The sequence below is a fragment of the Luteimonas colneyensis genome, assembly GCF_014836665.1.
Taxonomy (GTDB): domain Bacteria; phylum Pseudomonadota; class Gammaproteobacteria; order Xanthomonadales; family Xanthomonadaceae; genus Luteimonas; species Luteimonas colneyensis.
This window is the reverse complement of record NZ_JACSQJ010000001.1, coordinates 227,047-283,796: the sequence shown is the minus strand read 5'-3', so window position 1 is coordinate 283,796 and position 56,750 is coordinate 227,047. Positions and strand designations below refer to the sequence as shown.

The window sequence follows — 56,750 nt, the reverse complement described above, 5'->3', positions numbered from 1 at the left end:
AGCTGCGGGCTGCCGCCCGGCGGATGCACCATGCGCCCGCGCATCATCACCGCCTGGGCGAGCACGTCGCGATCGGCGTCGGCCGCGCGCAGCGCGTGCAGGCCGCGTTCGGCCAGCGCGAGGTTGATCGACCGCCCGCCGGCGAAGCCGTGGATGCGCGGGTCGCCCCGGCTTTCGTAGACCTCGACGGCCCAGCCGCGCTGGGCGAGGAGGGTGGCCATCAGTGCGCCCGCCAGGCCCGCGCCGACGATGGTGGCCTCGCGCTGCGTCGCGTCCACGCCGCCACCGGGTGCCCGCGCCGGGGGTGCCGCGCCGCTCACGCCCGGCCCTCGCGCCAGGCTTCGGCGGCGCGCACGAAGCGCAGCACGTCGGCGTGGCTGTTGTACATCGGTGCCGGCGAGATCCGGATCACGTCGGGTTCGCGCCAGTCGCCGAGCACGCCCTGCGCCGACAGCGCGTCGAACAGCGAACGCCCGGCGTCGCGTCCGCGCAGGCCGCGGCCTTCCAGCACGCGCAGCGAGAGCTGGGCGCCGCGCTGCCCCGGATCGCCCGGCGTGACGATGGCCAGCGTGCCGGACAGGCGCTGCGCGATCAGTGTTTCCAGGTAGCCGGTCAGCGACAGCGACTTCGCGCGCAGCGCCTGCATGCCGACGCGGTCAAAAAGTTCCAGCGACGCGCGCAGCGGCGCCAGCCCAAGGATCGGTGGATTGCTGAGCTGCCAGCCGTCGGCGCCGGGCGTGGGTTGGAACGTCGGCTCCATGCGGAAGCGCGTGGCCTCCTCGTGCCCCCACCAGCCGGCGAAGCGCGGACGGTCGGTGCGCGCATGGCGCGCGTGCACGAAGCAGCCCGCCACCGCCCCCGGGCCGGCGTTCATGTACTTGTAGTGGCACCACACCGCGAAGTCCGGGCCGTCGTCATGCAGGCGCAGCGCCAGGTTGCCGGCGGCATGCGCGTGGTCGAAGCCCACGATTGCTCCGGCGGCGTGCCCCAGCCGCGTGATCTCCGCGACGTCGAAGGCCTGGCCGGTGCGGTACTGCACGCCCGGCCACAGCACCAGCGCCAGCCGCGGCCCGTGCAGCTCGATCGCGCGCGCGATCGCCTCCATCGAGAACCGTCCCCCGGGCTGGTCAGGCTCGAGTTCGATCAGGTCGGTGGCCGGGTCGAAGCCGTGGAAGCGCAGCTGTGACTCCAGCGCATAGCGGTCGGACGGAAACGCACCGGCCTCCATCAGGATCGCCGGCCGCTCGCGCGTCGGCCGGTAGAAGCTGACCAGCATGAAGTGCAGGTTGGCGGTCAGCGAATTCATCGCCACCACCTCCTCGGGTTCCGCGCCGACCACCCGCGCCAGCGGCTCGCGCAGCAGGGCGTGGTAGGGCATCCACTGCGTGGTGCCGGTGAAGTGCGCCTCGACGGCTTCCGCGGCCCACTTGTCGAGCACGTCCTCCACGTGCGCCCGCGCCGCCTTCGGCTGCAGGCCCAGCGAATTGCCCACGAAATAGGCCTGCTCGCCGTCGCCGTGCCGCGGCACGTGGAACTCCGCGCGCAGCCCGCGCAGCGGGTCGGCATCGTCGAGGGCTGTGGCGTACTGGTCGGTGTACGGGTTGGTCATTGAAAAGCCCTTTTGCCACGGATGACACGGATGAACGCGGATTTACACGGATAGAACAAAAGCGATCAATTGAACGCGGGCCATTCAAGGCCTTCGCTCTATCCGTGTAAATCCGCGTTCATCCGTGTCATCCGTGGCCAAAAACAAGTGTCACGCAAAGCGCGAGCGCGGCAGGCCCAGCCATTCCAGGGCGGTGCCGTGGTACAGGCGGGCCTGGGCGGTGGGGTCGAGGGCGAGGGCGTCGATGCCGGCGCCGGGGTGCTGTTCGCCGAGCGGGAATGGATAGTCGGTGCCCAGCATCACGCGGTCGACGCCGCAGGTGTCGAGCAGGTACTGCAGCGCGCGGTCGTCGGCGACCCAGGAGTCGAAGTAGAGCCGCGACAGGTATTCGCGCGGGTTGCGCGGGTTGTCGGTGGCCACCAGGTCGGGGCGCATGTTGAAGCCGTGCTCGATGCGGCCGATGGTGTAGGGGAAGCTGCCGCCGCCGTGCGCCATGCAGATCTTCAGCTTCGGCAGCCGCTCGAGCACGCCGCCGAACACCAGCGAGCAGGCTGCGCGCGACTGCTCGGCCGGCATGCCGACCAGCCAGGGCAGCCAGTACTTGGGCATGGTCGGCGTGCCCATCATGTCCCAGGGATGCACCAGGACCGCCGCGCCCAGGTCGGCAGCGGCTTCGAAGAACGGGAACAGCTCCGGTGCGTCCAGGTTCCAGTGCACGTCCGGCGACACCTGCACGTGCGAGCCGATCTGCACGCCCTGCAGGCCGAGCTGGTCCATGCAGCGTTCGAGCTCCTGTACCGCCAGCCGCGGCGACTGCAGCGGCACGGTGCCGATGCCGGCGTAGTGGCGCGGGTGCGCGCGGCAGGTCTCGGCCATGTGGTCGTTGAGCGCCTGGTGCAGCTCCAGCGCCTGGTTGGGCTTCGCCCAGTAGCTGAACATCACTGGCACGGTGCTGATCACCTGCACCTGCACGCCGAACTTCGCGTAGTCGTCGATGCGCTCCTGTGGATCCCAGGTCTTGGACCAGATCTCGCGGAAGAAGCGCCCGTCCTTGTAGATGCGGTGGCGGCCGTCCTCGGTGTGGTGGATCACCGGGAAGCGCTCGTCGCCGTACTTGCGGGCGAGGTCCGGCCAGTCGCGTGGCAGGTAGTGCGCATGGATGTCGATCTTCAGCATGTCAGGTGATGTCCGCCTGCGAATCCGCCTGCATCTCGTAGCGCGTCGGCCTGGGATTGAGGTGCCCGCAGGCCTTGCAGGTGCGCAGGTCCTCGCTGCGGTAGAAGGTCTCGAAGACGCGGAAGAAGTCCTGCTCGATGTCCTCGAGATGGAAGAATTCCTCGTACACCTTCGCGTTGCAGGCCTCGCAGAACCACATCAGGCCGTCGTCCTCGTGCGGCAGCCGCCTGCGCTCGATGACCAGGCCGATCGAGCCCTCGGCGCGCTGCGGCGAATGCGGCACGCGCGGCGGCAGCAGGAAGGTCTCGCCGGCGCGGATCGGCACGTCGCGCACCTTCCCGTCCTCCTGGATGCGCAGCACCATCTCGCCTTCGAGCTGGTAGAACCACTCGGGTCCCTCCTCGAAGTGGTAGTCCGTGCGCGCGTTCGGGCCACCCACCACCATGACGATGAAGTCGCCGTCGTAGATGCACTTGTTGCCCACCGGCGGCTTGAGCAGGTGGCGGTTGTCTTCGATCCACTTCCGGAAATTCAGCGGTGCGGGGATCATGGCCGGTCTCCCTGGATGGCGGCGACGCACTTGAGCTCGATCGCGATCGGCGTCGGCAGCGCGGTGATGCCCAGCGTGGTGCGGCAGGGCGCGGTGGCGGGGTCCGGGAAATGCTCGGCCCAGACCGCGTTGTAGGTCTTGAAGTCGCGCGCCATGTCGGTGAGGTACACGGTCACGTCGACCAGGTCCTCCCAGCGGGCGTCGCTGGCCTCGAGCACGGCGCGGACGTTGGCGAACACGGCGCGGGCCTGGGCGCCGATGTCGTAGCCGCGCAGGCGGCCGTCGGCGAAGTAGTCGTTGCCGGGAATGGCGTCGCTGGCCGGGTCGCGCGGCCCGATGCCGGACAGGAACAGCAGGCCGCCGACGCGCCGCGCGTGCGGGTAGGCGCCCACCGGCTTCGGCGCGGCGGATGCGTGGACGACGTCGCCGGCCACCTCAGCGGTCCTCGCGGTCGTCGCTGATGCGCTGCAGCGCCGGCTCGTACTGCTCGGGCAGCGCGGCCGGGGAGTCGATCGACAGCCCGAGGTCGTGCACCCGGCCGTCGCGCAGCGAGTACACCCAGGCGTGCACCGCGAGCTGCTGCCCGCGCGCCCAGGCTTCGCGCACCACCGTGGTCTCGCAGACGTTGATCATCTGCTCCAGGGCGTTGAGCTCGCACAGGCGGTCATGGCGGATCTCGTCGCTGTCGATGGCCTCGATGATGGCGCGGTGCTTGTGCTTGACGTCCTTGACGTGGCGGATCCAGTTGTCGGCCAGGCCCACGCGCTGGCCGTCGAGCGCCGCGCCCACGCCGCCGCAGCCGTAGTGGCCGACCACCAGGATGTGCTCGACCTTCAGCACGTCGATCGCGTACTGGATCACCGACAGGCAGTTGAGGTCCGTATGCACCACCACGTTGGCGATGTTGCGGTGGACGAAGACCTCGCCGGGGTTCATGTCGATGATCTGGTTGGCCGGCACGCGCGAGTCCGAGCAGCCGATCCAGAGGTACTTCGGGTGCTGCAGCCCGGACAGGCGGCTGAAGAAGCCCGGGTCCTCGGCGCGGGCGCGCTCGGCCCAGATGCGGTTGCGTTCGAGGAGGTCGTGCATTCGGTACATGGGGGTTCCGTGCCTTGCGAAAGGGGTGCGTGATCAGGTGGCGATGCAGACGTTGCGCGGTTCGGTGAAGAAGCGCATCGCCTCCAGCCCGCCTTCGCGGCCGAGGCCGGACTGGCCCATGCCGCCGAAGGGCGTGCGCAGGTCGCGCACCAGCCAGGCGTTGATCCAGACGATGCCGCAGCGCAGCTGCGCGCCGAAGCGGTGCGCGCGGGCGAGGTCGCGGGTCCATACCGAGGCCGCCAGGCCATAGTCTCCGGCGTTGGCCAGGGCCAGGGCGTGATCGTCGTCGTCGAAGGCCTGCAGGGTCGCGACCGGCCCGAAGATCTCCTCGCGGTTGCTCGCGCAGTCGGGGCCCAGGCCCTCGATCACCGTGGGCGCGACGAACCAGCCCGGGCGCTCCAGCGCGCCACCGCCGCACAGCACCCGGCCACCCTCGTCGCGCGCGCGGGCGATCGCGGCCACGACCTTGTCGAAGTGCGCCTGCGAGACCAGCGGGCCGAGGTTGGCGTCGCGGTCCATGGGGTCGCCGGGGCGCAGCGCGAGCGCGGCCTGGACGAAGGCGTCGCGGAACTCGGCAAGCACGCGGCGTTCGACCAGGATGCGCGAGCCGCAGAGGCAGATCTGGCCGCTGTTCTGGAAGGCCGAACGGACGATGGTGTCGAGATGTCCGCGCCAGTCGCTGTCGGCGAAGACGAGCGTCGGGTTCTTGCCGCCCAGCTCCAGCGAGACCTTCTTCAGCGCCGGCCCCGCGATGCCGGCAATGCGTCGACCGACGGCCGTGCTGCCCGTGAACGACACCGCCCTGATCGCGTCGTGGCGCACGATGGCCTCGCCGACCTCGGGCCCGCCGCCGTGCACCACGTTGAACACGCCCGCCGGCAGCCCGGCGTCCAGCGCCAGTTCGCCGAGCATCGTCGCGGTCGCCGGAGTCACTTCGGAGGGCTTGGCCACCACGGTGTTGCCGGCCGCCAGCGCCGGCGCGATCTTCCAGGTGAACAGGTAGAGCGGCAGGTTCCAGGGCGAGATCGTGCCGACCACGCCCAGCGGCTGGCGCAGGGTGTAGTTCAGCCCGGCCTCGCCGTGGTGCGATTCGCTGCTGAACTGGGTGGCGGCATGGGCGAAGAAGCGCAGATTGGACACCGCGCGCGGGATCTCCGCGTCGCGTGCCAGCGCATAGGGCTTGCCGCCGTCGCGGGCCTCGGCGTGGGCGAACTCGTCCAGCCGCGCCTCCAGCGCATCGGCCAGGCGCTCGAGGTGGCGCGAGCGCTCGCTGTTGCGCAGGCCCGACCAGGCCGGGAACGCCGCGCTGGCCGCGGCGGCCGCGGCATCGACGTCGGAGGCATCGCCATCCGCCACTTCGGCATACGCCTTGCCCGAGGCCGGCTCGAACACCTCGCGCCAGCGTGCGCTGGCGGCCTCGCGCGTGCCGCTGCCGATGACGTGTGCGTAGCGTCGCATCCCGCAAGCTTACCCGCGCCGGCCCGGGTCGTCAGGACTGGCAGGCGGGGCAGAGGTAGAGCCGTCGCGATCCCGAGCGGATGCGCTCGATGCGCGTGCCGCAGGCCGGGCAGGGCTGGCCGTCGCGGCCGAACACCTGGAAGCGGAAGGCGTCGGACGTGTCGGTGAGGTAGTCCTCGCGCATGCGCTCGGCCGGCGCGATGCCGCGGGTGGCGTAGCTGTGCCGCGGGATGTCGAGCAGGGCCTGCGCCAGTCGCGCGGTGGCGGCCGCGTCGAGCGTCTTCGGCCGACGCTCCGGTCGCAGTCCCGCGGCGAACAGCACTTCGGCGCGCAGGTAGTTGCCCATGCCGGCGAGGAAGCCCTGGTCGAGCAGCAGGCTTGCCAGCGCACGGCCGCGGAAGGCCGGCGACTGCAGGCGCGCGGCCACGCCGGCGACATCGAGCGCGGGATCGAGCACGTCCGGCCCCAGGCCCTGCAGGAAGGGATGCGACTCGACCTCGTCGCTGCGCCACATCGAGACGTCGGACGCCGAGTACAGCCGGATAGCACCGCGGGCGGTCTCGAAGGCCACGCGCAGCGAGCGCTTCGTCGCCCTTGGCTGCTCGCCGGTGGCGAGGACGCGCCAGACGCCGTAGAGCTGGTTGTGGCTGTACATGGTCCAGCCGTGGTCGAAGCGGGTGAGCAGCGCCTTGCCACGGGGGACGATCGACTCGATGCGCCGTCCGACGAGGTCGGCCTCGAAGCGCTTCAGCTCCGGGAAGGCGAACATCGCCCGCGTGATCGGCTCGCCCGCCACCGCCTCGGCCAGGCGATCGGCGGCGCGGCGGATTTCCGGGCCTTCGGGCACGGCCTCAGATCGAGGCCATGCGCCCGCCGTCGACCGCGAGGCTGACGCCGTTGACGTAGGCCGCGGCCGGCGAGCACAGGAAGGCGATCACGCCGCCGGTCTCGTCGGGGGTGGCGAAGCGTCGTGCGGGGATCATGGCTTCCATGTCGCGGCGCACGTCGGCTTCGCTGCGGCCTTCCTTCGCCGAGCGGTCGGCGATGATCGCGTGGATGCGGCCGGTTTCGGTGAAGCCGGGCAGCACGTTGTTGACCGTGATGCCCTCGGGCGCCAGTTCGCGCGACAGGGTCTTGGCCCAGGAGGCGACCGCGCCGCGGATGGTGTTGGACACGCCCAGGCCGGCGATCGGCTCGCGCACCGAGGTCGAGACCACGTTGACGATGCGGCCCCAGCGCGCGCCACGCATGCCCGGCAGCACCGCCTGCACCAGGGTCTGGTTGGCGAGCAGGTGGCGGCGGAAGGCGGTTTCGAATTCCTCCAGCGCGGCCGCGTGCGCCGGCCCTCCCGGGGGTCCGCCGGTGTTGTTGACCAGGATGTGCACCGGCGCCCGTGCGACCACGGCCTGCACCGCGGTGCCCAGGGCGGCGGTGTCATCGCTGTCGGCCACCGCGAGCGCATGCCCGCGATCGGCGCCGCCGGCCAGGCTGGCGACGACCTCGCGCAGGGCGTCTTCGCGGCGCGACAGCACCGTGACCGTGGCGCCCAGCGCGGCCAGCTCCCCGGCAGCGGCGCGACCGATGCCTTCCGACGCGCCACAGACCAGGGCGTGCCGTCCTTCCAGGTTCAGGTCCATGCGGATGTGCTCCTCGGGTTCGCCGGGGCCGGCTCAGCTGACGCGGCCACCCAGCTTCTGCACCATGCCCGCCTGCAGCGCGGCGTCGTCGTCGCCCTGCGGCGGCACCAGTTCCGCCAGCAGGAAGCCACGCTCGGCGGCGTCGCCGTCGTCGAGGCCGCCCAAGGCGACGAACTCGGCGTCGAGCAGCATCGATCGCGCCGTGTCCTCGCTGTCGTAGACCAGGGTGTTGCCGTCGCTGTCGAGCACCTCGGCGGTGCCGGCCTCGCGCACGCGCAGCCGTGCCCAGACCACGGTGCGGCCGAGCGTGGCCAGCCACCACTCGTCGCGCAGGCGTCCGTCGTCGAAGTCGCTCATGACAGCGCCGCCGACCACAGCGCCAGGATGCCGGCGCCCAGCAGTCCCACGATCACCGTCGCCAGGGCCACGCGCGCGGGCGTGGCCAGCCCGGTGAACCCGGGGTCATGCGTCTGGCGATATTCGCCGCCGAGCAGCCACAGCATCGCCGCGGGCTTCAGGAAGGCGCCTTCGCCCAGGCGCTCGCGCACCTCCGGATGGCGGTCGCGCAGGTGCACCAGCGACAGCGGCCAGAAGATGACGTAGGCGGAGGCGCCGGCGATGGCGACGCCGACGAAGCACAGGGCGAAGAACAGCAGCACGGCCTCAGTACTCCGCCGTGCCCGGCGCGCGCGGGTAGGGGATGGCGTCGCGGATGTTGGACAGGCCGCAGACGTAGACCACCAGGCGCTCGAAGCCGAGGCCGAAGCCCGCGTGCGGCACGGTGCCGTAGCGGCGGAAGTCGCGGTACCAGGCGTAGTGCTCGCGATCGAGGCCGAACTGGTCCATGCGCGCGTCGAGCACGTCCAGGCGCTCCTCGCGCTGCGAGCCGCCGATGATCTCGCCGATGCCCGGCGCCAGCACGTCCATCGCCGCGACCGTGCGACCGTCGTCGTTGAGGCGCATGTAGAAGGCCTTGATGTGCTCGGGGTAGTTGGTCACCACCACCGGGCGGCCGACGTGCTGCTCGGTCAGCCAGCGCTCGTGTTCGGTCTGCAGGTCGAGGCCCCATTCGACGGGGAAATCGAATTTGTGGCCGGACTTCTGCAGCAGCGCGACCGCATCGGTGTACTCGATGCGCTCGAAGGGGGCGTTGATGAAGGTCTCGAGGCGCGTGACCGCGTCCTTCTGCACGCGTTCGGCGATGAAAGCCATGTCGTCGGCGCGCTCGTCGAGCACCGCCTTGAACAGGTACTTGAGGAACTCTTCCGAAACGCGCGCGTCCTCGGCCAGGTCGGCGAAGGCGATTTCCGGCTCGATCATCCAGAACTCGGCCAGGTGGCGCGTGGTGTGGCTGTTCTCGGCGCGGAACGTGGGGCCGAAGGTGTAGACCCTGCTCATCGCCAGCGCGAAGGCCTCGACGTTGAGCTGGCCCGACACCGTGAGGAAGGTCTCCTTGCCGAAGAAGTCGCGGTCGAAGTCGACCGCGCCATCCTTGCCGCGCGGCAGGTTGGCCATGTCCAGCGTCGAGACCCGGAACATCTGCCCGGCGCCTTCGGCGTCCGAGGTGGTGATGATCGGGGTGTTGATCCAGAAGTAGCCGTTCTCGTGGAAATAGCGGTGCGCCGCCTGCGCCAGGCAGTGGCGGATGCGGGTCACGGCGCCGAACAGGTTGGTGCGCGGGCGCAGGTGCGCGACCTCGCGCAGGAACTCCAGCGAGTGCGCCTTGGGCTGGATCGGATAGGTTTCCGGGTCCTCCACCCAGCCCACGACCTCGATCGACTCCGCCTGGATCTCGAAGCTCTGGCCCTGGCCCTGCGAGGCCACCAGGGTGCCGGTGGCGACCACCGAGCAGCCAGCGGTCAGGCGCTTCACCTCGTCCTCGTAATTGGACAGGGTGCTGGGCGCCACCACCTGGATCGGCGTGAAGCAGGAGCCGTCGCTGACGTTGACGAAGCTCAGCCCGGCCTTGGAGTCGCGCCGGGTGCGCACCCAGCCGCGGACCGTGACTTCGCCGCCGGCGGGGATCCTGCCCGCGAGCGCATGTTCGACGCTGACCACCGTCATGCCCTGGATCCTTGGAGAAAGTAGGGGAAAGCGGAAAGTCTACCGGACGCACCGTCCCGCGGTTCAGGGGCAGGCGCGGTTCCGGGCGGGTAGAATGGCGCCATGGCCATCACCCTTGCTCCCGCCGCCCTCGAACGCGTGAAGGGCTATCTCGCCTCCGATCCCTCGGCCGTCGGCCTGCGCTTCGGCGTGCGCCGCACCGGTTGCTCGGGCTGGGGCTATTCGGTCGACCTCGCCCACGGCGAGCAGCCCGGCGACACCGTCTTCGAACAGGACGGCGTGCGCATCTTCATCGATGCCGACAGCCTGCCCCTGGTCGACGGCACCGAGATGGACTTCCTGAAGCAGGGCCTGAACGAACAGTTCACCTTCCGCAACCCGAAGGCGGCCGCCGAGTGCGGCTGCGGCGAAAGCTTCACCACCGACGCCGACAAGGTCGCCTGAGCCCATTGCTCCTGTGGGAGCCGCTACAGCGGCGAACGCGCTTGTCCGTGGTTTTGTCCGGCCGCCTCTTCGTGAAGGTCCGCGCCGCGGGAGGCGGCTGGCGGGGGGAGTGCTCCGCCCCGCCGCCAGCCATCCATGGCTGGAAGCGGGGGCGTGGACCATCCATGGTCCACTCTCCGCACTCCCCCCACCATCCACCTCCCGCACCACCTTCCACGGTGCCGTGGACGAAGGCAGTCCGTGGCCTGCGCGTCGGGGGCTGTGGTTGGCACGGCGTCCAGCTGGCATTGAGGGGTATCCATGTTGTCGGCCAGTCGGGGGGCAGGTTTGCTGCAGCTGCGCGCGGCCTGATGGACCGCTGGACCCTCGAGCCGGGAGAGGCGGAACGCCAAGGCCGTCATTCCCGAAGCCGGTTGCCTCCACGCCCGCGCGAGCGGGACGCTGCAGGGTGGGTATGGACAGCGCACATGGACGTGCGCGGTAGGCGATTCAGCCATGGATGGCTGCATCGCCGGTCCATACCCACCCTGCAGCGGCACGCGTCCCCCACGAGGCCGTGATCCGACGGACCAGCCCGCCCGCCAGCCAGCCCTCCGGCCCTCCGGCCCTCCGGCCCTCCGGCCCTCCGGCACAGTCGAAACAACAACTTGCGCGAGGTCCAGCGCAACTGCCATAATGCGCGGCTCCCGTTTTTCCGGGAGACCCTTGCCCCACGGCGTCCGCCAGGACCGACCGGGGGCTGTCCCGGCCCGCGGCACCGCGTCGCGGCCGATATCCACAAGGAAACAACATGCGTCACTACGAGATCGTGTTCCTGGTCCACCCGGACCAGAGCGAACAGGTGCCGGCCATGGTCGAGCGCTACAAGACCCTGATCGAAGGCGGCGAAGGCAAGATCCACCGCCTGGAAGACTGGGGCCGCCGCCAGCTGGCCTACCCCATCGACAACCTGGTCAAGGCCCACTACGTCCTTCTCAACATCGAAGCCGGCCAGTCCGTCCTCGACGAGCTGGTCGAAGGCTTCCGCTTCAACGACGCCATCCTGCGCCACCTCGTGATCCGTCGCGACGAGGCCGACACCGAGCAGTCGCTGATCATGAAGAACAAGGACGAGAAGCCGGAGAAGTCCGACCGTCCGGAGCGCGGCGAGCGCCGCCGCCGTGACGACGAGGAAGGCGAGGGCGAGAAGCCCGCCGCCGATGCCGACGACAACTCCGAAGCCGCCTGAGGATCGCCCACATGTCCAAGTTTTTCCGCCGCCGCAAGTTCTGCAAGTTCACCGCCGAGGGCGTCAAGGAGATCGATTACAAGGATCTCAACACCCTGCGCCAGAACCTGACCGAGAACGGCAAGATCGTCCCCAGCCGCATCACCGGCACCAAGTCGAAGTACCAGCGCCAGCTCGCCACCGCCGTCAAGCGCGCGCGTTTCCTGGCCCTGATCCCGTACACCGACAACCACAACGTCTGATCCCGCGCCGCCCGCCACGGGCGGCCCGGCCACCGTCCATTCGGACAGCAACGGTTGCGGCGCGCGTGGGCGCGCCGCTAACGAATACGGAGTACATCCCATGGATCTGATCCTTCTCGAGAAGGTCGTCAACCTCGGCAACCTCGGCGACAAGGTCACCGTGAAGCCCGGCTACGGCCGCAACTTCCTGGTGCCGCAGGGCAAGGCCGTCCCGGCCACCGCCGCCAACCTGGCCAGCTTCGAGGCGCGTCGCGCCGAGTACGAGGCCAAGGCGCAGTCGAGCCTGGACGAGGCCAACAAGCGCGTCGCCGCGCTCGAAGGCGCCAGCGTCACCGTCTACGCCAACGCGTCGACCGAAGGCAAGCTGTACGGCTCGGTCGGCCCGCGCGACATCGCCGACGCCCTGACGAAGGCCGGTACCCCGGTCGAGAAGTCCGAGGTGGTGATGGGCGAGGGCGCCTTCCGCACCGTCGGCGAGTTCGAGGTCGTCGTGCACCTGCACGCCGACGTCGAGACCACCGTCAAGGTCGTGGTCGAACCCGAAGCCGCCTGAGCCTTCGGGCCCGGGACCAGGAACGGGCGCCGCAGGGCGCCCGTTTCCGTTTTCGGACCTGTCTGCCTCGGACAGGTCCGTCGCGGGCAGGCGCGTCCGGCGTGAGCCGGTCGCGGCTCCTGCGATACCCACCGGTTATCCACAGGGTTGTCTGCAACGCATCCCGGCCGGGGGCCAGTACGATGTCAGTCCGACACAGCACCAGGGGCCGCGGCGACGGTCCTGCCAGGGGAGTCCCGATACCGATGAGCGCAAGACCCGGCTTCAAGCGTGATCGCCGCGACCTGCACGGCCGCGGAGATGCCCGGGTCGAGCAGCTGCGCCTGCCGCCGCAGTCGGTCGAGGCCGAGCAGGCGGTGCTGGGCGGCCTGATGCTGTCGCCCGAGTCCTACGACCGGGTCGGCGACCAGCTCGACGAGGTGGACTTCTACCGTCGCGACCACCAGCTGATCTTCCGCGCCATCAAGGAGCTGGCCGAGCGCAACCGGCCCTTCGACGCGGTGACGCTGGGCGAGTGGTTCGAATCCCAGGGTGAGTCCGAGCTGGTCGCCGGCGGCGCCTACCTGGTCGAGCTCGCCACCACCACGCCTTCGGCCGCCAACATCGTCGCCTACGCCGAGATCGTGCGCGACAAGGCGGTGCTGCGCCAGCTGATCGAGGTCGGCACGGAGATCGTCAACGACGGCTTCCAGCCCGAGGGCCGCGACAGCGCCGAGATCCTGGCCAAGGCCGAGCAGGAGGTGTTCGCGATCGCGGAGGCCGGCAGCCGCGGCCGCCAGGATTTCACCGCGGTCAACCAGGCCATGGCCGAGGCCTTCGACGTGCTGCAGACCCGCTACAACAGCGGCGGCGGCATCACCGGCCTGCCCACCGGCTACGTCGAGTTCGACGAGATGACCGCGGGCCTGCAGCCGACCGACCTGATCATCCTGGCCGCGCGCCCGGCCATGGGCAAGACCACGCTGGCGCTCAACATCGCCGAGTACGCGGCGATGAAGACGAAGAAGCCGGTGGCGGTGTTCTCGATGGAAATGTCGGCCAGCCAGCTGGCGCTGCGCCTGATCTCGTCGGTGGGCCGCGTCAACGCGGCGCGCCTGCGCACCGGCCAGCTCGAGGACGAGGACTGGAGCCGCATCTCCAGCGCCATCCGCCTGCTGAAGGAAACCAAGATCTTCATCGACGACACGCCCGCGCTCTCGCCCGACGCCCTGCGCGCCAAGGCGCGCCGGCTCAAGCGCGAGCATGGCCTCGGCATGATCATGATCGACTACCTGCAGCTGATGGCGGTGCCGGGCAACAGCGAGAACCGCGCGACCGAGATCTCCGAGATCAGCCGCTCGCTGAAGGCGCTGGCGAAGGAGCTCAACGTGCCGGTGATCGCGCTCTCGCAGCTCAACCGTTCGCTCGAGCAGCGCGCCGACAAGCGCCCGGTGATGGCCGACCTGCGCGAGTCCGGCGCCATCGAGCAGGACGCCGACGTGATCGTCTTCATCTACCGCGACGACTACTACAACAAGGAAAACTCGCCGGACAAGGGCCTGGCCGAGGTGATCATCGGCAAGCAGCGTAACGGCCCCACCGGCTCGGTGAAGCTGAAGTTCTTCGGCGAGTACACGCGCTTCGACAACCTGGCCCACGACTCCGTCGGCAGCTTCGAGTAGGGACGCCATGGCCCTGCCTGTTTCCGAACGCCCGACCCGCGCACTGGTCGACCTCGACCGCATCGCGGGCAACCTGCGCGCGATCCGCGAGCACGTGAAGGTGCCGGTGATGGCCATCGTCAAGGCCAATGCCTACGGCCATGGCCTGGTGCCGGTGGCGCGGCACCTGCAGTCGGTGGGCGTGGAGCACCTGGGCGTGGCCTTCCCTGAGGAGGGCATCGCGCTGCGCCGGGCCGGCATCACCGTGCCGATCCTGGTGCTGGGCGGCGTGTTCGCGCCGCAGGTCGCGCAGTACATCGCCCACGACCTGCAGATCACGGTGTCGTCGCTGGAGAAGCTGCACCAGGTCGAGGCCACCGCCGAGGCCATGGGCCGCCGCGCCACCGTGCACCTGAAGATCGATACCGGAATGCAGCGCATCGGCGTGCACGCCTGGAGCGCAGGTCCCTTCATCGAGGCCGCGGTGGCGTCGCGCTGGATCGACCTGGCCGGGATCTTCTCCCACCTGGCGTGTGCCGACGAGCCCGACTCGCCGATGACCGCGCTGCAGCTCGAGCGCTTCGACGAGGCCTGTGCGCACTTCACCCGCATCGGCGCGCCGATGCCGCCGCGGCACATCGCCAACTCCGGCGGCGTGCTGCATTTCCCCGAGGCGCGGCTGGACATGGTGCGGCCCGGGATCATGCTCTATGGCGTGCTGCCCGGCGCGGCCTGCCGCCCGACGGTGGCGCTGGAGCCGGCCATGAGCCTCGTGTCCAGGGTGGTCTACTTCAAGGTGGTGGAGGCCGGATACCCGGTCAGCTACGGTGCGACCTGGGCGCCGCCGCGCGACACGCGGGTGGTGACCGTTCCGATCGGCTACGGCGACGGCTACCCGCGCGCGCTGTCCTCGCGCGGCTCGGTGCTGATCCACGGGCGCCGCTTCCCGATCGTCGGCCGCGTGTGCATGGACCAGTTCATGGTCGACATCGGCGACCACAGCGCGTGGAACGAGGACGAGGTGGTGCTGATCGGGCACCAGGACGGGGCCGAACTGCGCGCCGAGCAGGTCGCCGAGGCCGCGGGCATGATCCCGTACGAGGTACTCGTCGGGCTCAACGACCGGATCCCGCGGGTGTATCGCGGCGCTGGCTTTCCGCTGGCTGAATAGGGTTTCCGCCCGTCACTTCACGCGGACGCATCCGCGGGTAGCTTGGCCCTGTTCATCCAACAGGGCGCCCGCCGCCCGCCACAGGAGCCTCCACGATGCGCACCTCTCCCAGAATCCTGCTTGCTTCCCTGGCCGCCGGCGCGGTCATGCTGACCAGCTGTGCCAGCTACACCGGCCAGACCAGCGATCCCAACGACCCCAACCGCACCCGCACGGGCGCCCTGGTGGGCGCCGGCATCGGCGCGGTGGCGGGCCTGCTCAGCGGCTCCGACGCGACCGAGCGCCGCCAGCGCGCCCTGGTCGGCGCCGGCGTGGGCGGCCTGGCCGGTGGCGCGGTGGGTGCCTACCAGGACCGTCAGGAAGCCGAGCTGCGCCGCCAGACCGCCGGCACCGGCATCGTCGTCGACCGCGAGGGCGACGTCATCAAGCTCAACCTGCCCGACGGCGTGACCTTCGACTTCAACAAGACCGAGCTGAAGCCGCAGTTCTACCCGGCGCTCAACAATGTCGCGCGCACGCTGGCCGACTACAACCAGACGATCGTCGAAGTCGCCGGCCACACCGACAATGTCGGTGGCGACGCGGTCAACCAGCGCATTTCCGAGCAGCGCGCGTCCTCGGTGGCCAACTACCTGATCGGGCAGGGCCTGATGCGCGAGCGCTTCGAGATCGTGGGCTTCGGCAAGTCGATGCCGATCGCCGACAACGCGACCGAGCAGGGTCGCGCCCTGAACCGCCGCGTCGAGATCCGCGTGGTGCCGCTGCAGGGCTGATTGCGGCACTGCTTCGCGAAATGAAGGGCCGCAGCGATGCGGCCCTTTTTCTTGCCACGGATGAACGCGGATCTGCCCAGATGGAACAACCGCTTTTTCATCCGTGGCAAGAAGCCCTTCGCTTTTCTGCTCTTCAGCCCTGCGCGTCGTGGCGCGTGCGTACGGCTTCGATGCGGCGTGCGGCGCGTTCCAGCCACCACAGTGCGCCGGCCGCCAGCAGCCAGGCCAGGAACCAGGGCCAGCGCGGGCCGGTGCCGGGGAGTGTGCCGTCGAATCCCCGGCCGCTGCCGGACCGGGCGTTGCCGGTGGCGCGCTGCGACGCCATCGAAGCGTCGGCAGTGCCTGGCGCGCCGTGGCGGTCGATCGCGGCCAGGCGCAGCGTGGCGTCCCGTCGCTCCCGTGCGGCGAGGCCGGGGAGCGCATCGGCGGGGTGTACGTAGAGCATCGGTGCGGTCTCGCCTTCGCCCGCGCGATGCCATCCGCTGCGCTCGGGCCACAGGGCGCTGCACTCCGCGGAGCGAGGGTCGTGCAGCGGGTGCAGGCGCGTTCCGTCTGCCGCGACGACGGCCGTGCCGGGTTCGAAGCCGCACAGCAGCGTGCGTTGGCCCGCGCGTGCGATGCCTTCGAAGCGCGGCCGTGGCCGGGCGCGGGGACGTGCCAGCACACTGGTCGCTTCGCTCCACAGCCGCGCATGACGCGCACCGTGGCCGGCAAGCACCAGGCGGAAGCTGTGGTCGAGATTCCAGGCCGCGATGCGGCCGCGCCCGGCCTGGCGCCAGCGCGCCAGCGAGGTGCCCGAGGCATCGTCCAGCAGCGACACCGAGCCGGCGGCGTGCAGCGGATAGGGCTGGCGCGCGAGTGCAGGCATGGCCTCGTTGCCGGTGCCGGCGGCATCGGGTGCGGATCCCGGACGCGCATCGGCGTCTTCGGCTTCCGGGCGCCGGGGTCCGTCCAGCACGACCATCGCGTCTCCCGCGGGCCCGGCTTCGCCGAGTGCGAAGCCAAGTTGCCGCAGTGCCTCGCGCGTGGCGGCGTCGGGCCGGGCGGTGATGCGCAGCATCAGGCCTAGCCCCTCGTCCACAGCGGCAAGCAGCGCGCTCCGCGCATCCGCACCGAGGCCGGTCCATGCGCGTTCGTCGACGATGGCCAGGTCGAACTCCGCCAGCGTTTCCGCATCGAAGGCGAGCGGCCCGTCGCCCAGGGCAATGCCGCCGCCGAGGGCCATGCGGCTGTGCAGCCGGAGGCCGGCGTCGGTGGCCCACCGACGCAGGTACTTCAGCTCGGGGTTGGGTGCGCCGGCGAACAGCAGCAGGCGTGCGCCGTCGCCGGGCCGGGCATCGACCGGGACCACCGCTTCGGGCCCGTCCTGAAGCCGCAGCCGGAACAGCGCGGGCCCCGACGCGCGTACCGGTGCCTGCAGCTGGAAGCGGCCCTCGGCGTCCGGAATGGCGCGATCCTGCACCGTGCCTGCGGGATCAAGCAGTTCCACCGGCGTGTCCCCGGCGTCCTCCATGCGACCGGACACGCGGAGCAGGCCGCCGGTGGCGACGCGCGCCGGGGCCTGCAGTTCGACCAGGCCATGCGGCGGCGCCGGGGGATCGAAGCCGAGCGGCAGGCCGCGCGCCGCGTCGAGATCGCGTGCTTCCAGTCCCGCACCGAGTACCTGGAGGCGAGTGCTCCGTGGATGCATGCGCCGTGCCGTTGCGAGGTCGGGCATCGCCTGCGCGCCCGCGGCGGTGGCCGCGTCGGCGCCGGCCTCGGGCAGGGCGACGAGGATGCCGCCGTCCCGCGCGGCATCGCGGGCCGCCTCGATGTCCGTGTCCGAGGTCATCACCACGAGGCGGGCGCCGTCGAGCGGACGGCCGGGCGGGAACAGCACTGCGTGCAGGGCCGCGACGCAGGCGAACTGCAGGAGGAGGATCGCCGCCATGCGGGAGGCGGCGGGTCGCGCCAGCGCCGGCAGGCGCCGCCAGCGCAGGGCGTGGCGCAGGGAAGCGACCACCGCCGCCAGCCCGAGCAGCCCCGCGACCATCGTCTCCACGCTCATTCGCCGACCTCCTCGCCCAGGGCGTCGAGGTAGGCCCTGCCGGTGGCATCGGCTTGCGTGCGCAGGCGCGGTGCGGCGGGCGGCGGCGTGGCCAGTGGCCAGAGCAGCGCGCGCAGCCGGTCGAGGCAGGCAATGCAAGCGGGTTCGCGCTGGACGGCGTCGACCGCGGCCATCAGTGCGAGCGGGTCACCGCTGCGGCCCTCGTTCGCGGCCAGCCATGCCTGCAGCGCGCCGAGGTCGATGGCGGCGGCTTCATCGGAGGCATTGCCCAGCGCGTGCCAGAGCAGGGCCGGCACGTCCTCTTCGAGGTCCGCGGGTGGCAGCGGAGCGCGGCGGCTGGCAACGCCCTCGCGCTCGCCCGAAAGCCTGCGGCTGAAATCCACCGGCGGCAGGCCGCTGCCTGTGCGTGCGAGATGGATCCGGTCGGACTGCTGGATCTCCTTGACCAGGGCCAGGGCGCGGTTGGCCGGTGGCAGCGCGTCGCGTGGACGCGCCTGGCGCAGCGCGAGCTCGGACTGCCACATCTCGCCCAGGGCGCGGCGCAGCAGGGCGCGGGTCTTCGGGGCGAGCAGGGTGGCGGCCTCCGGAATGTCGTGGACGTGGCCGAATTCCTCGAGCACGTTGTCGGCCTCGCCGAAGCCGGTGCGGCCGGGCTCGCCAGGCGCGGCATCGCCTGCGGACGCGTGGTCGTGGCCGTGTCCGTCGGCCTGCGGGGTGTCGGGTCGCCCGTCGTCGCGGTCGCGGCGATGGCCATCACCGTCGCCGTCGCCGTCGCGGCCATCCTGACGCTGCGCGGACACCATTTCGCGCCAGGCCTCGGCCTCGTCCTCGGCGTCGTTGGTCGGCAGCAGGATGGGCGGTGGCGGCAGGTCTTCCGCATTGACGTGGTCCGTCGACGCCAGGGTGGGCGCGCCCTCGCTTTCCTCGCCCAGGAACTGGCCATAGCGCAGGCGCAGCAGGCGCTGGTCGACGGCGATCGTGTCCGAACGTGCGGCGAAGGCCTCCTCCTGCAGCCGCGGCCGCTCGGCGATCAGGGCCTCGGCGTCGATGATGATCTGGCGCTGGCTGGCGAAGTAGGCCGGCAGCACCTTCTGCAGCACGCCGTCCATGCCGCTGTCCGCGCGCGCTTCGGGAGGCGGCCAGCGCAGGATGTGGCTGGCGCTGCGCATGGACTGCGCGCGACCGGGGCGGTTGTCGCGGACTACGAAGTGCACGATCAGGTCGTCACCCTCGGAAAGGCCGAGCGCGTCGAGGTCGAGCTGCTGGGAGAATCGCTTGTGGCGGCGGTCGCCGCGGCCGGTGATGCGCCGGACCTCGTCGCGGAAGCCGATGTTCTCGCCGCTGCCTTCGGTCATGGTCAGGTGCATTTCGGCGGCTGCGGCGAGACCGTGGTCGTCCTCGGCCTCGAAGGCCAGGGTCCAGCGTGGCTGGCCCTTCGTGCGCAGGTTGAGGGTCTGTGCCGGAGCGCTCACGCGGATCGAGGGCGGGCGGTCCTGGATGACGTCGATGCGATGCAGGGTGTCGTCTTCCCGGGGCACGTCGGCACTGGCGGCGATGCGATAGAGGCCGGGCTGCTCCGCGGTGGTCTCGGCGCGCCAGAGATCGCCGGCGCGCTCGAGCGGGATGCGCCGGCCGTCGACGAACTCCAGCGCCACCGCGTCCGGGACCGGCGCGAAGCGCAGCGTCCAGGCCAGCGTCGCGCCTTCCGGAACCCTGGCGTCGAGGTCGTCGCTTTGACGCCCGGGCAGTCCGGTGTAGGTGGGTGGGGAGATGGCAAGGCTGCGCTCGACCAGCTGCAGGGTGCCCGGTGAAGCCGGGCCGGGCGCGCGGGATGTGCTGTCGCCTGTCGCGGAAGCCGCCGGCGGGACTGCGGCCCACGGCATCGCGATCGCGATGACCACGGCAGCGGCAGCCGTGCTGGCGGCGATGCCGGCAAGCGGCCAGGGTGTGCGGATACCGGCGGTCTCCGGCGAAGGCAGCCGCTGCTCGATGCGCTCGCGCTGCAGGCGCGCCAGCGGCGGCAGGCCTGCGGGATCCGCGGCGAGCAGGGCGCTGCTGTCTTCAAGCCGCGGGTGGCCGGCGTCGAGGCGGCGCTGCAGCCAGGCCCGGTCGAGCCGCCGTGGAAGCCGCCAGGCGATTGCGATCGCCACCAGCAGCGCTGCCAGGGCTACGCCTGCGGTCGGCGCGGGATGTTCTCCGCCGAGGCGCCATGCGAGTACGCTCGCCGCAGCGGCCCAGGGCAGCGCATAGGCCAGGGTGATCCCCGACAGGCGATGCCGCGCGGCAGTCAGCAGGCGATCGAAGGCGTTCGTGCTCATGGCTGCCGCTCCCTGCGCGTGCCCGAGGCGAGCCAGCGCTCCAGCAGGCACAGCAGCGCGATGGCCAGCGCCAGCCAGGGCGACAGCTCGCGCAGGCCCTGCGGCCAGGGGCCAACGTTGCCGGTCAGCGGAGCGTGTTCCGCCGCCAGGACCCGCGCAGGCGGGGGAGGAGGCTGCAGCGCGGCGCGCAGGCGATGCGGGAAGTCGGCTTCCAGCAGGACGGGCATGGCCTCGGGCTCGAGGGCGCGCGTCCACTGCAGGACGTGGCCGCTGCCGAGCGCGGTGCCGCGCAGCAGTGGGCGGCCCTGGTCGTCGTGCCACAGGGTTGGTGCGCCGTCGAGCGCGGCCAGGCGGACGTCGTGGGCGAGCAGGGCGGTGCCGCCGGCTTCGATCCAGGCCATCGCTTCGGCCGGCAGTTCGCCGGCTGCGAGCCAGGCGTGGACTTCGAGGCCCGTGGAGGCCCTGGCTGCCCGCACTTCGCCAGGCTCGCCGACCATCGCGTCACCGGTATCGCGGGCGTGGTCGCTGCTGCCGTGGCCGCTGTGGTCGCCGGCATCATCATGGCGTGCTCCATCGCGAGGCTCCTGCCAGGCGGCGGAAACGGCTCGAAGGTAGCGTGCGCCGGTGCCGTTTCCGGCATCGCGAATGATGATCGTCGGTGTCGGTGTCGGTGTCGGTGTCGGTGTCCGAGCGCTGCTGTTGCTGTCCGCGTCGTCTGCAGTGCCGCCCACGATGTCGCCCGCGGCCCGGTCATCACCCGCGGGTACCACCCGCCACTGCACCGGACGCGACAGCCGCGGGCGTTCGGCATCGACGCCGTCCAGCACGGGCGGAACCAGCACCACCAGCGGCGTGACCGTCGGCATGCGCATGTCGAGTTCGCGCAGGAGACTGATGGTTGCGGGGCCATGGGCAGGCGCAGGTGCATCGCCAAGAGCGGGAAAGCCCGGAGCGAGCCAGCGTCGCTGGACAGTCGTGCCGTCGTTCCTGCCATCTGTATCGCCATCGCCATCGCCATCGCCATCGACATCGATGTCGCGGCCGGCCTCCGCTGTGGCGGCGGCGCCATCGCCGACGTGGCGGGCATCGCGAAGCGCCTCGGCAGCCACGCCCGGCGCGGCCACGATCCACGCCGCGTCGCGGCCCTCGAGCGGCAGCACCGGCCGCGCCAGCAGCAGCGCCAGCAGTGCGACCAACAGCAGCCGCAGGGCAAGCAGCAGCCGCTCCTCGAAGCGCAGCCTGCGTCGCGGCCGGACCCTCGCCGAGAGCCAGCGCAGGGCGGCGAAGTCCACCGGCCGCTGGTCCTCCCGTCGCGCCAGGTGCAGCAGCAGCGGCAGTGCGAGCGCGGCCAGGGCGAGCAGGCCCGCGGGCAGCAGCAGGCCGGGCATCACGGCGCCCCGGTCCGCGCGCCGCCAGGGGCGGAGAAAAGTCGCCGCAGCGGCAGGTCCAGTGGCTCGTCGAGTACGTACTCCACCTGGCGGATGCCGGCCGCCGCCAGGCGCGCCGTCTGTTCGCGCCGCGCGGCGCCGAAGCGTTCGAGGAAGTCCGCGCGCATGGCGGCGCCGTCGCCGCCGAGTTCGCCGCCGCCTTCGACGTCGCGGAACAGATGCCCGCCTTCGAAGGGGAAGTCGCGCTCCTCGGCCGTCAGCACGCGGATCACCAGCACCTCGCGCCGGGCGGCGGCCAGGCGTTGGGCCAGCTCCAGCGCGGCGCTGTCGAAGCCGTCGGTGAGCAGCAGCACCAGGTCGTGCGGCGCGATGCGTCCGTGCAGCGGCGCGAGCGTCTCCGGAGATGGCCAGCCGCCATCGGCGCGCAGCGCCCGGAGCGCGAGCAGGCAGCGGTCGCGGTGCCGCGGTCCGGTAGCGGCGGCCTGCATGGCAAGCCCCTCGCCGTTCACGCCCGCCAGCCCGAAGCGGTCACCCTGGCGCAGCGCGATCTCCATGCTCGCCGCCGCCAGCCCGCGCGCCGCATCCAGCCGCGACCAGTCCGGCCGCGCGCCGTCGGCCTGGGCCATCGAGGCGCTGGCGTCGATCAGGATCCAGAGCGTCAGCGGGCTGTCGCGCTCGGCCTCGCGCACGAACCAGCGGTCCGAGCGTGCGTAGAGCTTCCAGTCGACCTGGCGCGGCTCGTCGCCGGGTTCGTAGGGGCGGTACTGCGCGAACTCGATGCCGGCGCCGCGGCTGCGGCTGGCATGCAGGCCGAAGCCGCGGTCGCCGCGGGCCAGGCGCGGCGCGATCGTGAGCTGCCGCAGCCTTGCGCGGACCTCGGGCGCCAGGATCCCGGGCGTGGACATCGCCCCGCGTCGCTCAGGCTGCGGGCGCGGGCACGGCCCGGAGCAAGGCCGCGACCACGTCGTCGGCGTCCTTCTGCTCGGCCTCGGCGGCGAAGGACAGCAGCAGGCGATGGCGCATCACCGGCGCGGCCAGCGCCTGCACGTCCTCGCGCGTGGCGGCGTAGCGGCCGTGCAGCAGCGCGCGCGCCTTCGCCGCCAGCACCAGCGACTGCCCGGCGCGCGGGCCGGCCCCCCAGCGCACCCAGTCGCGCACCGCCTGCGGTGCGTCGGGGCCGGGCCGGCTGGCGCGCACCAGGCGCGTGATCCAGCCCAGCAGGTCATCGCCCAGGTGCACCTCGCGCACCAGCGCCTGCAGCGCCAGCACTTCGTCGCCGCCCATCACCCTGGGGACGTCGGGGCTGCGGCTGCCGGTGGTCTGCAGCAGGATCTCGCGCTCCTCGGCCTCGCCGGGATATTCGACGCGCACGTGCAGCAGGAAGCGGTCGAGCTGCGCCTCGGGCAGCGGATAGGTTCCTGCCTGCTCCAGCGGGTTCTGGGTGGCGAGCACGAAGAACGGCGAGGGCAGGGCGTGGGTGGTGCCGCCGTAGCTCACGGTGCGCTCCTGCATCGCCTCCAGCAGCGCGGCCTGGGTGCGCGGCGGCGTGCGGTTGAGCTCGTCGGCCAGCAGCAGGTGGGTGAACACCGGGCCGCGCTGGAACTTGAACATGCGCCGGCCGGTGCCGTGGTCCTCCTCCAGGATCTCGGTGCCGAGGATGTCGCTGGGCATCAGGTCGGGGGTGAACTGGATGCGGCGGAAGCCGAGGTCGAGCGCCTGTCCGAGCGAGCGCACCAGCAGGGTCTTGCCGAGGCCGGGCACGCCTTCGAACAGGCAGTGGCCGCCGGCGAGCAGGGCCACGAGCATCTGCTCGACCACGGCCTCCTGGCCGACCACGGCGCGGGCGATGGCGGCGCGGAGGGCGTCGAGGCGGGCAAGCTGTTCGCGGATGCGGGATTCGTCGAGGGGCTGGCTCATCGTGCTGCGGGTGGTCCTGTGTCTTCTATGGGAGGAGGGGCCGCGTCATGCGCTCAGCGCGTAGACGACGATGTTGACCGCGAACTTCGTGTTGTCCTCGGCCAGGAAGCGCTTGTTGCGCCAGTCGTAGTCCCATTCGCAGCCGTAGTCCTTGTTGCTGTAGAGCACGCCCAGGCGACCGTCGACTTCGATGCCCTTGAGGTAGTCGTGGACCAGGTCGTCGCCCCAGCCGTTGAGCTCGTAGCTGGTCGCGGGCGGGCCGTCGGGGAAGCGGAAGAAGCTTGAATACAGCGCGTGGTCGTTGGGCAGCTTGCGCATGGCGTCGCCGCCGAAGATGTCGGCCATCTGGCGTTCGAAGGATTTCGCGAACAGGCCGTCGATGTCGTGGTTGCAGTCGTCGACGAAGACGAAGCCGCCGTTGCGCACGTAGCGCTCGAAGTTGCGCCGCTCGGCCGGGCTGAACTCGACCAGCTTGTGTCCGGCCAGGTAGCAGAACGGCGCCAGCAGCATCTTCGGGTCGGAGAGCGCGACCACGTGCTCCTCCGGGTCCACGCGCAGGCCGGTGTAGTCGACCAGGGCGGTGGCGAGGTTGGCCGGCATGCGCTGGTCGACGTCCCAGTCGCCGGATTCGTACTTGAGGCGGGTGAACCAGAAATCGTAGCCGGCGTTCGCGCGGGCGGCCGCCGGCAGGGCGGCGGCCGCGATGCCGGCGGCGATCAGGCGCAGCGCGCCGCGGCGGTCCACGTCGCCTCGTGCCGCGCCCTCAGACCGCGTCCGAGAGCGAGGTGAAGGTGAAGTCGCGCAGGCGCATCGGCGGGATCATCATGCTGAAGCGCGACTCGTCGCCGCTGACCCGGACCGGCTTGCCGAGCTCGTCGATGTTGTTGAGCATGATCACCGGCGACTCGTTGAAGCGGAAGTTCTTCAGCGGATACCGGATCTCGCCGTCCTCGATGTAGAAGGTGCCGTCGCGGGTCAGGCCGGTGAGCAGCACCGTCTGCGGGTCGACCATGCGGATGTACCAGGTGCGGGTCACGAGGATGCCGCGCTCGGTGCCGCGCACCAGGTCGGAGGTGCTGGCCTCGCCGCCGGCCATGATCAGGTTGCCGGGCTGAGCGACCTCCTGGCGGCCCTGCTGCTGCGCCCAGTAGCGCGAGTAGAGCAAGTTGGCGACCTTGCCCTGGTCGATGATCGGCATGCGCTTGCGCGCCAGGCCCTCGCCGTCCCAGGGCATGACCGGCGCGTCGGCGTCCCAGGGGTCGGCGTGGATGCTCACGCGCGGGTCGAAGACCTGCTCGCCGAGCCGGTTGCCGCCGCCCTTCTTCGACAGGAAGCTGCGGCCCTCGTCGGCCTGGCGGGCGTCGAAGAAATTCATCATGAAGGAGATGAGCCCCGCGGCCGCGTGCGGCTCCAGCACCACGGTGTACTTGCCGGGCTCGAGCGCGCGCGCGTTCGCCGAAGCGCCGGCCTTGCGGATCGCGGTGCGCACGTCGCGGCCGGCCTCGAAGCCGCCGATGCCGGTCACGTTGCGCCCGACCCAGCCGGAGCCGGTGCCGTCCCCGGTGCGCACGGTGCAGGTGTAGTCGGCGCTGGTCGAGGTCTGGTAGCCGAAGTTGCCCTTGCTGTTGGCGAAGGCGGTGAAGCCGCGGTTGTCCTCGAGGAAGCCGGCGGCGACCAGGTTGTCGGCCTTGCAGGGATTGATGGAATCCGCGGCGACCTGCGCGCGGTACTCCGGGCTGATCGCCGCGGTGGCGTCGTCCCAGGTGTCGCTGGCGCGGTACTGCTGCGGCCCGATGGCCGGCATGAACTCCGGGTTCTCAGGCGCCAGCCGGGCGAGGTCTTCGGCGCGGCGCACCACCCGCTCGAGCGCGGCGTCGTCGAACTCGTTGATGCTGGCGGTGCCGACGCGCTTGCCGAAGGCCACCTGCACGGCCAGTTCGGTGTTGTCGACGATGCCGCTGGTGGAGACGTTGTTGAGCGCGAAGCGGATGTTGCCCGCGGTCGAGCCGCTGAGCGTGGCCGTGCACTCGTCGGCCGTCGACAGCGCGATGACCTTGTCGAGGATGGCGCGGGCCTGGGCTTCGGTGAGGATGGGCATGGTTCGAATCTCCTGGTCCGGTCAGCCGAGGTTGCGGGCGGTGTTGATGACGTTGATGCCGTTGAAGCGCGCGGTGCTCGAGCCGTGCGAGACCGCCGAGACCTGAGAGGGCTGGCCCTTGCCGTCGAAAAAGGAGCCGCCGAGGCGGTAGTCGGACTCGTCGCAGACCGCGGCGCAGGCGTTCCAGAACTCCGGCGTGCGGATCTGGTAGGCCACGTCCTCGATCATGCCGGTGATGGCGCCGTTCTTGATCCCGTAGAACAGCTGGCCGCCAAACTGGGCGTTGTAGCGCTGCTGGTCGATCGAGAACGAGCCGTCGCCGACGATGTAGATGCCGTCCTCGACGTCCTTGATCATGTCGGCGACGGACAGCTTCGCCTTGCCCGGCGCCAGCGAGACGTTGGGCATGCGCTGGAACTGCACGGTCGACCAGGAGTCGGCGTAGCAGCAGCCGTCGGACTCGGTCTTGCCGAGGATGTGGGCCTGGTCGCGGATGGTCTGGTAGTCGACCAGGATGCCGTCGCGGATCAGGTCCCAGCGCTTGCACGCAACGCCTTCGTCGTCGTAGGCCACGGCCCCGAGGCTTCCGGGCTGGGTCTTGTCGGCGAAGATCGTGACCTGGTCGCTGCCATAGCGGAAACCGTCCTCGCGCTTGTCGAGGGTGGCGAAGCTGGTGCCGGCGTAGTTGGCCTCGTAGCCGAGCACGCGGTCGAGCTCCAGCGGATGGCCGACCGACTCGTGGATGGTCAGCCAGGTGTGCGAGGGATCGAGCACCAGGTCGTAGCGGCCGGGCTTGACCGAGGGCGCGCCGAGCTTCTCGCGCGCCTGCTTCGCCGCGGCCACGGCGTCCTCGACCATGTCGTAGGAGTGGCCGTAGTTGACCACGCCGTTGGGCGAGACGAACTTCTGCGCCGGGTCGCCGTCGAAATACTCGTAGCCCAGGCCCATCGGCGAGGACAGTCCCTCGCGCGTGCGGAACTTGCCGCTGGCCTTGTCGATGGCGGTGACCGTCATCGGCGCCCAGATGCGGTGCACGTCCTGGTCGATGTAGGAGCCGTCTGTGGACGCGAAGTACTTCTGTTCGTTGACCAGGAACAGCATCGAGTTGACGAAGTCCGCTCCCGCATTGGTGGCCGCGGCGTTGACGCCCAGCAGCAGGTCGACCTTCTCCTTCACCGGCACGTCCATCGCGTTGCGGCGGATGGGCGTGCGCCAGGACACCTCGCCATGGGCAGGCGCGGCGGCAAAGCGCACCGGCTCGGTCTGCGTCTTCGCATTGGCGCGGGCGATGGCCGCGGCCTGGCGCGCGGCGCCGGCCACGCCGTCGGGCGTCAGGCTGTTGGTCGCGGCGAAGCCCCAGGCACCGTCGGCGATCACGCGCACGCCCACGCCGGTGGACTCGGTGTTGACCACGTTCTGCACCTTGTCCTCGCGGGTGATCACGAACTGGCGCAGGTAGCGGCCGATGCGCACGTCGGCGTAGCCGGCGCCGGATTCGCGCGCCGCGGCCAGGGCGGCATCGGCGAGCATCTTCTTGCGCGCGACGTCGATCGTGGTGGCGAGTTCCTCCGCGGCGATGGCGCGGGTGAACAGGGACGGCAGCATCACGCCGCCGAGGCCGATGCCGCTGAAGGCAAGGAAATCGCGTCTGTCCACGGCAAGGCTCCCCGTCAGGTGTTGCGCAAGAAATGTGCGCGCCGGCGGCGCATCGGACGCTCCGCCGGGGCCTCCGGATTCTTGCCGTGGCTCCGAGCGGGGGTCAACCCGACTGATGGCACGGTCGCATCAGCCGAGGTTGCGCGCGGTATTGATGATGTTGATGCCGTCGAAGCGCGTGGTGCTCGAACCGTGCGACACCGCCGACACCTTCGACGGCTGCCCCTTCCCGTCGAAGAACGAACCGCCGTGGCGGAAGTCGCGGGCGTCGCAGATCGCGCTGCAGGCGCTCCAGAACTCCGGCGTGCGGATCTGGTAGGCCACGTCCTCGACCATCCCGGCCAGCTTCCCGTCCTTGATCGCGTAGTACAGCTGGCCGCCGAACTGTGCGTTGTAGCGCTGCTGGTCGATGGAGTAGGAGCCGCGGCCGTGGATCCATATGCCGTCCTCGACGCCGGCAATCATCTCCTCCACCGACAGGGGCTCCGTGCCAGGATGCAGCGAGACGTTGGGCATGCGCTGGAACTGCACGCTCGACCAGGAATCGGCGTGGCAGCAGCCGTCGGATTCGTTCTTGCCGAGGATGTGGGCCTGGTCGCGGATGGCCTGGTAGTCGACCAGGACGCCATCGCGCACCAGGTCCCAGCGCTTTGCCGGCACGCCCTCGTCGTCGTAGCCGACGGCACCGAGGGTGCCGGGCGTGGTGCGCTCGGCGACGAAGTTCACGCGCTCGCTGCCGTAGCGGTAGCCGGCCTCGCGCTTGTCGAGCGTCGCGAAGCTGGTGCCGGCGTAGTTGGCCTCGTAGCCGAGCACGCGGTCGAGCTCCAGGGGGTGGCCGACGTTCTCGTGGATGGTCAGGAACAGGTTGGAGGGGTCGAGCACCAGGTCGTAGCGGCCCGGCTTCACCGAGGGCGCGGTGAGCTTTTCGCGCGCCTGCCTGGCCGCGGCCACGGCGTCCTCGAGCATGTCGTAGGAGTCGCGGTACTGCACCAGGCCACCCGGCAGGGCGATCTTCCCGGAGGCGTCGCCGTCGAGGTATTCGTAGCCCATGCCCACCGGTGCGCCCAGGCCCTGGCGGGTGCGGAACTTCCCGCTGGCCTTGTCCACCGCGGTCACGGTGAAGGGTGCCCAGAGGCGGTGCACGTCCTGGTCGATCCAGGAGCCGTCACTGGAGGCGAAGTACTTCTGTTCGTTGACCAGGAAGAGGTTGGATTCGATGAAGTCGGCACCCGCCGCCATCGCCGCGGCGTTCACCGCCAGCAGGAGGTCGACCTTGTCGCGCACCGGCACCTCCATGCCGTTGCGGCGCATCGGCGTGCGCCAGCTGCGCTCGCCCAGCGCCGGCGCCGGCGCCAGCTGCACCGGCCGGTCCTGGATCGAGGCATTGGCCCGGGCGATCGCGGCGGCCTGGCGCGCAGCCGCGGCCACGGCGTCGGCGGTCAGCGCATTGGTCGCGGCGAAGCCCCAGGCGCCGCGCGCGAGGACACGGATGCCCACGCCGGTGGACTCGCGGTTGACCACGTTGCGCACCTGCGCTTCGCGCGTGGAGAGCGACTGCCCGAGGTAGCGGCCGACGCGTACGTCGCAGTACGTGGCGCCGGCGTCGCGGGCGGCCTGCAGCGCGGCGTCGGCCAGGCGGCGCTTGAGCCCGGGGTCGAGGTGCGATGCCAGCTCCTCCGCGGCGATGGCGCGGCCGTGGGGAAGGGCGAGGGCCAGGGCGCTGGTACCGGCAAGGACGAGAAAATCGCGACGCTGCATGCGCACTCCGATGACGTGGTCTGCCTGCAGCTTGACCGGGCCGAAGCCGGCTGTCACAGGTCTTTCGACCTGGGTTGGGCGCGCGCCCCGTTACATTCCGTTACGAACGGTTACCGCCCGCTGCCCGTCCGCGGCATGGGTCTGAATAGAGTGGTCGGCATCGCATCGCATCGCAGGAGCCGTCCGCATGTTCCAGAACGCCATCTCCATCCAGGCCGCGCCGCGTGGCCATGCCGGTGGCTGGTCGGAGGATCGCCAGCAGCACGCGGCGTCCGTGCTGGAATCCCTGCTGCTGCGCTGGCCGCCGCGGGTGCACCGCCTGGAGCCGCGCCAGGCGCTGTTCCATGCCGGACAGCCGCGGCATTCGCTCTACTACGTGCGCAGCGGCTGCTTCAAGACCAGCGTGCTGAGCGAGGACGGCCGCGAGAAGATCACCGGCTTCCGCATGCGCGGCGACCTGCTGGGCCTGGACTCGGTGGACATGCCCGCGCACGCCTGCGACGCGCTGGCGCTGGACGCCGCCGAGGTCTGGGAGCTGCCGTGCGCACGCCTGCAGGACATGCTGCCGGAGATCCAGTCGCGGGTGACCGCGATGCTGGCCGGCGAGATCCGCCGCGACTGGCGCTGGATGCTGGCGGTCGGCACGCTGGGCGCGGACCAGCGCGTGGTCGCCTTCCTGCTCGACCTCTCGGCGCGCTTCGCCACCCTGGGGCTCGATCCGGCGCTGCTGCAGCTGCGCATGACCCGCGCCGAACTCGGCAACTTCCTCTCGCTGACCCTGGAAACCGTCACCCGCGCGCTGTCGCGCATGCAGGCCCGCGGCATGATCGAGGTCTGTGGCCGGCGCATCCGCATCGTCGACGAGGCCGGCCTGCGTGCCGTGCTGGCCGGCGAGGACGCGCGCTGCCACTGAGTCCCGCGAGCTCCGCCGCGCGTCCGCTGCAGGCGTCCACCAGGCCGTGGTGCGTCGCCTGCGCCCGCGGCTGCGCTGGCGTCAGCGTGGCCGGGCCAGTTCGGTGCGCACCGCCTCGACCAGCTCCTCGCGCCGCCAGGGCTTGCGCAGCAGGCGCAGGCCCGGGGTCGCGTCCGCTTCGGCGGCGTGCTCCTCGTCGCCCGAGGTCAGCAGCACCGGCAGTCCGGGCCGCAGCGCGCGCGCCTGCTGTGCCAGGCGCTTGCCGTCCATGCCCGGGCCCAGCATCACGTCGGTGAACAGCAGCGCGATCCCGGCGTCGTCGCGCAGGCGCTCCAGCGCGGCCTCGGCATCGCCGACCGCCTCGACGGCATAGCCGCCCGCGCGCAGGAAGGCCGCGCTGATCGCGCGCACGGCGGGATCGTCCTCGACCACCAGCACGCGTTCCCCGCGCCCCGCCGACGATGCATTCGCGTCGGTGGCCGCGGCCGCGATGGCCGTCCCGCTGCCGCCGGCGACCGGCAGGTACAGGCGCGCCTCGGTGCCGACGTCCGGGCGACTGTCGATTTCCAGGTCGCCGCCGCTCTGGCGCGCGAAGCCGTGCACCATGCTCAGGCCCAGGCCGCTGCCGCGCTCGCGGCCCTTGGTGGTGAAAAACGGCTCCATCGCGCGTGCGAGCACGTCCGGCGGCATGCCGCGCCCGGTGTCGCTGACCGACAGCCTCAGGTAGCGGCCCGGGACGAGGCCGGCGCGGGCATGCGCCACCTGTTCTTCGGCGGCGGCGACCACGATCACGCCGCCACGGGGCAGGGCATCGCGGGCGTTGAGGACGAGGTTGAGCAGGGCGGCCTCCAGCTGGCCGGCATCGACGTAGGCGCTGGACAGGCCGGCCTGCACCTCGAGCTGCAGCCGCACCGCGTCGCCCAGCGTGCGCTTCAACACCTGGCCGATGTCGTGCAGCAGCGCCGGGACGTCGACCTCGCGCGGCAGCAGGCGCTGGCGGCGCGCGAAGGCCAGCAGCTTGCCGGTCAGCTCCGCACCGCGCCCCACCGAGCGCAGCGCGCTGGCCAGCAGTGCGCGCCCGGCTTCGCTGTCGACCTCGGTCTCCAGCAGCTGCAGGCTGCCCGACATCACCGTCAGCAGGTTGTTGAAGTCGTGCGCCACGCCACCGGTGAGCTGGCCGATGGCGTCGAGCCGGTGCGCGTGCGCGAGCTGCTCCTCGGCCCGGCGCTGCCGGGCGAAGGCCGCGAGCGTGGTGGCGGCCGACTGCAGCAGATGGCGCGCGTCGTGGTCGAAGCGCCGCGCTTCGGCGGTGGTGGCGAGCAGCGCGCCGGCCACGCGGTGGCGTTCGAGCACGGGCACCATCACCGCGCTGCCCGAACGCGGCAGCGGCAGCGGGAACAGCGCCGCGCCGGACGGGTCGGCGGCGATGTCCTCGATGATCCAGGGCTCGCGGTGCTCGCCGGCGAAGGGGCGCGGCGTGATGCCGGCGTGCCAGGCCGGCCCCGTGGCCGTGCGGATCCCGGCCGGCCGCCCGTCGCGGGGCGCGGCCAGGATCGCGACCGAGTCGACGCCCAGGGCGTCGGCCAGCAGCCCCGGCAGCAGCTCCATCAGCTCGGCTACGGTGCCGGCTTCCAGCGCCAGCTGGCCGATGCGCGCGGCGATGGCGTCGTAGCGCGCCCGCGCCAGCGCCTGGCGCACGCGCTGGGTGCCCGAGATGTCGCGCACCGAGGCGAGGAAGCGCGGGCCGTCCGCGGACTGCAGCGGACTGAGCGCGATCTCGATGGCGAATTCGCTGCCGTCGCTGCGCAGGCCCACCAGGGTCTGCCCGGTCGCGCCCATGGGGCGCACGTGCGGCTGCGCCATGTAGCGGTCGCGATAGGCGCGGTGCCGGGTCCGCGCGGCGGCGGGCATCAGCTCCTCGATCTCGCGGCCTTCCAGGCTGCCGCGGGGATGTCCGAACAGCGCCTCGGTATGCGCGTTGGCGTGGATGATGCGGCCATCCACGCCGACCACCAGAAGCGCGTCGGGCACGGCCTCGAACAGGCCGGGGATGCCGAGTGGCGGCAGCGTCGAGGCGCTCATGCCTGCCGCACTTCGGCGGCCAGCAGGTAGCCCAGGCCGCGCACGGAGCGGATCAGGTCGGGATTGGCGGGGTCCGGCTCGACCTTGCGCCGCAGGCGGGCGATGGCGACGTCGATCGCGCGGTCGAAGGGCCCGGCCTCGCGGCCGTGCAGCGCGTTCATCAGTTCATCGCGGCTGCGGACCTCGTTCGGGCGCTCGAGCAGCGCCCGCAGCAGGTCGAACTCGCCGGTGGTGAGCGGGATCTCGGTCCCGTCGGCGTCGTGCATGCGGCGCGCGCCGAGGTCGACCACCAGGTGCGCGAAGGCCAGACGCCGCGGCGGACCGGCGGCGGGCTGCGGTGCGGCCGGCGCGGCCCGGCGCAGCAGCGAGCGGATGCGCGCCAGCAGCTCGCGGAAGTCGAAGGGCTTGGCCACGTAGTCGTCGGCGCCCAGCTCCAGCCCGACCACGCGCTCCACCGCCTCGCCGCGGCCGCTGACCACGATCACCGGGCCCTGCCAGTGCGTGCGCAGCTGCTGCAGCAGCGACAGGCCGTCGATGTCAGGTAGGCCGAGGTCGAGCAGCACCACGTCCGGCGCGGCCTCGGCGAGTGCCGCATGCATGTCGGCACCGCTGTGCGCGGCGCGGACGCCGAAGCCGTGGGCGCCGAGATAGCGGTCGATGAGTTCGACGATGTCGGTGTCGTCGTCGACGACGAGGATGTCGGGACGGACGGTCGCGACGGGTGCTGTGGTCGGGGGGGCGTCGGACGTCATGCCGGGGCGCTGCGGGTCATCGGCGGGAGGAGAAGGATGATCGCACAGCGGTGCCGGCGCGCCCGGCACGGTGGCGAGCAGGGCGCGGCCTGCACCGGTCAGCTGGACCATCGTGCGCGCGCCGTCCTCGAAGGTGCGGACCCAGCCCGGCCCCTCGCGGTCGCCCACCGCGTCCTCGCCGATCCAGGCCAGCGTGCGCAGCAGCACGCTCATGCGCAGGCCCAGGCGCTTGCACAGGCGTGCGGTGGACACGCCCTCGGGATGCGCCGCCAGCTCGGCCAGCAGCGCGTGCAGCAGGGACGCGTCAACCGACAACGGTGGCGGGGATGTCGCGCTGGCGCGGCGCGGTGGCATCGGCCACGTGCGGGACCACGACCACCGGCACCGATTTCGAGGTCGGCGTGCGGGATTCGTCGGCGAAGCTCCCCAGCGGCACCAGCGGGTTGGTCTCGGGGTAGTACGCCGCCAGGCAGCCGCGCGGGATGTCGTAGGCGACCAGCAGGAAGCCGCGGGCCTGCCGGCGCACGCCGTCGTCGGAGAGGCTCTCCAGGTCGACGCGGTCGCCCGCCGCCAGGCCCAGGGCGGCGATGTCGGCGGCGTTGGCGAACAGTGCCCGGCGCTCGCCGAACACGCCGCGGTAGCGGTCGTCCAGGCCGTAGATGGTGGTGTTGTACTGGTCGTGCGAGCGCATCGTGGCCAGGGTGAACACCGGCTGTTCGCCGCGTTCGGCCCGGGCGCGATGCACGGGACCGTCGACCGGCACCGCGGCGGGAACGAAGTGCGCGCGCCCGTCCCCGGTGTCCCAGCGGCGCACGCTCGCGCCGTTCGACAGCCGGAAGCCGCCGGGCACGCGCACGCGGTCGTTGAAGTCGTGGAAATCGTCGAAGACGCGGGCGATGAGGTCGCGGATGCGGTCGTAGTCCTCGACCAGCCAGGCCCAGTCGACCCTGGAACGCGCACCCAGCGTGGCCTGCGCCAGCCGCGCCACGATCGCCGGCTCCGACAGCAGCGTGTCCGACGCCGGGGCGTGGATGCCCGCCGACAGGTGCACCATGCTCATCGAGTCCTCGACCGTCACGCCCTGCGGCCCGCCCGCCTGCACGTCGATCTCGGTGCGTCCGAGGCAGGGCAGGATCAGCGCCTCGCGGCCGTGCACCAGGTGGCTGCGGTTGAGCTTGGTGGTGACGTTGACGGTGAGCGCGCAGTTGCGCAGGCCGCGCGCGGTGGCCGCGCTGTCGGGCGTGGCCACGGCGAAGTTGCCGCCCATGGCGAAGAACACCTTCGCGCGGCCGTCGATCATGGCCTCGATCGCGGCCACGGTGTCGAAGCCGGGCGCACGCGGAGGCTCGAAGCCTAAGACCTCGCGCAGCCGGTCGAGGAAGGCCGCCGGCGGCTTCTCCCAGATCATCATCGTGCGGTCGCCCTGCACGTTGCTGTGCCCGCGCACCGGGCACAGGCCCGCGCCGGGACGGCCGATGTTGCCGCGCAGCAGCATCAGGTTGGCGATCATGTGGATGGTCGCCACCGAATGCCGGTGCTGGGTGATGCCCATGCCCCAGCAGGCGATGACGCGCTCCGACTGCAGGTAGAGATCGCCGGCGCGGCGCAGCTGCGCTTCGTCGAGGCCGGACTCGGCGACGATGGTCGCCCAGCGCTCGGCGTGCACGTCGGCGGCGAAGGCTTCGAAGCCAGTGGTATGCGCGTCGATGAAGTCGCGGTCGAGCAGGGACGCCTCTCCGCGTGCGAGCGCTTCCGTATCGCGCTCCAGCACGTGCTTGATGATGCCCTTCACCGCGGCCAGGTCGCCGCCGATCTTCAGCTGGAAATAGTCCGAGGCGATCTTCGTCGAGCCGCCGCGCGCCATCTCCAGCTTGTCCTTGGGATCGGCGAAGCGCTCCAGCCCGCGCTCGCGCAGCGGGTTGAAGGCGGCGATCCGGCAGCCGCGCTTCGCCGCGTCGCGCAGCTCGCCGAGCATGCGCGGATGGTTGGTGCCCGGGTTCTGCCCGAACACCAGGATGCAGTCGGCCAGCTCGAAGTCCTGCAGCGTCACCGTGCCCTTGCCGACGCCGACCTGCTTCTTCAGCGCCGTGCCCGAGGACTCGTGGCACATGTTCGAGCAGTCGGGGAAGTTGTTGGTGCCGTACTCGCGCACGAACAGCTGGTAGAGGAAGGCGGCCTCGTTGGAGGTGCGGCCCGAGGTGTAGAACACCGCCTGGTCCGGCGAGGGCAGGGCGTCCAGGTGCTTCGCGACCAGCGCGATCGCCTCGTCCCAGCTGGCCGGCACGTAATGGTCGCTGGCGGCGTCGTAGCGCATCGGCGTGGTCAGCCGGCCCTGCGATTCCAGCCAGTGATCGCTGTATTCCGCCAGCTGGCTGACGCTGTACTTCGCGAACAGTTCCGGCCCGGCACGACGGCGCGTGGCTTCCGCCGCCACGGCCTTGGCGCCGTTCTCGCAGAATTCGAAGGTCGAGGCGTGGTCGCGGTCGGGCCAGGCGCAGCCGGGGCAGTCGAAGCCGTCGGGCTGGTTGGTGCGCAGCAGGGTGCGCGCGCCCTCGACGCCGACGTCCTCCTTCAGAAGCTGGCGGGCGACGCTCTTCAGCGCGTCCCAGCCGCCCGCAGGGCGGTCGTAGTCGCGGATGGACGGGCCCTGGCTCATGGCGATGGCAGCCCGGCCCTGGTGTCGGAGTGCGTGGCGCCGCCAGCACCGGGATCGGCGCCCGGGTCGTCGGTGATGGCCACCAGCCGGTGCGGGTGCGTGTACACCGCCTGCCCGTCGTCGCGCGCGAAGCCGACCAGCGTCAGCCGCGCCTGCGCGGCCAGCGAGATCGCCAGCGCCGTGGGCGCCGAGATCGCGGCCATGAAGGAGATGCCGGCGCTGGCCGCCTTCATCGCCATCTCGTAGCTGGCGCGGCTGGTGACCACGAGGAAGCCTTCGCCCGGATCGTGCCCAGCGGCGGCCATCGCCCCGATCAGCTTGTCGAGTGCGTTGTGGCGGCCGACGTCCTCGCGCACCAGCTGCAGGCGGCCGTCGAGCGCGGCCCAACCCGCCGCGTGCGCGGCGCCGGTGAGCGCGGTGATGCGCTGCGCGGAGCGCAGGCCGGCCAGGGCACGGCGCAGCGCGTCGGGGGTGACCCGCACGTCGGAGGCCACCGGCGGCGGATAGCGCAGGGCCGCCTCCAGCAGCTCGCTGCCGCAGACCCCGCAGCCGCTGCGTCCGCTCATGCTGCGGCGGCGCAGGGCCAGCGCCTGCGCGCGCGCCGCGGGAATGCGCAGCCGGATCCCGACGCCTTCGATGAACTCCTCCACGCGTTCGATCGCCACGTCCTCCCGCCGCTCCACGATGCCCTCGCTGAGCGCGAAGCCGGTCGCGAAGTCCTCCAGGTCCGCGGGCGTGGCCATCATCACCGCGAAGGGTTCGTCGTTGTAGACGAAGGCGACGGGCACCTCCTCGGCGACATGGTCGTCGAGGAGCTGGCGGACGTCGCCACGCCAGCGCTCGACGCGGCGCAGGACGCTGCCGGAAGGAGGCGGGGACGGGCGGGGATCGGAAGCGTGCATGGCGACAGGATGGCCCGGCAGGCGGGGCGGGGCAATGCGGTCCCCGCCAGACGCAGGAAAGCCCGCTTTCGCGGGCTTTCCTGGTCTTGCAGTGGTGGAGGTGGCGGGAATTGAACCCGCGTCCGAAGGCACTCCATCCCCGGTCCTACATGCTTAGCCCACCGTTGGATCTCGTTCCCCGGCAGCACGGTGTGCGAAGCGCACCAGGAAACCAGCCTGTGAGTTCAACCGCGGCAGACAGGCGGCCGCCGCGGCTGGATTCCCGTGATAGTGACCCTACATCCACGAGCACGGGCACAAGTGGGTTCGGGGCTTACGCCTTAAGCGGCGAGAGCGTAGTTGTCGTCGTTGGCAACTAGAAGTTTGCCGCTGGATTTACGAGGAAAGCTGCCCCCTCGGCATGCACCAGGCGATTTCGCAACCCCCGTCGAAGCCAGTACACCCCCGTGTCCGGGACCGCTGGCGCCTTGCCGGATGGCAGGAACGCGCTTGATGGACCCAGTATAGGGGCGGAGGCGGCGTCCGCAAGGGACGTGGCGCCGGCCATGCGCCGGCGTTCAGCCGCGCACCGCCACGCGCGGCATCCGGCGCGGCCGCGGCACGCGTTATCCTCGCCGCGATGGCCATCCGCGACGACATGCCCGCTGGCGAACCGCTGCCACCCCGCCAGGGCTACATGCTGGCGGGCCTGGTGTTGCTCGCATCGCTGACGCTCGTGGCCATTTACGCGACCGGCGCCGACAACCGTGAGCGGGCGCTGGCCGAGGCCAGGCTCGCCGCCGACGCCGAACAGGTGACCGCCGGCCTGCGCCAGCAGCTGCTGACCTACGAGCTGATCACGCGCGGCGGCGTGTCCCTCCTCGCCGCGGTGGAGCGCCCGAGCGCGCGCCAGTGGCGCAACTACGCCGATGGCCTGGACCTGGCGGAGCGGTTCCCGGCCATGCTCGGGCTCTGCTACGCGGCGTCGATGTCGCCCGCGCAGCTGCAGGAGTTCCAGCTCGAGCAGCGCCACGCCTCGCGCGTGCTGTTCCGGGTCGAGCCGCCCGGCGCACGACCGGAATACGGACCGATCGTGCTGCTCGAGCCGCAGACCCTGGGCAATGCCGACGCGGTCGGCTTCGACATGCTCACCGAACCGGTGCAGGCCGCCGCCATGCGCGCGGCCCGGGCGAGCGCGGCGGCCCGCATCACCGCGCCGATGCCGGCGGTGCAGGCCGGCTCGGGCCCGGGGCTGGTGATCTACGCACCGGTCTACCGCAGCGGAATCGTCCCGGCCAATCCGTCGGCGCGCACCGCGGCGCTGGCCGGCTGGGTCTGCGCGCCGTTCCGCTTGGACATGTTCGTCGCCAACGCAGTGCCCGAAGGCCGCGAGGGCATGACGATGCGCATCGTCGACATCGGCGAGGCCGGCAGTGACGCCGCGGATGCCGGGGGTGCGCCCGGACTCGCGGTGTTCCCGATCGACGATGCGGACTTCCCGGCCCCTGGCGTCGAGGGCGCCCGGCACAGCGTGGTCGAGCAGGTCTACGGTCGACGCTGGCGGCTGGATTTCCACCAGTCACCGGACGCGCGCCAGGACGCCGGCCTGCTCGGCCCGTCGGGGACGATCTACGTGGGCGTGCTGGCGTCACTGCTGCTGTTCGCGCTGGCGATGATCCTCGCCCGCACGCAGTCGCGCGCGCAGCGGATCGCGGCGCGCATGAGCGACTCCTATCGCCGCAGCGAGCAGCGCTTCCGCAGCGCGATGCGCTTCTCCGCCATCGGCAAGGCGCTGCTGGATCGCGACGGCCGGATCATCGACAGCAACCTGGCGCTGGCCAACATTCTCCGGGCCTCGCCCGAGGAGCTGATGGGTCGCGACTTCGATGGCCTGTTCACGGGCGTGGACAGCGCCGCGGAGCTCCGCGCGCGGGGGGCGTCGGGCAGCGTCTACCGGGTCACGCGCGAGCTCCGCCGCGACGACGGCGACCTCCGGCACGTGCACCTGACCTACGCGCAGGTGCCCGGCGAGGAGGGTGAGGGCATCGCCAGCCTGGTACAGGTCGAGGACATCACCGACCGCCTGCGCGCGGAGGCCCAGGTGCTCGCGCTCAACCGCACCCTGGAGGCGCGGGTGGCGCGGCGCACGCGCGAGCTTACCCGCGCCAACGAGGAGCTGGAATCCTTCGCCTACACCATCTCGCACGACCTGCGCGCGCCGCTGCGCGCCATCGACGGGTTCAGCCGGATGGCGCTGGACCGCCACGGCGACGCCTTCGACGACGTCGGCCGCGGCTACATGGCCCGGGTGCGCGCCGCCACCGCGCGCATGGGCGAGCTGATCGACGCGCTGCTGAAGATGTCGCGCGTGTCGCGCGGAGAGCTCAGGCGAGAGTGCCTGGACCTGTCGGCCATGGCCGAGGACATCGTGGCCGAGCTCGCGCAGGGCGAGCCGGAGCGCAGCGTCGAGGTCGACATCGAAGCGGGGCTGCAGGCCTCGGGCGACAGCGCGCTGGTGCGCAACCTGCTGGGCAACCTGCTGGGCAATGCCTGGAAGTTCACCCGCGACACCGCGGATGCGCGCATTTCCTTCCGCGTCCTGCACGAGGGCGGCCACGACTGGTTCGAGGTCGCCGACAATGGCGCCGGCTTCGAGCCGGCCTACGCCAACAAGCTGTTCCGTCCCTTCCAGCGCCTGCACGCGGCCGACGAGTTCAGCGGCGAAGGCATCGGCCTGGCCTCGGTGAAGCGCATCATCGAGCGCCACGGCGGCACCATCACCGGCGAGGGCAGGCCCGGGCACGGCGCACGCTTCAGGTTCACCCTGCCGGACGAGCCGGGCTGAGGCGGCTCAGGCGTCGCGGTTGTGGCGGCGCATCACGCGCTGCCTGTCGCGCTGCCAGTCGCGTTCCTTCGCGGCGTCGCGCTTGTCGTGCGACTGCTTGCCCTTGGCCAGGGCGACCTCGGCCTTGACCTTGTTGCCCTTCCAGTAGAGCGCGGTGGGCACGATGGTGTAGCCCTCGCGCTGCACCAGGCCGACCAGCTTGTCGATCTCGTGGCGATGCATCAGCAGCTTGCGCGTGCGGCGCTCGTCGGCGACCACGTGCGTGGAGGCCTGGATCAGCGGCGTGATCTGCGCGCCGAACAGGAACAGTTCGCCGCCGCGCACCACCGCGTAGCTCTCGCCGATGTTGGCGCGGCCGGCGCGGATCGCCTTCAGCTCCCAGCCCTGCAGCGCGAGGCCGGCCTCGTGGCGATCGCCCAGCTGGTACTCGTGGCGCGCGCGCTTGTTGAGCGCGATCGTGCCCCCGTCGCCGGCCTTTCCCTTATCCTTTGCCTTCTTGCCCATCGCGCCATTCTCCCACACCGCCCATGCCCACGATCACCCGGTCCGCACTGGTCGAGCACTCCGCCGCGCGGATGTTCGACCTGGTCAACGACGTCGAGGCCTATCCGCGCCGGTTCGCCTGGTGCAGCGGCGCCGAGGTGATCGACGCCGGGCCCGAGCGGATGCTGGGGCGGCTCGAACTCGGGATCGGCGGGATCAGCACCTGGTTCACCACGGAGAACCGGCTGCAGCCGCCGCACCGCATCGACATGGCGCTGCGCGACGGCCCGTTCCGGAGGCTGGAGGGGCGCTGGGACTTCCACGCGCTCGACGAGTCGGCCTGCAAGGTCACCCTGTCGCTGGACTTCGAGCCGCGCAGCCGGCTGCTGGTCCCGGCGCTGAGGCTGGGCCTGCAGGGGCTGGCCGACCGCATGGTCGACGACTTCGTGCGCGTCGCGGATTCGGCGGACTGAGCATGCGCGTGGAGGTGGTGCTGGCGCTGCCGCGTGCGCACCGCTCGGTACGGGTCGAGCTGGACGACGCGGCGACGGTGGCCGACGCGGTGGCCGCCAGCGGACTGCCGCTGGAGGGTATCGACGGCTACGCGGTCTTCGGGCTGCGTGCGGCGGCGGATGCGCCGCTTCGCGAGGGCGATCGCGTCGAGCTGCTGCGGCCGCTGCAGCTCGATCCCAAGGAGGCGAGGCGGCGCAGGGCCGCCCGCAAGGGGCGCTGACTCAGCGGCCGCCGCCCTTCTTCGGGCGCGCCAGGTTCGGACCGAACTGCCGGCGCACGTCCTGGATGAGCTCCTGGTCGCGGGCGGGGAAGTAGTCGCCTTCCCAGCGCGTCACCGCGTCGCCCTCGAAATGCACCACGAAGTTGCGCTTCTCGGTCCTGCCGGTGCGGCCCACGCGCTCGGTGGCGGTGTAGTCCCAGCGGTCGTGGTGGAACGGGTCGCGGATCGACGGCGTGCCCAGCAGCGCCTCGACCTGCTGCCGGCTCATGCCGACCTGCAGCTGCTCGACGCTGTCCGGGGAGACCAGCGTGCCCTGGTAGATCGGCTGCTTGTAGAGGATGCCGCAGCCCGCGGTGAGGCAGGCGAGGAGGGCGGGGGCGATCAGCTTGTGCATCGGGGGCCAGGTCGGAACGGACATGTCGCGATGATACACTCGACCGGCCACGGCAACCGGATAAGGCAGCTGGCGCCCCCCTGCCGACTGCCCATGGGAGACGCATGGAAACCAACGAGCTGCGCAAGGCCGGATTGAAGGTCACCCATCCGCGCATGCGCATCCTGCAGCTGCTCGAGCAGAAGACCGCGCAGCACCACATGACCGCCGAGGATATCTACCGGCAGCTGCTGGATTCCGGCGACGAGATCGGGCTGGCCACGGTCTACCGCGTGCTCACCCAGTTCGAGGCCGCGGGCCTGGTGCTGAAGCACAACTTCGAGGGCGGCACCGCCGTCTACGAGATCGACCGCGGCGGCCATCACGACCACATGGTCGATGTCGACAGCGGCAGGATCATCGAGTTCGAGAGTCCCGAGATCGAGGCGCTTCAGCACCAGATCGCCGAGAAGCACGGCTACATCCTCGAAGAGCACTCGCTGGTGCTCTACGTGCGCAAGAAGCGCTGACGGCCGGAGCGGCCGTCCCCGGCCGGCCCCTTACGCGGCCGGTGTTCCCTCGGCCTCGCGCAGCAGGCGCTTCGCCGCCGCCCGCGCCTCGCGACTGACCTCGATCCCGCCCAGCATGCGCGCCAGTTCCTCCTGGCGCCCGGCGTCGTCGAGCAGGCGCACCGCGCTCTGGGTCATGCCGTCACTTTCGGCCTTGCTGACCCGGTAGTGGGCGTGGCCCTGGGCCGCGACCTGGGGCAGGTGGGTCACGCACAGCACCTGGCGGCGGCTGCCCAGGTCGCGCAGCTTGCGGCCGACGATGCCGGCGACGTTGCCACCGATGCCGGAGTCGACCTCGTCGAAGACCATGGTCTGGACCGCGTCCAGTCCCAGCGCGGCGACCTCGATCGCCAGCGAGATGCGCGACAGCTCGCCGCCGGAAGCCACCTTGCGCAGCGGGCGCGGCGGCTGGCCGGCGTTGGCCGTGACTAGGAACTCGGCGCGCTCGCCGCCCTGGGCGTCCGGGGCGTCGCCGGCGGTGGGCTCCAGCGTGATCTCGAAGCGGCCGCCGCCCATGCCCAGCTCGCCGATCAGCGCGGTCGTCGCCTTGCCGAGCGCGGACGCGGCCTTTGCGCGCGCCTTGCCGAGCTTCGCCGCCGCGCCGCGCCATGCGGAAGCGGCGGACTCGATCTCGGCGCCCAGGCCCTCCAGCCGCTTCGCGGACGTGGACAGGGACTGGAGCTCGGCGGCCAGCGCGTCGCGGTGCGCCGCAAGGGCCTCGAGCGGCACGCGGTGCTTGCGCGAGAGTTCGTGCAGGCGCGACAGGCGGGCGTCGTGCTGCTGCATCTGCCCGGGATCGATGTCGAGGTCCGCGCGGATGCGGTCGAGCAGCACGGCGGCTTCGTCGAGCTGGATGGCGGCGCCCTCGAGCATGGCGTCCACCTCGCCCAGGCGTGGCTCGTGCGCCTGCATGCGCGCGAGCAGGCCGCGCAGCTGCTGCACGGCCGCCGGCAGCGCGTCGCTGTCGCCGCCCAGGCGTTCCAGCGCGGTGTCGCAGGCCTCGACCAGCTCCGCGCCGTGGGCCTGTCGCCGGTGCGCGGCGACCAGGTCGGCGATCGCGTCCGGCTCCAGCGCCTCGCGCTCCAGCTCGCCCAGCTGGTGGCCGAGGAAGTCGATGCGGTCGGAGACGTCGCCGGCGGCGTTGAGCAGGTCGCGCTCGCGCAGCAGCGCCGACCAGGCGCGCGCCGCCTGCGCGACCGCGGACAGCTCCGCCTCGTGGCGGCCGAAGGCGTCGAGGAGCGCCAGCTGGCTGCCCCGCGACAGCAGCGCCTGGTGCTCGTGCTGGCCGTGGATTTCCACCAGCAGCGCGGCCAGCGCGCCCAGCTGCGACAGCGTGGCCGGGCGGCCGTTGATCCAGGCGCGCGACCCGCCGTCGGCGCGCAGGGTGCGGCGCAGCTGGCAGCCGGCGCCATCATCGAATTCCTGCTCGCGCAGCCAGGCCAGCGCCGCGGGCGAATCCTCGAGCGCGAACTCGGCGTCGAGCTCGGCGCGCTGGGCGCCGTGGCGGACCATGCCGCTGTCGGCGCGCAGCCCGGACAGGAAGCCCAGCGCGTCGACGATCAGCGACTTGCCGGCGCCGGTCTCGCCGGACACGACGGTGAGCCCCGGCCCGAACTCGAGCTCGGTGGCGGAGACGACGGCGAAATCCTTGATCGACAGGCGCTTCAACATGGCGTGCGAATTGTGCCGTGGAGGCGCGCAGCCTGTCATCGGCGGATCTCGCCGCTTGCGACGGCCGCCCGTCGGACGTATACCCGCGGCATGTCCCGACGCCCTGACGATCCGCTCGACGCCCGCGCCCGCCAGCTGCTGCGCACGCTCGTCGCGCGCCACATCCGCGACGGCGAACCGGTCGGCTCGCAGACCCTCGCGCGCCACGCTGGCCTCGACGTCAGCCCGGCCACGATCCGCAACATCCTGTCCGACCTCGAGGAAGTCGGCCTGCTGTCGGCGCCGCACACCTCGGCCGGCCGCGTGCCGACCGCGCGTGGCTACCGGGTCTTCGTCGATTCGCTGCTGCAGCTGAGCCCGCTCGACGAGCGTGAGGTCGACCGGCTGCGTGGGGGGCTGGCGCCCGGCGGCGGCACCCAGTCGCTGCTGGGCAGTGCCTCCGAGCTGGTGTCGGCGATGACCCGCTTCGTCGGCGTGGTCAGCGTGCCCGGGCGCGAGCAGTTCGCCTTCCGCCAGATCGACTTCGTGCCGCTCGACGGCCAGCGGGTGATGGCGATCGTGGTCTTCGCCGACAACGAGGTGCAGAACCGCATCGTCCAGACCCGCCGGGCCTACGACGCCGCCGAGCTGGAGCGGGTGGCCAACTACCTCAACGCCCAGTTCGCTGGCCAGCCGCTGCCGGCGATCCGCGCCGGCCTGCTGCGCGAGCTGCGCAGCGCGCGCAGCGAGCTCGAGGGCCTGCTGCGCGCCAGCACCGAGCTCGCCGAGCAGGCGCTGGCGCCGGGCGGCGAGGACATGGTGGTGGCCGGCCAGGCCCGGCTGCTGGGCCTGCAGGACCTGTCCGACCTCGACCGCCTGCGCGAGCTGTTCGATGCGTTTTCGGAGAAGCGCGAGATCCTGCAGCTGCTCGAGCGCACGGTGAAGGCCGCCGGCGTGCGGGTGTTCTTCGGCGAGGAGACCGGGGTCGCGTCGATGGCCGGGATGTCCCTGGTGACCGCGCCCTACGGCGCGGAGGGACGGGTGCTGGGCGTGCTCGGGGTGATCGGCCCGACCCGGATGGCCTACGACCGGGTGATCCCGGTGGTCCAGGCCACCGCCGAGGTGCTGGGCGCCGCCTTGAATCCCGACGCGGCATCCCCACTGAGTGCGGACCGAGCCACTCCGGACCCACGAGAGCGATGACCACCGAACAGACGCCCGACCACGCCGCCGAGGCGCCCGCCGAAGACCTTCCGCTGGAAGACGTGATCGAAACCCTCCGCGCCGAGCTCGAGCAGGTGCGCGCGCAATCCCTGATCGACCGTGCCGACCTCGAGAACCAGCGCCGCCGCATGGAGCGCGACGTGCAGAACGCGTGCCGCTTCGCCAACAAGCAGCTGCTGGGCGACCTGCTGCCGGTCTTCGACAGCCTGGACGCGGCGCTGGCCGCCGCCGGTGGTTCCGGCCCGCTGCACGACGGCGTCGAGCTGACCCTGCGCGAGCTGCACCGGGTCACCGGCAACCAGGGGCTGGTCCAGATCGCCCCCGCGGCGGGCGAGGCCTTCAATCCCGAGCTGCACCAGGCCATGAGCGTGGTGGAGGCTTCCGGCGTCGAGGCAGGCGCCGTGGCCCAGCTGTTCCAGAAGGGCTACCGCCTCAACGAGCAGCTGCTGCGCCCGGCCATGGTGGCCGTGGCCAGGGCCGACTGAAGCATCGCCATCCGGCGGCCCCGCAGCGCTTGAAGGCGCCGTCGCCATCCCCAGATAGCAGTCATCGGCGGCGCTGCCGCCCCCCCGACCAAGTTCCAAGAGGCTAGACACCCATGGCAAAGATCATCGGCATCGACCTGGGCACGACCAACTCGTGCGTGGCGATCATGGACGGCGGCAAGGCCCGCGTCATCGAGAACAGCGAAGGCGACCGCACGACCCCGTCCGTCGTCGCCTACACCAAGGACGGCGAGGTGCTGGTTGGCGCGTCCGCCAAGCGCCAGGCCGTCACCAATCCGAAGAACACCTTCTACGCGGTGAAGCGCCTGATCGGCCGCAAGTTCACCGATGCCGAGGTCAAGAAGGACCTGGGCCTGGTGCCGTACGCGATCGTGGCGCACGACAACGGTGACGCCTGGGTCGAGACCAGCGACGGCAAGAAGCTCTCGGCGCAGGAAGTCTCCGCGCGCATCCTCGAGAAGATGAAGAAGACCGCCGAGGACTACCTGGGCGAGAAGGTCACCGAGGCCGTCATCACGGTCCCAGCCTACTTCAACGACTCGCAGCGCCAGGCGACCAAGGACGCCGGCCGCATCGCCGGCCTCGACGTCAAGCGCATCATCAACGAGCCGACCGCGGCCGCGCTGGCCTATGGCCTGGACAAGGCCGGCGGCGACCGCAAGATCGCCGTGTACGACCTCGGCGGCGGCACCTTCGACATGTCGATCATCGAGATCGCCGAAGTCGACGGCGAGAAGCAGTTCGAGGTGCTGGCCACCAGCGGCGACACCTTCCTCGGCGGCGAGGACTTCGACAAGCGCGTCATCGACTACCTGGTGGAAGAATTCCAGAAGGACCAGGGCATCGACCTGCGCCAGGATCCGCTGGCCCTGCAGCGCCTGAAGGACGCGGCCGAGCGCGCCAAGATCGAACTCTCCAGCGCCCAGCAGACCGAAGTGAACCTGCCCTACGTGACCGCGGACGCCTCGGGACCGAAGCACCTCAACATCAAGCTGACCCGGGCCAAGCTCGAGTCGCTGGTCGAGGACCTGGTCAAGAAGACCCTCGAGCCCTGCCGCACCGCGCTCAACGACGCCGGCCTGCGCTCCAGCGACATCAACGAGGTGATCCTGGTCGGTGGCCAGACCCGCATGCCGAAGGTGCAGCAGGCGGTGGCCGAGTTCTTCGGCAAGGAGCCGCGCAAGGACGTGAACCCGGACGAGGCGGTCGCCATCGGCGCCGCGGTGCAGGGCGGCGTGCTGGCCGGCGACGTCAAGGACGTGCTGCTGCTCGACGTGACCCCGCTGAGCCTCGGCATCGAGACCCTGGGCGGCGTGTTCACCAAGATCATCGAGAAGAACACCACCATCCCGACCAAGGCCTCGCAGACCTTCAGCACCGCCGAGGACAACCAGTCCGCCGTGACCGTGCACGTGCTGCAGGGCGAGCGCGAGCAGGCCCGCTACAACAAGTCGCTGGCCAAGTTCGACCTCTCGGGCATCGACCCGGCGCCGCGCGGCATGCCGCAGGTCGAGGTGTCGTTCGACATCGACGCCAACGGCATCGTGCACGTGACCGCCAAGGACAAGAAGACCGGCAAGGAGCAGAAGGTCGAGATCAAGGCCGGCTCGGGCCTGTCGGACGAGGAGATCCAGCGGATGGTCGCCGACGCCGAGGCGCACCGCGAGGACGACCGCAAGTTCCACGAGCTGGTCGGCGCCCGCAACCAGGCGGATGCGCTGGTGCACGGTACCCGCAGCGCGATCAAGGACAACGGCGACAAGGTGCCGGGCGACGTGATCGGCCGCGTGGAGGCCGCGATCGCCGACGTCGAAACCGCCATGAAGGGTGACGACAAGGGCCAGATCGAGGCGAAGACCAAGGCGCTGGAGGAGGTCGCGCAGTCGCTGTTCGCGGCGGCCGCGGCGGCCGGGCAGGGCGGCGACGCCGGTGCCGGCGGCCCCGCCGATGCCGGCCAGGCGGCCGACGACGTGGTCGACGCCGAGTTCACCGAGGTCAAGGACGACGACCGCAAGGCCTGATCGCCCCAGCGTGGGCGCGGCGATGGCCGCGATGGCCACCCCCGTGGCGGGGACCGGATCGAAACCCGGTTCCCGCCGCGTATCCGGACCCCGCACCGTCGGGTCCACCAGGCAGCACGGACCTGATCGATGAGCAAGCGTGACTATTACGAAGTCCTCGGCGTGGCCCGCAGCGCCACCGAGGACGAACTGAAGAAGGCCTATCGCCGCTGCGCGATGAAGCACCACCCTGACCGCAACCCCGGCGACGCCAGGGCCGAGGCTGCGTTCAAGGAGTGCAAGGAGGCCTACGAGGTCCTGTCCGACGGCGGCAAGCGCCGCATGTACGACCAGCACGGCCATACCGCGTTCGAGCACGGCATGGGCGGCGGCAACGCCGGCCCGGGCTTCGGCGGCGCCGACATGGGCGACATCTTCGGCGACATCTTCGGCAACATCTTCGGCGGCGGTGGCGGCGCCCGCGGCCCGCGCCGCGGCGCCGACATCGGCTACGTGATGGAGCTCGACCTCGAGGACGCCGTCGCCGGCGTCGAGCGCCGCATCGAGCTGCCGACGCTGGTCGAGTGCGAACCCTGCAAGGGCACGGGCTCCGAGGACGGCCAGCTCGAGACTTGCGACACCTGCCATGGCCACGGCCAGGTCCGGTTCCAGCGCGGCATCTTCTCGATGCAGCAGCCGTGCCCGTCCTGCCACGGCCGCGGCAAGACCTTCAGGACCCCGTGCCCGGCCTGCCGCGGCAACGGCCGCGTGGAGGAGGAGAAGGTCCTTCAGGTCAAGGTGCCCGCGGGCGTCGATACCGGCGACCGCATCCGCCTGTCCGGCGAGGGCGAGGCCGGTCCGCCCGGCACCCAGCCTGGCGACCTCTACGTCGAGGTCCGCGTGCGCCCGCACGCCATCTTCGAACGCGACGGCGACGACCTGCACTGCGAGGTGCCGATCCGCATCTCGCAGGCCGCGCTGGGCGATACCGTGCGCGTGCCGACCCTCGGCGGCGAGGCCGAGATCCGCATCCCGGCCGAGACCCAGACCGGCAAGGTCTTCCGCCTGCGCGACAAGGGCGTGAAGTCGGTGCGCAGCCGCGCGCCGGGCGACCTGTACTGCAAGGTGGTGGTGGAGACCCCCGTCAACCTGACGACCGCGCAGCGCGAGCTGCTGGAGCAGTTCGAGGGCACCTTCGTCGGCGAGGGCGCGCGCCGCCATTCCCCGAAATCGAGCACCTTCGTCGACGGCGTGAAGGGCTTCTGGGAGCGGATGACGTCCTGAGGCCGTTCGCGCGCGTCGATGCGCACGAACGTGCTTGTGGCTGCGCGGCGGCCTCGCTAGCCTTGCCCGGATGGGCGATCCAGTCAGACTCCTGATCCACGGTGCCAGCGGTCGCATGGGGCGGGCGCTGCTGCGCCTGTGCGCCGAGGGCGCGGTGGACTGCAGCGTGGTGGCCGCGGTGTCGCGCAGGCCGGCGCAGCGCGTGGTCGATGGCGTGCCCTGGTTCGCGGCCAGCGAACTCGCAGGCGTGCCCGCGTTCGACGTCGCCGTCGACTTCAGCCTGCCCGAAGCGTTCGGCCCGCTGCTGGCGCTGTGCCGGCAGCGCCGTGCCGCCCTGGTGTCCGGAACCACCGGTCTCTCCGACGCCCAGCGCCAGGCCATGGCCGAGGCGGCGGGGGAGATCCCGCTGCTGTGGGCCGCCAACTTCAGCCTGGGCGTCGCCGTGCTCGAGGAGCTCGTGGAGCGCGCCGCCACGGCGCTGGAGGGCTGGGACTGCGACATCGTCGAGAGCCACCACGTGCACAAGCAGGATGCCCCGTCCGGCACCGCGCTGGCCGTCGGTGCCGCGGCGGAGCGGGGCGGTTCCACGCCGCGCTACGCCAGCCTGCGGGCCGGGGACATCGTCGGCGAGCACCTGGTGCAGTTCACCGGCACCGGCGAGCGCGTGGAGCTGGTGCATCGCGCCACGAACCGCGACGTCTTCGCGCGCGGGGCGCTGCACGCGGCCTCGCGCCTGCGCGGCCGCCAGCCCGGGGCCTGGCGCCTGCGCGACCTGCTCTGAGGGGTCCGGGATTCACCTTCGCGCTGGCGCAGGGACACCCGCGCCGGTATCATTCCCGCTCGCCTGATCCTCATGCCTCCGGGCCGGCCGCTGCCGGGCCGGTGGTGTCTTGCAACCCCACGTAGGCGACCGCCAGTGACCCCACCCGCAATCCTCGCGCTCGAAGACGGCACGGTCTTCGAAGGCGTATCCGTCGGCGCGCCCGGCCTCTCCGTCGGCGAAGTCGTGTTCAACACGGCGATGACCGGCTACCAGGAAGTCCTCACCGACCCCTCGTACGCCCGCCAGATCGTCACCCTGACCTATCCCCACGTCGGCAACACCGGCTGCACCGTCCAGGACGACGAGTCCGGCCAGGTCTGGTCGGCGGGCCTGGTCGTGCGCGACGTTCCGCGCCGCCCCAGCAGTTGGCGCAGCCGCGCCGCGCTCCCCGAGTGGCTGGCCGACCGCGGCGTGGTCGCGATCGCCGGCATCGACACCCGCCGCCTGACCCGCCTGCTGCGCGAGCGCGGCTCGCAGAACGGCGCGGTGATGGCCGGTGACATCGACGTCGACAAGGCGATCGAAGCCGCGCGCAAGTTTCCCGGCCTGAAGGGCATGGACCTGGCCCAGGTGGTCAGCACCGACGCGCGCTACCAGTGGAACGAAGGCGACCTCGAGCTCGACGCCGGCAGCTTCCGCAAGGTGGCGCCGCGCTTCCGCGTGGTGGCCTGGGACTTCGGCGTGAAGCGCAACATCCTGCGCATGCTCGCCGACCGGGGCTGCGACGTGACCGTGCTGCCGGCGCGCACTACCGCCGCCGAGGCGCTGGCGCTGAAGCCCGACGGCGTGTTCCTGTCCAACGGTCCCGGCGACCCGGAGCCCTGCGACTACGCGATCGAGGCCATCCGCGAAGTGCTGGCGGCGAAGGTCCCGACCTTCGGCATCTGCCTGGGCCACCAGCTGCTGGGTCTGGCCGTGGGCGCGCGCACGATCAAGATGGCCAACGGCCACCACGGCGCCAACCATCCGGTGCAGGACCTCGAGACCGGGCGGGTGATGATCACCTCGCAGAACCACGGCTTCGCCATCGACGAGGCCACGCTGCCCGGGAACGTCCGCGTCACCCACCGCTCGCTGTTCGACGGCACCAACCAGGGCATCGCGCTCACCGACGCGCCGGCCTTCAGCTTCCAGGGCCATCCGGAAGCCGCGCCCGGCCCGCAGGACGTGACCCCGCTCTTCGACCGCTTCGTCGCGCTGATGGAGGCGCAGCACTGATGCCCAGGCGCACCGACCTCAAGACCATCCTCATCATCGGCGCCGGCCCCATCGTCATCGGCCAGGCCTGCGAGTTCGACTACTCCGGCGCGCAGGCTTGCAAGGCGCTGCGCGAGGAGGGCTACCGCGTGGTGCTGGTGAACTCCAACCCGGCCACGATCATGACCGACCCGGACACGGCGGACGCGGTCTACATCGAGCCGATCAACTGGCAGACGGTCGAGAAGATCATCGCCAAGGAGAAGCCGGACGCGCTGCTGCCGACCATGGGCGGGCAGACGGCGCTGAACTGCGCGCTGGACCTCGCCGACAACGGCGTGCTGGAGAAGTACGGCGTCGAGCTGATCGGCGCGAAGCGCGAGGCCATCATGATGGCCGAGGACCGCGAGCTGTTCCGCGTCGCCATGGGCGAGATCGGCCTGGAGTGCCCGAAGGCCGAGGTCGCGAAGACCTTCGAGCAGGCGGTCGAGATCCAGGCCAAGGTCGGCTATCCCACGATCATCCGCCCGAGCTTCACGCTCGGCGGCAGCGGCGGCGGCATCGCCTACAACCGCGAGGAGTTCGAGGAGATCGCCAAGCGCGGCCTCGAACTGTCGCCGGTGAACGAGATCCTGGTCGAGGAGTCGGTGCTGGGCTGGAAGGAGTTCGAGATGGAGGTGGTCCGCGACACCGCGGACAACTGCATCATCGTCTGCTCGATCGAGAATCTCGATGCGATGGGCGTGCACACCGGCGACTCGATCACGGTCGCGCCCGCGCAGACGCTCACCGACCGCGAGTACCAGCGCCTGCGCCAGGCCTCGATCGACGTGCTGCGCAAGATCGGCGTCGACACCGGCGGCTCGAACGTGCAGTTCGGCATCAACGCCGAGACCGGGCGCGTGGTGGTGATCGAGATGAATCCGCGCGTGTCGCGATCCTCGGCGCTGGCCTCGAAGGCCACCGGCTTCCCGATCGCCAAGGTCGCGGCCAAGCTGGCCGTGGGCTACACGCTCGACGAGCTGAAGAACGAGATCACCGGCGGCAGGACGCCGGCCTCGTTCGAGCCCTCGATCGACTACGTGGTCACCAAGATCCCGCGCTTCGCCTTCGAGAAGTTCCCGCAGGCGGATTCACGACTGACCACGCAGATGAAGTCGGTGGGCGAGGTGATGGCCATCGGCCGGACCTTCCAGGAGTCGCTGCAGAAGGCGCTGCGCGGGATGGAAACCGGCAAGGTCGGCCTCGACCCCACCGGCCTCGCGCTGGACACCGACGATGGCCGCGCCGCGCTGCGCCGCGAGCTGCGCGAGCCCGGTCCGGAACGGCTGTTCCACGTCGCCGACGCCTTCCGCGCCGGCATGACGGTGGACGAGGTGTACGGGCTGTCGTGGATCGATCCGTGGTTCCTCGACCAGATCGAGGACCTCGTGGCCGCCGAGCGCGAGGTGGCCGCGTCAGGCGTCGGCGCGCTGGACGCCGCACGCATGCGCGAGCTGAAGCGCATGGGTTTCTCCGACGCCCGCCTGGCCGAACTGGTCGGGGTGGAGGAAAAGGCCGTGCGCGCCCTGCGTCGCGCCTTCGGCATCAGGCCGGTCTACAAGCGCGTGGACTCCTGCGCCGCCGAATTCGCCACCACCACGGCCTACCTGTACTCGACCTACGAGGAAGAGTGCGAGGCCGAACCCACCGGGCGCGACAAGATCATGGTGCTGGGCGGCGGTCCGAACCGCATCGGCCAGGGCATCGAGTTCGACTACTGCTGTGTGCACGCGGCGCTCGCCCTGCGCGAGGACGGCTACGAGACCATCATGGTCAACTGCAACCCGGAAACCGTCTCGACCGACTACGACACCTCCGACCGCCTGTACTTCGAGCCGGTGACCCTCGAGGACGTGCTCGAGATCGTCGAACTGGAGAAGCCGAAGGGCGTGATCGTGCACTACGGCGGCCAGACGCCGCTGAAGCTGGCGCGCGCGCTCGAGGCCAACGGCGTGCCGATCATCGGCACCTCGCCGGATTCGATCGACCTGGCCGAGGACCGCGAGCGCTTCCAGAAGCTGGTCGACGGCCTGGGCCTGAGGCAGCCGCCCAACCGCACCGCGCGCAGCGCCGAAGAGGCGCTGGTGCTGGCGCGCGAGGTCGGCTATCCGCTGGTGGTGCGCCCGAGCTACGTGCTCGGCGGCCGGGCCATGGAGGTGGTGCACGCCGACGCCGACCTCGAGCGCTACATGCGCGAGGCGGTGAAGGTATCCAACGATTCGCCGGTGCTGCTCGACCGATTCCTCGACAACGCGATCGAGGTCGACATCGACGTCATCGCCGATGCCGAGGGCCGGGTGCTGGTGGGCGGGCTGATGGAGCATATCGAGGAGGCCGGCGTGCACTCGGGCGACTCGTCCTGCTCGCTGCCGCCGTACTCGCTGTCCGAGGACACGAAGGCGCGCCTGCGCGAGCAGGTCGCGGCGCTGGCGCGCGAGCTGAAGGTGGTCGGCCTGATGAACACCCAGTTCGCGGTGCAGACCAGCGACGAGGGCGAGGACACGATCTACCTGCTGGAAGTGAACCCGCGTGCCTCGCGAACCGTGCCCTTCGTGTCCAAGGCCACCGGCGTGCCGCTGGCGAAGATCGCGGCCCGCTGCATGGCCGGGCGCAGCCTGGCGGAGCAGGGCGCGGTGGACGAGGTGGTGCCGGAGTACTACTCGGTGAAGGAGGCGATCTTCCCCTTCGCCAAGTTCCAGGGCGTCGACCCGATCCTGGGACCCGAGATGCGCTCCACCGGCGAGGTGATGGGCGTGGGCCGGGACTTCGGCGCCGCCTTCGCGCGTGCGCAGGAGGCCGCGGGCATCCGCGCGCCGCAGCCGGGCAAGGCCTTCGTCTCGGTGCGCGATCCGGACAAGAAGCGCGTGCTGCCGGTGGCGCGTGCGCTGGTGGAGCGCGGCTTCACGCTGGTCGCGACCTCGGGCACGGCCGCCTGGCTGCGCGACAACGGGTTCGACTGCGAGCAGGTCAACAAGGTCGCCGAAGGCCGGCCGCACGTCGTCGACCTGATCAAGAACGGCGACATCGCCTACATCGTGAATACCACCGAAGGGCGCCAGGCGATCGCGGACTCGTTCTCGATCCGCCGCGAGGCGCTGCAGCAGCGGGTGACCTATTCGACCACCATTGCCGGTGCGAAGGCCCTGCTGCATTCTCTTGAATATCGCGGCAGCGGCCCGGTGTGGGCGCTGCACGAACTGCACGAGGAGTTGAAGCGGACATGAGACCACCGATCACGGCACAGGGAGCGCAGCGCCTGCGCGCGGAGCTGGACGAGCTGAAGAGCGTCCAGCGGCCTGCCGTCATCAATGCGATCGCCGAGGCGCGTGCGCACGGCGACCTGAAGGAAAACGCCGAGTACCACGCCGCGCGCGAGCAGCAGGGCTTCATCGAGGGCCGCATCAAGCAGCTCGAGAGCGAGCTGTCGCATGCGCAGGTGATCGACGTCGGCGCGCTCAACGTCGGCGACAAGGTCGTCTTCGGCGCCAAGGTGCTGCTGGCCGACGAGGAGACGGGCAAGGAGACCCGCTACCAGATCGTCGGCGACCTGGAAGCCGACATCAAGCAGGGCCTGATCGCCATCTCCTCGCCGGTGGCGCGCGCGCTCATCGGCAAGCACGCCGGCGACGTCGTGACCATCGAGGCGCCCGGCGGTACCAGCGAGGTCGAGATCGTCGAGGTCGGCTACGGCTGATCCGGCGATGCCGGACCATGATTCCAGCGTGACCCTGCTGCTCCCGGCCGCCGCGCGGCTGGGACGGCAGCGCCTGTCCGCGGCCACCGCGAAGCGCCTCGGGCGCGGCGACCGGCTGCAGGCCGGCGAGGCCGGCAGGCGTGCGCAGCTGCTGCGGCATTTCCCGCTGCGCGGCGATGGCTGGCCGATCGCGGCGCTGTCGCGCCAGGCCGAAGCCGGCGATGCCGCCGGCCATGCCTGGCTGCGCGCGGATCCGGTGTGGCTGCGGCCCGACATCAACGGCGTGCGGCTGATGGCGCATGGCGCGGCCCTGGGCCTGGATGCCGGGGACTGCGCCGAGCTGCTGGCCGCGCTGCGGCCGCTGTTCGGCGACGCCGGCTTCGAGCTCGATGCGCCGCACCCGGCACGCTGGTACCTGCGACTGCCGAAGGAGGCGAAGCTGCCGGCGTTCTCGGATCCCGGAGATGCCCTGGGCGAAGACGTGTTCGAACATCTCGACACCAGTCCCGAAGCCCGGCGCTGGCGCTCGCTCGAAAGCGAGGCGCAGGTGACCCTGCACAACCATCCCCTCAACGCCCGGCGCGCGGCGCGCGGGCAGGCCCCGGTGAACGCGCTGTGGTTCTGGGGCGGAGGCCGCCTCCCGGCGGCGGCACCCGGGCACGGCAACACCGGCTGGAGCGATGACGACACCGCGCGCGCGCTCGCGGCCGCGGGCGGACGGGGCATGGAGCTGCCGGAGCGGTTCGCCGGCGAGCCCGGCGTGTACGACCTCGAGGGCACGCGCGACCTCGCGTGGATCGAAGGCGAGTGGCTGGCGCCGGCGCTGGATGCGCTGCGCGCCGGCCGCATCGCGGCGCTGCGCCTGGACGACGCCGATGGCTGGCGCTTCGGGCTGCGGCGCGGGCAGGCGCTGCGCATCTGGCGCGCCCCGCTGGCCTGGCCGGCGCAGTGACGCCCGTCCGCAGGATCCGGCGCCGCGCAGCCGTGGACGCCGCGCACGCCGCGTCGTCGTGGCCGGCCGATATCCCGCCGCTGCTGCGCCGCATCTACGCCGCCCGCGGCGCGCACGATGCCGACGCCGCGCGCCCGCGGCTGGCCGCCCTGTTGCCGCCCGACGGCCTGCTCGACCTCGATCGCGCCACGACGCTGCTGGCCGCTGCCATCGAGGGTGGCCGCCGCATCCTGGTGGTGGGCGACTTCGACGCCGATGGAGCCACCGCCTGCGCCCTGGCGGTGCGCGGCCTGCGCATGCTTGGCGCGGGCGACGTGCTGCACGCCGTCCCCAACCGCATGGTGCACGGCTACGGCCTGTCGCCCGCCCTGGTGGCCGAGCTGGCACCGCTGCGGCCCGATCTGCTGGTGACCGTGGACCATGGCATCGCCTGCCACGCCGGCATCGCCGCGGCGAAAGCGCTCGGCTGGCAGGTGCTGGTCACCGACCACCACCTGCCCGGCGAACGCCTGCCCGCGGCCGACGCCATCGTCAATCCGAACCGCTCCGGCGACGGCTTCGCCGGCAAGTCGCTGGTCGGCGTTGGCGTCATGTTCTACGTGCTGCTCGCGCTGCGCGCGCGCCTGCGCGCCACGGGACGCCTGGACGGCAAGGGGCCCGACCTCGCGCAGCTGCTCGACCTCGTGGCCGTGGGCACGGTCGCCGACCTGGCGCCGTTGGATGCGAACAACCGCGCGCTGGTGGCCGCCGGCCTGCGCCGCCTGCGCGCGCGGCAGGGCTGTGCCGGCCTGATGGCGCTGGTGGAGGTCGCCGGTCGCCGGGCGGAATCGCTCGTGGCCGCCGACATCGGGTTCGCGGTCGGTCCGCGCCTCAACGCGGCCGGTCGGCTGGAGGACATGGCGCTCGGCATCGAATGCCTGCTGTGCGACGACCCCGGGCGCGCGCGCGAGCTGGCGCAGCGGCTCGACGCGATCAACCGCGAGCGCCGCGACGTGCAGCAGTCGATGCTGGACGAAGCCGAGCGGGCGCTGTCGGCGAAGCTGCTCGACGGGTCCGGACTGGACGGGCAGGGCACGACCTCGATCTGCGCCTTCGACCCCGGATGGCACCCGGGCGTGGTCGGCCTGGTGGCCTCGAAGCTCAAGGAACGACTGCATCGTCCCGTGGTCGCATTCGCGCCGGGCGAGCCCGGCAGCAGCAGCCTGCGCGGCTCTGCGCGCTCGATCCCGGGCTTCCATGTCCGCGACGCGCTGGCCGCGATCGACGCGCTCCACCCGGGGCTGATCGAACGCTTCGGCGGGCATGCCATGGCCGCGGGCCTGACGCTCGATGCCGCGCACCTCGACGCCTTCCAGGCTGCGTTCGAGGTGCATGCCGGCGCCATGCTCGACGCGGCCACGCTGCAGGCCACGCTCGACAGCGACGGCGCGCTGGCCCCGCACGAGTTCGACCGCGCCCACGCCGAGGCCCTGCGCGATGGTGGCCCCTGGGGACAGGCCTTTCCCGAGCCCCTGTTCGACGGCGAGTTCGAGCTGGCCGATTGGCGCGTGGTGGGCGAGCGCCACCTGCGCATGACCCTGCGCGCCGAAGGCCTGCGGACGCCGCTGGCCGCGATCCAGTTCGGCGGCTGGCGCGGCGATCCACCGCCGGCCCGCGCCCGCCTGGCCTACCGGCTGCAGCCCGACGACTACCGGGGCGGGGCTGCGATCCAGCTGCTCGTCGAGCACCTCGAGGCCTGCTGAGCGCGGCCGCATTCAGGGGGCTATCGCGGCCCGCGGCGCCGATTGATAATCGCGCACCGCCTGCGCGCCCGCGCCGGCCACCGATCGAGGGAATCGCACATGGCTCCACGCTCAACCGCGCTCACGCTGGCGATCTTCGCCATGTTCTCCGGCATGGCCACGGCGGCCACGCCGACGTCGCCGCTGGCCGTTGGCCAGCCCGTACGGGGCGAGATCACCAGCGCAGATGCCATGAACTGGCGCGACGGCAGCCGCAGCGAGCTGTACGCCATCAGCCTGGCCGCCGACGAAGGCGTGCGCTTCGAGGTCACGGGCCCGCTGGATGCGCAGCTGTCGCTGTTCCGCGACGGCGAACTGGTGCAGGCCTCGGCCGAGGGCCCCGACGACGCCAGCCTCGCCGTGCGCGCGCCGCGGGCCGGCCGCTACGTGCTGGCCGTGAGTGGCCGCGATGCTTCGGCCTATGGCCCGTACACGCTCAGTGCCACGGCCATGCAGGTGTATGCCGGCGGCGAGCTCGCGCCGGG

Annotated in this window: 51 protein-coding genes and 1 other RNA gene (2 of these 52 only partly in view); 23 read left to right on the top strand and 29 right to left on the bottom strand. The window is 71.5% G+C overall.

Features of this window, described 5'->3' with window-relative positions:
• The 12 genes from H9645_RS01285 to asnS all read right to left on the bottom strand — a co-directional run.
• Positions 1-278 carry the beginning of an FAD-dependent oxidoreductase gene (locus H9645_RS01285; RefSeq protein WP_191727925.1) on the bottom strand. Its footprint begins 1,096 nt before the window's first position, so 278 of the gene's 1,374 nt are visible here — the first part of the coding sequence; it begins with the start codon at positions 276-278; its stop codon lies beyond the left edge, outside the window.
• A gap of 38 nt (positions 279-316) precedes the next feature.
• Complete coding sequence (kynU, locus tag H9645_RS01280) at positions 317-1,609, bottom strand: kynureninase (protein WP_191727924.1); 1,293 nt, start codon at positions 1,607-1,609, stop codon at positions 317-319.
• 150 nt (positions 1,610-1,759) lie between these two features.
• Entirely contained in the window at positions 1,760-2,785 is a 1,026-nt protein-coding gene (locus H9645_RS01275) for an amidohydrolase family protein (protein WP_191727923.1), read from the bottom strand.
• A 1-nt stretch (position 2,786) separates the two neighbouring features.
• Positions 2,787-3,335 (bottom strand): 3-hydroxyanthranilate 3,4-dioxygenase, encoded by a 549-nt coding sequence (locus H9645_RS01270; protein WP_191727922.1) that lies wholly within the window; start codon positions 3,333-3,335, stop codon positions 2,787-2,789.
• The gene (locus H9645_RS01265; protein ID WP_191727921.1) at positions 3,332-3,769 is read right to left on the bottom strand and encodes a RidA family protein; all 438 of its coding nucleotides are present in this window, start codon (positions 3,767-3,769) and stop codon (positions 3,332-3,334) included. Before H9645_RS01265 ends, H9645_RS01270 begins: the two co-directional genes overlap by 4 nt.
• 1 nt (position 3,770) lies before the next feature.
• On the bottom strand, positions 3,771-4,433 hold the full coding sequence (can, locus tag H9645_RS01260; protein ID WP_191727920.1) for a carbonate dehydratase: 663 nt from the start codon (positions 4,431-4,433) through the stop codon (positions 3,771-3,773).
• Positions 4,434-4,466: 33 nt separating this feature from the next.
• Entirely contained in the window at positions 4,467-5,891 is a 1,425-nt protein-coding gene (locus H9645_RS01255) for an aldehyde dehydrogenase (RefSeq protein ID WP_191727919.1), read from the bottom strand.
• Between the two features lie 31 nt (positions 5,892-5,922).
• Positions 5,923-6,738 carry an endonuclease VIII gene (gene nei, locus H9645_RS01250; RefSeq protein ID WP_191727918.1) on the bottom strand — a complete coding sequence of 272 codons (816 nt, stop codon included), beginning with the start codon at positions 6,736-6,738 and terminating at the stop codon, positions 5,923-5,925.
• Positions 6,739-6,742: 4 nt separating this feature from the next.
• Entirely contained in the window at positions 6,743-7,528 is a 786-nt protein-coding gene (locus H9645_RS01245; RefSeq protein ID WP_191727917.1) for an SDR family oxidoreductase, read from the bottom strand.
• Positions 7,529-7,561: 33 nt separating this feature from the next.
• Positions 7,562-7,885, bottom strand: coding sequence for a hypothetical protein (locus H9645_RS01240; protein ID WP_191727916.1), 324 nt, complete (start codon positions 7,883-7,885; stop codon positions 7,562-7,564).
• Complete coding sequence (locus H9645_RS01235; protein ID WP_191727915.1) at positions 7,882-8,187, bottom strand: hypothetical protein; 306 nt, start codon at positions 8,185-8,187, stop codon at positions 7,882-7,884. The genes H9645_RS01240 and H9645_RS01235 overlap by 4 nt, the downstream gene beginning before the upstream one ends.
• Before the next feature lie 4 nt (positions 8,188-8,191).
• Positions 8,192-9,592, bottom strand: coding sequence for an asparagine--tRNA ligase (gene asnS / locus H9645_RS01230; protein ID WP_191727914.1), 1,401 nt, complete (start codon positions 9,590-9,592; stop codon positions 8,192-8,194).
• Positions 9,593-9,694: 102 nt separating this feature from the next.
• On the opposite strand from asnS, the gene H9645_RS01225 reads away from it, so the two are divergent.
• The 7 genes from H9645_RS01225 (at position 9,695) to H9645_RS01195 (ending at position 15,643) form a co-directional block, all read left to right on the top strand.
• On the top strand, positions 9,695-10,036 hold the full coding sequence (locus H9645_RS01225; protein WP_191727913.1) for a HesB/IscA family protein: 342 nt from the start codon (positions 9,695-9,697) through the stop codon (positions 10,034-10,036).
• Positions 10,037-10,826: 790 nt separating this feature from the next.
• A complete protein-coding gene (gene rpsF, locus H9645_RS01220) occupies positions 10,827-11,264 on the top strand; it encodes a 30S ribosomal protein S6 (protein WP_191727912.1) in 438 nt (145 codons plus the stop codon).
• An 11-nt stretch (positions 11,265-11,275) separates the two neighbouring features.
• The gene (gene rpsR / locus H9645_RS01215; protein WP_055247656.1) at positions 11,276-11,506 is read left to right on the top strand and encodes a 30S ribosomal protein S18; all 231 of its coding nucleotides are present in this window, start codon (positions 11,276-11,278) and stop codon (positions 11,504-11,506) included.
• A 100-nt stretch (positions 11,507-11,606) separates the two neighbouring features.
• Positions 11,607-12,059 carry a 50S ribosomal protein L9 gene (gene rplI / locus H9645_RS01210; protein ID WP_191727911.1) on the top strand — a complete coding sequence of 151 codons (453 nt, stop codon included), beginning with the start codon at positions 11,607-11,609 and terminating at the stop codon, positions 12,057-12,059.
• Positions 12,060-12,304: 245 nt separating this feature from the next.
• Entirely contained in the window at positions 12,305-13,720 is a 1,416-nt protein-coding gene (locus H9645_RS01205) for a replicative DNA helicase (protein WP_191727910.1), read from the top strand.
• 7 nt (positions 13,721-13,727) lie between these two features.
• Positions 13,728-14,870: an alanine racemase gene (gene alr, locus H9645_RS01200; RefSeq protein ID WP_191727909.1), complete on the top strand. Its 1,143-nt coding sequence runs from the start codon at positions 13,728-13,730 to the stop codon at positions 14,868-14,870.
• 95 nt (positions 14,871-14,965) lie between these two features.
• Complete coding sequence (locus H9645_RS01195; RefSeq protein WP_191727908.1) at positions 14,966-15,643, top strand: YiaD family glycine zipper/OmpA-like lipoprotein; 678 nt, start codon at positions 14,966-14,968, stop codon at positions 15,641-15,643.
• A gap of 133 nt (positions 15,644-15,776) precedes the next feature.
• On the opposite strand, the gene H9645_RS01190 is transcribed toward H9645_RS01195, so the two are convergent.
• The 9 genes from H9645_RS01190 to H9645_RS01150 form a co-directional block, all read right to left on the bottom strand.
• Entirely contained in the window at positions 15,777-17,690 is a 1,914-nt protein-coding gene (locus tag H9645_RS01190) for a carboxypeptidase regulatory-like domain-containing protein (protein ID WP_191727907.1), read from the bottom strand.
• Positions 17,687-20,008: a hypothetical protein gene (locus H9645_RS01185; RefSeq protein ID WP_191727906.1), complete on the bottom strand. Its 2,322-nt coding sequence runs from the start codon at positions 20,006-20,008 to the stop codon at positions 17,687-17,689. The genes H9645_RS01190 and H9645_RS01185 overlap by 4 nt, the downstream gene beginning before the upstream one ends.
• Complete coding sequence (locus H9645_RS01180; RefSeq protein ID WP_225217903.1) at positions 20,005-21,396, bottom strand: BatA domain-containing protein; 1,392 nt, start codon at positions 21,394-21,396, stop codon at positions 20,005-20,007. The genes H9645_RS01185 and H9645_RS01180 overlap by 4 nt, the downstream gene beginning before the upstream one ends.
• Positions 21,396-22,301 (bottom strand): DUF58 domain-containing protein, encoded by a 906-nt coding sequence (locus H9645_RS01175; protein ID WP_191727904.1) that lies wholly within the window; start codon positions 22,299-22,301, stop codon positions 21,396-21,398. The genes H9645_RS01180 and H9645_RS01175 overlap by 1 nt, the downstream gene beginning before the upstream one ends.
• Before the next feature lie 13 nt (positions 22,302-22,314).
• On the bottom strand, positions 22,315-23,313 hold the full coding sequence (locus tag H9645_RS01170; RefSeq protein WP_191727903.1) for an AAA family ATPase: 999 nt from the start codon (positions 23,311-23,313) through the stop codon (positions 22,315-22,317).
• A 45-nt stretch (positions 23,314-23,358) separates the two neighbouring features.
• Positions 23,359-24,057, bottom strand: coding sequence for a DUF4159 domain-containing protein (locus H9645_RS01165; protein ID WP_191727902.1), 699 nt, complete (start codon positions 24,055-24,057; stop codon positions 23,359-23,361).
• Positions 24,058-24,076: 19 nt separating this feature from the next.
• On the bottom strand, positions 24,077-25,411 hold the full coding sequence (locus tag H9645_RS01160) for a TldD/PmbA family protein (protein ID WP_191727901.1): 1,335 nt from the start codon (positions 25,409-25,411) through the stop codon (positions 24,077-24,079).
• A 21-nt stretch (positions 25,412-25,432) separates the two neighbouring features.
• On the bottom strand, positions 25,433-27,067 hold the full coding sequence (locus H9645_RS01155; protein ID WP_191727900.1) for a TldD/PmbA family protein: 1,635 nt from the start codon (positions 27,065-27,067) through the stop codon (positions 25,433-25,435).
• Between the two features lie 129 nt (positions 27,068-27,196).
• On the bottom strand, positions 27,197-28,825 hold the full coding sequence (locus H9645_RS01150; protein ID WP_191727899.1) for a TldD/PmbA family protein: 1,629 nt from the start codon (positions 28,823-28,825) through the stop codon (positions 27,197-27,199).
• Positions 28,826-29,012: 187 nt separating this feature from the next.
• Between H9645_RS01150 and H9645_RS01145 the strand changes: the two genes are divergently transcribed.
• Positions 29,013-29,738 carry a helix-turn-helix domain-containing protein gene (locus H9645_RS01145; RefSeq protein ID WP_191727898.1) on the top strand — a complete coding sequence of 242 codons (726 nt, stop codon included), beginning with the start codon at positions 29,013-29,015 and terminating at the stop codon, positions 29,736-29,738.
• An 81-nt stretch (positions 29,739-29,819) separates the two neighbouring features.
• Here H9645_RS01145 and H9645_RS01140 read toward each other — a convergent pair whose 3' ends face one another.
• The 5 genes from H9645_RS01140 to ssrA all read right to left on the bottom strand — a co-directional run bounded on the left by H9645_RS01140 (position 29,820) and on the right by ssrA (position 36,576).
• Positions 29,820-31,820 carry an ATP-binding protein gene (locus tag H9645_RS01140; RefSeq protein WP_191727897.1) on the bottom strand — a complete coding sequence of 667 codons (2,001 nt, stop codon included), beginning with the start codon at positions 31,818-31,820 and terminating at the stop codon, positions 29,820-29,822.
• On the bottom strand, positions 31,817-32,887 hold the full coding sequence (locus H9645_RS01135) for a response regulator (protein WP_225217902.1): 1,071 nt from the start codon (positions 32,885-32,887) through the stop codon (positions 31,817-31,819). Before H9645_RS01135 ends, H9645_RS01140 begins: the two co-directional genes overlap by 4 nt.
• On the bottom strand, positions 32,877-35,228 hold the full coding sequence (locus H9645_RS01130; protein WP_191727896.1) for an FdhF/YdeP family oxidoreductase: 2,352 nt from the start codon (positions 35,226-35,228) through the stop codon (positions 32,877-32,879). The genes H9645_RS01135 and H9645_RS01130 overlap by 11 nt, the downstream gene beginning before the upstream one ends.
• Positions 35,225-36,130 (bottom strand): formate dehydrogenase accessory sulfurtransferase FdhD, encoded by a 906-nt coding sequence (gene fdhD, locus H9645_RS01125; protein ID WP_191727895.1) that lies wholly within the window; start codon positions 36,128-36,130, stop codon positions 35,225-35,227. Before fdhD ends, H9645_RS01130 begins: the two co-directional genes overlap by 4 nt.
• Before the next feature lie 92 nt (positions 36,131-36,222).
• Positions 36,223-36,576, bottom strand: a transfer-messenger RNA (tmRNA) gene (gene ssrA, locus H9645_RS01120).
• Between the two features lie 173 nt (positions 36,577-36,749).
• Between ssrA and H9645_RS01115 the strand changes: the two genes are divergently transcribed.
• Positions 36,750-38,954, top strand: coding sequence for a CHASE domain-containing protein (locus H9645_RS01115; protein ID WP_191727894.1), 2,205 nt, complete (start codon positions 36,750-36,752; stop codon positions 38,952-38,954).
• 6 nt (positions 38,955-38,960) lie between these two features.
• Here the strand turns inward: H9645_RS01115 and smpB are convergent, their stop codons facing one another.
• Positions 38,961-39,458: an SsrA-binding protein SmpB gene (smpB, locus tag H9645_RS01110; protein WP_191727893.1), complete on the bottom strand. Its 498-nt coding sequence runs from the start codon at positions 39,456-39,458 to the stop codon at positions 38,961-38,963.
• A gap of 23 nt (positions 39,459-39,481) precedes the next feature.
• Between smpB and H9645_RS01105 the strand changes: the two genes are divergently transcribed.
• On the top strand, positions 39,482-39,910 hold the full coding sequence (locus H9645_RS01105; protein ID WP_191727892.1) for a type II toxin-antitoxin system RatA family toxin: 429 nt from the start codon (positions 39,482-39,484) through the stop codon (positions 39,908-39,910).
• A gap of 2 nt (positions 39,911-39,912) precedes the next feature.
• Positions 39,913-40,170: an RnfH family protein gene (locus H9645_RS01100; RefSeq protein ID WP_191727891.1), complete on the top strand. Its 258-nt coding sequence runs from the start codon at positions 39,913-39,915 to the stop codon at positions 40,168-40,170.
• A 1-nt stretch (position 40,171) separates the two neighbouring features.
• On the opposite strand, the gene H9645_RS01095 is transcribed toward H9645_RS01100, so the two are convergent.
• A complete protein-coding gene (locus tag H9645_RS01095; protein ID WP_191728439.1) occupies positions 40,172-40,564 on the bottom strand; it encodes an outer membrane protein assembly factor BamE in 393 nt (130 codons plus the stop codon).
• A gap of 104 nt (positions 40,565-40,668) precedes the next feature.
• On the opposite strand from H9645_RS01095, the gene fur reads away from it, so the two are divergent.
• Positions 40,669-41,073 (top strand): ferric iron uptake transcriptional regulator, encoded by a 405-nt coding sequence (gene fur, locus H9645_RS01090; protein ID WP_191727890.1) that lies wholly within the window; start codon positions 40,669-40,671, stop codon positions 41,071-41,073.
• Between the two features lie 30 nt (positions 41,074-41,103).
• Here fur and recN read toward each other — a convergent pair whose 3' ends face one another.
• Positions 41,104-42,783, bottom strand: a complete 1,680-nt coding sequence (gene recN, locus H9645_RS01085) for a DNA repair protein RecN (RefSeq protein WP_191727889.1) — start codon at positions 42,781-42,783, stop codon at positions 41,104-41,106.
• 90 nt (positions 42,784-42,873) lie between these two features.
• Here recN and hrcA point away from each other — a divergent pair, with 90 nt between their 5' ends.
• The 11 genes from hrcA to H9645_RS01030 all read left to right on the top strand — a co-directional run.
• The gene (gene hrcA, locus H9645_RS01080) at positions 42,874-43,965 is read left to right on the top strand and encodes a heat-inducible transcriptional repressor HrcA (protein WP_191727888.1); all 1,092 of its coding nucleotides are present in this window, start codon (positions 42,874-42,876) and stop codon (positions 43,963-43,965) included.
• Positions 43,962-44,471, top strand: a complete 510-nt coding sequence (gene grpE, locus H9645_RS01075) for a nucleotide exchange factor GrpE (RefSeq protein ID WP_191727887.1) — start codon at positions 43,962-43,964, stop codon at positions 44,469-44,471. The genes hrcA and grpE overlap by 4 nt, the downstream gene beginning before the upstream one ends.
• A 113-nt stretch (positions 44,472-44,584) precedes the next feature.
• Positions 44,585-46,513, top strand: a complete 1,929-nt coding sequence (dnaK, locus tag H9645_RS01070; RefSeq protein WP_191727886.1) for a molecular chaperone DnaK — start codon at positions 44,585-44,587, stop codon at positions 46,511-46,513.
• 129 nt (positions 46,514-46,642) lie between these two features.
• Positions 46,643-47,776, top strand: coding sequence for a molecular chaperone DnaJ (dnaJ, locus tag H9645_RS01065; RefSeq protein WP_191727885.1), 1,134 nt, complete (start codon positions 46,643-46,645; stop codon positions 47,774-47,776).
• Between the two features lie 70 nt (positions 47,777-47,846).
• Positions 47,847-48,557 carry a 4-hydroxy-tetrahydrodipicolinate reductase gene (gene dapB / locus H9645_RS01060; RefSeq protein ID WP_191727884.1) on the top strand — a complete coding sequence of 237 codons (711 nt, stop codon included), beginning with the start codon at positions 47,847-47,849 and terminating at the stop codon, positions 48,555-48,557.
• 135 nt (positions 48,558-48,692) lie between these two features.
• On the top strand, positions 48,693-49,817 hold the full coding sequence (gene carA, locus H9645_RS01055) for a glutamine-hydrolyzing carbamoyl-phosphate synthase small subunit (RefSeq protein ID WP_191727883.1): 1,125 nt from the start codon (positions 48,693-48,695) through the stop codon (positions 49,815-49,817).
• The gene (gene carB / locus H9645_RS01050) at positions 49,817-53,062 is read left to right on the top strand and encodes a carbamoyl-phosphate synthase large subunit (RefSeq protein WP_191727882.1); all 3,246 of its coding nucleotides are present in this window, start codon (positions 49,817-49,819) and stop codon (positions 53,060-53,062) included. Before carA ends, carB begins: the two co-directional genes overlap by 1 nt.
• Positions 53,059-53,532 (top strand): transcription elongation factor GreA, encoded by a 474-nt coding sequence (gene greA, locus H9645_RS01045; RefSeq protein ID WP_191727881.1) that lies wholly within the window; start codon positions 53,059-53,061, stop codon positions 53,530-53,532. The genes carB and greA overlap by 4 nt, the downstream gene beginning before the upstream one ends.
• A gap of 28 nt (positions 53,533-53,560) precedes the next feature.
• Positions 53,561-54,484, top strand: coding sequence for a phosphoglycerate mutase (locus tag H9645_RS01040; protein WP_191727880.1), 924 nt, complete (start codon positions 53,561-53,563; stop codon positions 54,482-54,484).
• A complete protein-coding gene (gene recJ, locus H9645_RS01035; protein ID WP_191727879.1) occupies positions 54,481-56,226 on the top strand; it encodes a single-stranded-DNA-specific exonuclease RecJ in 1,746 nt (581 codons plus the stop codon). Before H9645_RS01040 ends, recJ begins: the two co-directional genes overlap by 4 nt.
• Before the next feature lie 99 nt (positions 56,227-56,325).
• A protein-coding gene (locus H9645_RS01030; protein WP_191727878.1) for a hypothetical protein crosses the window boundary here: on the top strand, positions 56,326-56,750 show its 5' end (the start). 907 nt of this gene lie beyond the right edge of the window; the window shows 425 of its 1,332 coding nt (coding positions 1-425); the start codon lies at positions 56,326-56,328; its stop codon lies off the right edge, out of view.

Bases quoted from the DNA above. Each gene is read 5' to 3' on its own strand.
- kynU (WP_191727924.1), bottom strand. From the start codon at position 1,609: ATGACCAACCCGTACACCGACCAGTACGCCACAGCCCTCGACGATGCC.
- H9645_RS01275 (WP_191727923.1), bottom strand. From the start codon at position 2,785: ATGCTGAAGATCGACATCCATGCGCACTACCTGCCACGCGACTGGCCG.
- H9645_RS01270 (WP_191727922.1), bottom strand. From the start codon at position 3,335: ATGATCCCCGCACCGCTGAATTTCCGGAAGTGGATCGAAGACAACCGC.
- can (WP_191727920.1), bottom strand. From the start codon at position 4,433: ATGTACCGAATGCACGACCTCCTCGAACGCAACCGCATCTGGGCCGAG.
- H9645_RS01255 (WP_191727919.1), bottom strand. From the start codon at position 5,891: ATGCGACGCTACGCACACGTCATCGGCAGCGGCACGCGCGAGGCCGCC.
- H9645_RS01245 (WP_191727917.1), bottom strand. From the start codon at position 7,528: ATGGACCTGAACCTGGAAGGACGGCACGCCCTGGTCTGTGGCGCGTCG.
- H9645_RS01240 (WP_191727916.1), bottom strand. From the start codon at position 7,885: ATGAGCGACTTCGACGACGGACGCCTGCGCGACGAGTGGTGGCTGGCC.
- asnS (WP_191727914.1), bottom strand. From the start codon at position 9,592: ATGACGGTGGTCAGCGTCGAACATGCGCTCGCGGGCAGGATCCCCGCC.
- H9645_RS01225 (WP_191727913.1), top strand. From the start codon at position 9,695: ATGGCCATCACCCTTGCTCCCGCCGCCCTCGAACGCGTGAAGGGCTAT.
- rpsF (WP_191727912.1), top strand. From the start codon at position 10,827: ATGCGTCACTACGAGATCGTGTTCCTGGTCCACCCGGACCAGAGCGAA.
- rpsR (WP_055247656.1), top strand. From the start codon at position 11,276: ATGTCCAAGTTTTTCCGCCGCCGCAAGTTCTGCAAGTTCACCGCCGAG.
- rplI (WP_191727911.1), top strand. From the start codon at position 11,607: ATGGATCTGATCCTTCTCGAGAAGGTCGTCAACCTCGGCAACCTCGGC.
- H9645_RS01205 (WP_191727910.1), top strand. From the start codon at position 12,305: ATGAGCGCAAGACCCGGCTTCAAGCGTGATCGCCGCGACCTGCACGGC.
- alr (WP_191727909.1), top strand. From the start codon at position 13,728: ATGGCCCTGCCTGTTTCCGAACGCCCGACCCGCGCACTGGTCGACCTC.
- H9645_RS01195 (WP_191727908.1), top strand. From the start codon at position 14,966: ATGCGCACCTCTCCCAGAATCCTGCTTGCTTCCCTGGCCGCCGGCGCG.
- H9645_RS01190 (WP_191727907.1), bottom strand. From the start codon at position 17,690: ATGAGCGTGGAGACGATGGTCGCGGGGCTGCTCGGGCTGGCGGCGGTG.
- H9645_RS01185 (WP_191727906.1), bottom strand. From the start codon at position 20,008: ATGAGCACGAACGCCTTCGATCGCCTGCTGACTGCCGCGCGGCATCGC.
- H9645_RS01180 (WP_225217903.1), bottom strand. From the start codon at position 21,396: ATGCCCGGCCTGCTGCTGCCCGCGGGCCTGCTCGCCCTGGCCGCGCTC.
- H9645_RS01175 (WP_191727904.1), bottom strand. From the start codon at position 22,301: ATGTCCACGCCCGGGATCCTGGCGCCCGAGGTCCGCGCAAGGCTGCGG.
- H9645_RS01170 (WP_191727903.1), bottom strand. From the start codon at position 23,313: ATGAGCCAGCCCCTCGACGAATCCCGCATCCGCGAACAGCTTGCCCGC.
- H9645_RS01160 (WP_191727901.1), bottom strand. From the start codon at position 25,411: ATGCCCATCCTCACCGAAGCCCAGGCCCGCGCCATCCTCGACAAGGTC.
- H9645_RS01150 (WP_191727899.1), bottom strand. From the start codon at position 28,825: ATGCAGCGTCGCGATTTTCTCGTCCTTGCCGGTACCAGCGCCCTGGCC.
- H9645_RS01145 (WP_191727898.1), top strand. From the start codon at position 29,013: ATGTTCCAGAACGCCATCTCCATCCAGGCCGCGCCGCGTGGCCATGCC.
- H9645_RS01140 (WP_191727897.1), bottom strand. From the start codon at position 31,820: ATGAGCGCCTCGACGCTGCCGCCACTCGGCATCCCCGGCCTGTTCGAG.
- H9645_RS01130 (WP_191727896.1), bottom strand. From the start codon at position 35,228: ATGAGCCAGGGCCCGTCCATCCGCGACTACGACCGCCCTGCGGGCGGC.
- fdhD (WP_191727895.1), bottom strand. From the start codon at position 36,130: ATGCACGCTTCCGATCCCCGCCCGTCCCCGCCTCCTTCCGGCAGCGTC.
- H9645_RS01115 (WP_191727894.1), top strand. From the start codon at position 36,750: ATGGCCATCCGCGACGACATGCCCGCTGGCGAACCGCTGCCACCCCGC.
- smpB (WP_191727893.1), bottom strand. From the start codon at position 39,458: ATGGGCAAGAAGGCAAAGGATAAGGGAAAGGCCGGCGACGGGGGCACG.
- H9645_RS01105 (WP_191727892.1), top strand. From the start codon at position 39,482: ATGCCCACGATCACCCGGTCCGCACTGGTCGAGCACTCCGCCGCGCGG.
- H9645_RS01100 (WP_191727891.1), top strand. From the start codon at position 39,913: ATGCGCGTGGAGGTGGTGCTGGCGCTGCCGCGTGCGCACCGCTCGGTA.
- H9645_RS01095 (WP_191728439.1), bottom strand. From the start codon at position 40,564: ATGCACAAGCTGATCGCCCCCGCCCTCCTCGCCTGCCTCACCGCGGGC.
- fur (WP_191727890.1), top strand. From the start codon at position 40,669: ATGGAAACCAACGAGCTGCGCAAGGCCGGATTGAAGGTCACCCATCCG.
- recN (WP_191727889.1), bottom strand. From the start codon at position 42,783: ATGTTGAAGCGCCTGTCGATCAAGGATTTCGCCGTCGTCTCCGCCACC.
- hrcA (WP_191727888.1), top strand. From the start codon at position 42,874: ATGTCCCGACGCCCTGACGATCCGCTCGACGCCCGCGCCCGCCAGCTG.
- grpE (WP_191727887.1), top strand. From the start codon at position 43,962: ATGACCACCGAACAGACGCCCGACCACGCCGCCGAGGCGCCCGCCGAA.
- dnaK (WP_191727886.1), top strand. From the start codon at position 44,585: ATGGCAAAGATCATCGGCATCGACCTGGGCACGACCAACTCGTGCGTG.
- dnaJ (WP_191727885.1), top strand. From the start codon at position 46,643: ATGAGCAAGCGTGACTATTACGAAGTCCTCGGCGTGGCCCGCAGCGCC.
- dapB (WP_191727884.1), top strand. From the start codon at position 47,847: ATGGGCGATCCAGTCAGACTCCTGATCCACGGTGCCAGCGGTCGCATG.
- carB (WP_191727882.1), top strand. From the start codon at position 49,817: ATGCCCAGGCGCACCGACCTCAAGACCATCCTCATCATCGGCGCCGGC.
- greA (WP_191727881.1), top strand. From the start codon at position 53,059: ATGAGACCACCGATCACGGCACAGGGAGCGCAGCGCCTGCGCGCGGAG.